Raw genomic sequence first — 46,493 nt, 5'->3', positions numbered from 1 at the left:
TCTACTTTAGGCTCAGGCTTTTTTTCCTCCACTGCATACTTTTTAGCTTTGTTATCAGAAATTGCTTCTTCTGTTTGTTTTTTGATATCTTCCACTTTAATGTTGTCAGACTCAACTGTAATCTTTTTACCATCTTTGGGGGTAGTTGTCTGTGAGGATTCGATTACTTTTTTTTCAGAAAGTTGCTCTTTTAGAGAAAAATATTGATTAGTTAATTTTACGATCCCATAAACGACCAGTCCAAAAGCAACTAAAAAAATTGCTCCAACAATGAATATTATCTTCACATCACCTTTAGAATCTTTCTCTTTAATTTTATTTGAATCCTTCATCTTTACCTCCTACATCCTCTCAGGTGCAGATACACCTAATATATTAAGTCCAAGACTAATCGTTTTTGCCACTGCCTCCGAAAGAGATAGTCTGGCGTTTGTAGTTTTAAGATCATTTTCATCAACAATTGTGGTGTTGTAGTAATATGTGTGAAATAAACCAGCAAGATCCTGAAGATAATAGCATATTCTGTGAGGTTCAAGATTTATGGTGGCTGTTTTCACTACATTTTTAAAATCGTAAAGTTTTTTTATTATTTCAATCTCTGAGGGGAGTGTGAGAAGTTCTAAATCACAGTTAATTTTAAACTCTATCCCTTTTTCCGTTGCGTTTCTTTTTAAACTGCAAACTCTTGCATGGGCATATTGTATGTAGTAAACTGGGTTATCATTACTTTTGCTTTTAGCAAGATCTATGTCAAAGTCAAACTGAGAATTTATATCTCTCATAAGATAAAAGTATCTTGCGGCATCAGTCCCCACTTCATCAAGGAGCCAACGGAGGGTGATAAATTCCCCTGCTCTTGTGGACATCGATATCCTCTCTCCACCTTTAATAAGGCTCACCATCTGTATAAGCTGAATTTTCAAGTTTTCCACGTCTATACCAAGGGCTTTTACTCCATTTTTTAATCGGTTTACATATCCGTGGTGGTCAGCCCCCCAGACATCCACAAGGAATTCAAAACCCCTCTCAAACTTATTTTTATGATATGCTATGTCTGATGCAAAATATGTGTATTCACCAGTGCTGCGTTTAATTACTCTATCTTTATCATCTCCAAGCTGCTCTGATTTAAACCATAATGCATTATCTTTTTCGTAGATATAGCCATTTTTTTTCAATAGCTCTATGGTTTTCTCCACTTCTTGAGATTCATACAGCGATTTTTCACTAAACCAGTTGTCAAAGGTTACTCTAAAATCCCTTAAATCAGCTTCTATGCCATCAAGAATTGTTTTAACACCAACCTCAAAACAGACATTTATACCATTTGTTTCATCGTTCAAAAGATGATCCTGATATTGTTTGGCGATATCTTTTGCTATGTCGATTATATATTCACCTTTGTAGCCATCGGCCGGAAATGGATAACTCTTCTCAAACAATTCGCAGTACCTTGAGTATATGCTTAAAGCAAGATTATTCATCTGATTACCAGCATCGTTGATATAGTATTCCTTATACACATCAAAACCAGATATCTTAAGTAATCTTGCAATTGTATCCCCGTATGCGGAACCTCTACCATGACCGATATGTAGCGGACCTGTGGGGTTGGCACTGACAAATTCCACCATTGCCTTTTTATTGTTACCTATATTTTCTATATGAAAGTCTGGCTTTTCAATAATAGCTCTTAAAAAATTATAGTAAGGTTCTTTAGATAAAAAGAAATTTATGAAACCTGGGGGAGCCACTTCCACTTTTGAAAAATTTTTTTTATCGATATCTGAAACTATTTCATTTGCTATGTCGAGGGGTCTTTTCTTTAGTGCTTTACTTAATACAAATGCAACATTTGAGGAAAAATCCCCATTTTCAGATTTCTTAGGTATCTCGATTGTATAATTGACACTTTCCAGATCATATTTTCTTAATGCTTTGTCAATAGCCTCTTTAATTAGGTCTTCCATTATTCCTCCATAGTTTTCTTCAAAAAGAATTTTATAATAAAATGATAATATTTTCAATAGGTAAAAGTGTATTATTTCCATTTGACATCAGGCAATTCATTGGATATTATTAAAGTATGAATATATTACCTGCAGAATGGCATAAACAGGATTGTGTACAGCTTACGTGGCCCCATGAGGATACCGACTGGAGAGGTTACCTTGATGAGGTGGATAATTGTTTTTATAATATTGCTAAAGAGATTGTAAAAAGGGAAAAACTGATTATCGTTTGTAAAAATATTGAAAGGGTAAGAAAAATAACCTCCGGATTAGACCAGAGTCGTATCATTTATTGCCAGATAGAAAATAACGACACCTGGGCCCGGGATCATGGGGGGATAACTGTATTTAGAGACGGCAAACCCACCATTTTAAATTACAGATTTAATGGTTGGGGGCTTAAGTTTCCCTCTAACTATGACAACCAGATAACCAGAAAGCTTTTTGAAAGAGGTATCTTCAACAAAAATACAAAGATTGAGTATCATAAGGATTTTGTTTTAGAAGGTGGCAGCATAGAGTCTGATGGTGAAGGTACTATTCTTACAACAAGCAGATGTTTGATGTCTTACAATCGTAATGAACATTTAGATAGTAAAGAGATAGAAAAAAGGCTTAAAAAAGATCTTGGGGCTGAAAGGATTATTTTTTTGGAGCATGGTTATCTTGAAGGGGATGACACTGATAGCCATATAGATACGCTGGCAAGATTTTGCAGTGTTGATACGATATGTTACGTAAAGTGTGATGATTCAAACGATCCTCATTATTACGAGCTGTCGATGATGGAAGAGGAACTGAAAAGTTTAAAGGATAAAAATGGTAATTACTACAACCTGATTCCTTTACCTATGGTTGATCCCGTATACTATGAGAATGAAAGATTGCCAGCTACTTACGCAAATTTTTTGATTATCAATGATGCTGTTTTAGTGCCTATATATAATTGTAGCAAGGATGGTGTTGCTCTAGAGATTTTTAAAGATATCTTTAAAGAAAGAGAGGTTGTGGCTGTGGACTGTTCTGTTTTAATAAGACAGCATGGATCCTTACATTGTGTGACAATGCAGTATCCTGAAGGGGTGTTAGAATGGGAAGAGTAGTTAGAGTGGGATTTGTTCAGCAGTCAAATGGTGAGGATGTGAAAGCCAATATTGGGAAATTGACTGATAATATAAATTTTCTGGTAAAAAAAGGTGCAGAATTGATTGTGTTGCCGGAGCTACATAATACCCTCTATTTTTGCCAGAAGGAATCTGTGGAATATTTTGATCTGGCGGAGCCGATACCTGGCCCTTCTACTGAACATTTTTCTAAATTGGCAAAAGATAATAAGGTGGTCCTTGTGACTTCAATTTTTGAAAAAAGGATGGCTGGGGTTTATCACAATACAGCTGTTGTTTTTGAAAAAGATGGTTCAATAGCTGGTATATATAGAAAAATGCACATACCTGATGATCCGGGGTTTTATGAGAAGTTTTATTTTACACCAGGAGATATCGGCTTTAAGCCTATTGATACATCGATCGGAAGAATAGGCGTATTGGTTTGCTGGGATCAGTGGTATCCGGAAGCTGCCAGATTAATGGCTCTGGCTGGTGCAGAGATAATAGTTTATCCTACCGCAATTGGATGGGATCCTGATGATACTGATGATGAAAAAGAGAGACAATTAAATGCATGGATAATATCCCAGAGGGGGCATGCGGTGGCCAATGGGGTTTTTGTGGTTTCTGTAAATAGGGTAGGGTACGAAAAAGACCCATCAGATAAAAGTGCTGGAATAACATTCTGGGGGAATAGCTTTATAGCAGGCCCTCAGGGGGAGATAATCTGCTCTTCTGGTAACTTTGATGAGGAGAATTGCTATGCGGATATTGCCTTGACAAGAATTGAAAAGGTAAGAAGAATCTGGCCATTTTTTAGAGATAGAAGAATAGATGCATATGGGGATATTTTAAAAAGGGTTATAGATTAGTGATTGTTTGTAAGTTTTATTGAAAATCCTCTATTTTGATTTATAATATTACATAACCTCTTGGGAGTAGATCATGAAAAAGCTTGGCGAGATCCTTTTGGAGAAAAAGATTCTAACTAAAGAAGAATTGGCACAACTTCTTGCAAAACAGCAGATCACAAGGGAGAGGTTGGGGGATCTTGTTGTAAAAGCTGGGTTTTTGACTACAGAGAGTTTGCTGAACATTGTGGCGGAGCAGTATGGTTTGCAGTATTTCAATCTAAAAGAGCTTGTAATTCCTGTGGCTCTGCAGAAGGAGGTCAATTTTGAGATTCTCAAGAAGTATAGAGTGGTACCTGTAAAGCTTGAAGATAAAAAGCTTTTTCTGGGGATAAATGATGTCTCTTTATTGAAAGATATAGATGAGATCGCTTTTAATCTTGGCAAAACAATTGTACCGGTGTTATTATCGGAAATATCTATAGATAGAATTCTGGTGGATCTCGAAAAATTACCGTATGGTACGAAGGATTATCAATTTAAATCATTAGAATTGATAATGCAAGGGGGAAAAAATTTTGATACCCTAATTATTACTATATTAGACTATGACGATAAAATCGAAAGGATTTTTATCAAAGAGAATGCCCCACCATTTATAAAAAAATCTAATATGATTGAAAAGATTCCTTATGATTCTTTTACCAAGAGTCAGATTTTAAATATCATTAAAGAGGTATGTGATGAAAATGAAAGGAGGTCACTTGTTTCAAACGGTTTTGTTAGTGTGAAAAGATCAATAATGTCAAAAAGATTTACATTAAACTTTTATAAAGAAAAAAACTCTTTTTTTATACTTGTTATAAATAATTCTTCATCATTTTTAAATATATCAAACTTCAAACTTGGAAAGGATATTAATAAGTATCTGCTGGAGCCAGCAAAGGGTATATTTTTTTTAATTGCCCCTTTTGGGCATGGTAAATCTTCATTTATCACTTCCATAATAGATTATTTAAATTCGGTTGGGAGATATAATATACTTTACGTTGCGGAGAGGTTAAATGAAACGTTAAGGAACAACAGATCAAATATTGTACAGATAGAGAGGAGTATGATTAAAGATAGGGCAGTTTTTTCCGAAATACTAAACGATTTTGATCCAAATATTCTTTTCATTGATAATATTGATTCATCTGAGATGTTTAGCAATGTGTATAAGTTTGTGGAGGCTGGTAGACCTGCTTATATTGCATTTGAATCAAACAGTATCCATTCCTCTGTGGAGAGCTTGCTTTACAAAGAATCGGAATCTTCTTATAAATATCATCTTAATCGCCTTGCGGATAATGTTAAGCTATTTATGAATTTCAGATTAGTCCCAAGTAAGAATGGTCAGGATAAATTTTTTGTTTATGAGTATTGTGTCAATAGTTATAAGCTGAAAAAGATTATAAGGGATAACGCACTGAACCTTATTCATACCCAGGTAAGGGGAACAGGTGATTATATACCTTTTGAACTACAACTGGCAGATCTATTTTTAAATAATCTTATAACTTATGAAGTTGCTGAAAATTTTTCCCTTGATGTGGATCTATTTAAAAGGCATGCGAAAATAAACGGATAGTGGATGAGTATTGAAAGATATTTTTTGGAAGATCGCTACCTTCCTCGGTTAATAAAAAATTATAATTTTAGAAGGCATCAACTGGAATTTTCAAAAAACATATGTAAACTGCTGGGTGACTATAAATCTATTATGGCTGAGGCTCCCACAGGTTATGGTAAAACGATATCATACTTGATACCTTTATTTGAATTGGGTAGAAGGACGATCATAAGCACCAAAACAAAACAATTGATGAATCAGATATTAAACAAAGATATACCTATTGCTGTCCAGCTTTTTGACAAAGATATAAAGATTACAAAGTTGCTTGGCAGAAGAAACTATTTTTGCCATTACAGGTATTCTAAATTTATACTACCATATGCGGATATTTACCCTGATGTGGTGAGTTGGGCGGATGGTATCATTGAAAATAAAATTACAGAAATCAACGGACTACCGTTTGATATTGATATTATAAATAAAATAACGGCAGATAGCTACCAATGCCTATCGGGAAGATGTCCATATTTTTTTCAATGTTCCTTCTATAATGCCAGAGATGTTGCCAATAGCTCTGATATTGTGGTGACAAACCACCATATGCTACTGGCGGATATTGCCATGAGGGTGAAATTCGACGGCAATTACAATTTCGATTTTGCGGAGCATATCGTTTTTGACGAAGCACACTCAATTGTTGATATATTCCCATCATATCTTGGGGAAGAACTCAATTTTTATGCTATTTTGAATTTTATAAAAGAGAATAGACCCTTTTTGGGGGATCATTTTTTTAAATATTTTACAACAAGATTCCGTAGTATAAATGATAGGTTTAGAAAAACAATGATCATCAACAATCAGATAGAAGATGAGTGCCTGAATCTTTTATCAGAAATGGATAAGGCTTTACGGGATAAAGTACCGGAAGAGGAATATTCAGTGTTTGATAAGTATAAAGAGACTCTCTCAAAGGTGTTTAAAAATGATGGGATAAAGTTAGTGGAAAACTATGGGGATTATTTTTCATTGAAAAATATCCCCGTCAGCTCGGCGGAATATTTCTCTGATGCACTTTTTAAAAGTTGTATCAGCTCTCTTATAATCAGTGCCACAATTACGTTTAATGGGTCATTTGACTATGTTATAAAAGAACTGGGGCTTGAAAATAAAGTGGAGACTATTAAGCTTGAGCCTGCTGAAAATTTGATATCACAGGGGAAGGTGTATATACATAATGAGTATTCCGAAGATCTTGAGTGGAAAAAACTGTTTTATTTAGATTTTTTCTCCCGGATCAGAGGAGCTACGATAGTTATTTTCAACAGTTTAAATCATATGAGGGAAATAGGTGAGTTTATTAAAAATAATTTCCCCGAAAAAAGGTTATTTTTCCAGACGGAAGATTTGCAGGGTATTGAGATTGATGAAGAAACTGTTATTATAGGTTGCTCAATCCTCAGGGAGGGGATCGATTTTGGTGGTAAGGGGGTAAAATATCTTATTATTGATAAGTTACCATTTGAAAATATCTCTGATCTTTATATAAAGGCAAAAATGGATTACTATGAGGATAAGTATGGCAATGCTTTTTTAAATTATTACCTGCCGCGGGCGGTGATTTTCTTTAAGCAGGCGGTGGGGAGACTGATTAGAAACGAAACTGATTCTGGTTACTGGATAATTTTAGATGGAAGAGTCAAAACTAAAAATTATGGTAGATTTTTTCTTGAGGTATTAAAAGAAGCAGAAAAAGTAGAAAGATTCTGGTAAAATAACATTAGATACCATCTAATTTGAAAAGATATTTAAAAAAGGGGGTTTTAGATGAGAAAAGTGTCTTTAGATTATAATTTTGTTATGAAAAGTAACCTTGATGATGGTTTGAATAACGAGGAACTTGAATCTGAATTAAAGCTTGTGGAGGAGGGGCTAAACAGATTAAATGTTATGGTGGAGTCTAATGAGACGGGATTTCCAAAGCTTGTGGATCTGGATGATGGTGAAATTATAGATTTTGCAAGATCTATTCAAGGGGAATTCGAGGATATGATAATTATAGGGATTGGGGGATCATCCCTTGGATTTGAGGCAGTGGCAAATGCCCTTTTGCCTTACAATTATAATGCACTATCCCCTGATAAAAGAGGCTATTTCCCCAGATTTTGGGTCATGGATAATGTGGATCCATACAAAGCTTACTGGATATTAGAACATTGCAATCCTCATAAGACCATTGTTCTTGTAATTAGCAAGTCCGGAAGTACTGTTGAAACAGCTGCAAATTTTTTAGTGGTCTATGAATGGCTTTTAAAAAATAATGTGGATTTAAAGAGATCTCTCATTGCCATCACTGATCCTAAGAAGGGTGATTTGAGAAATATTGTGAGCAGGTTTGGTTTGAAGTCGTTTGAAGTGCCAGAGAATGTTGGGGGGAGATTCTCTGTATTGTCATCTGTTGGGATTGTGCCATTTGCAATTCTGGGGATTGATATCAGAGAATTGAAAAATGGGGGGCGATTTTTTATCCACAATGGTAAAAATCTCTATCTTAAGATGACTGCCATATATAACGCTTATATCAAAAGGGGTAAAAAGATAAATGTTCTTATGCCATATACTTCCAGACTAAAAAGCTTTGCCGATTGGTTTTGCCAATTATGGGGGGAGAGTCTTGGTAAGAGGTACACAAGAGATGGCAGGGAAATATTTTTTGGCTCTACACCTGTTACTGCTATTGGAACGATAGATCAACATTCTCAGCTCCAGCTTTACAAAGAAGGCCCATTTGATAAGCTAATTACGTTTATTCAGCTGGATAAACATGATTTCAATCAGGAATTAGATGGTGAATGGTACGAAAACTATAAATATCTAACAGGTGTGGATCTTAGTAGGCTTTTGAATGTGGAGCTGCAGGCCACAGAAGTGGCTCTAAAAAAAGCCAATAGAGTATCCATGAAGATAGCGATTGATTTTTTAGATGAATTTAGCATAGGATACCTTTTTATGCTTTACGAGTATGTTGTGGCTACTCTTGGGATTATAAATAATATAAATCCTTTTGATCAGCCAGGTGTTGAAGAAGGGAAAGATTACGCTTATGGAATTTTGAATAGGGCAGGCTATGAAGATAAACGGAAAGATTATGAGGCGTCTGGTAGGAGAGAATCAGACTATATCGTTTGATGGTAAAATAATAGATATCGATAGATTAAAAAACAGTAAGATAGTTGTGGCTTTTTCCGGAGGCAGGGACTCTGTAGCCCTGCTTCATTATTTGTATCTTATGAGAGAAAGTTATAATATTAAACTGTATGCATGTCATGTAAATCATGGTATTAGAGGGGAAATGGGAGATAGGGATGAGGATTTTTGTAAAAGGTTTTGTATGGAATTTAAAATCCCATTATTCATAAAAAAGATAGATGTACCATCCCATGTAAGTAGATTTAATCTATCTGTGGAGGATGCCGCCAGAAAGCTAAGATATCTTGCTTTGTTTGAAGTATTACAAGAGTTAGGTGCAGACTATATAGCCACGGCACATCATCTGGATGATATCGTTGAAACATTTTTTGTGAAGGTGTTTACAGGTGGGGCGATCTATAATTTGAAAGGATTTGATAGGAACGACAGAGTGCTAAGACCATTTGCAAACTTAGAACGGATGCAAATTGAGGAGTATATTAAACATAACAAACTTGAGTATGTTGATGATGAAACGAATTTCAGTTCAGATTACGTGAGAAATTGGGTTAGGTTGAAGATTATTCCGGAGATCAGAAACTACAACAGGGGGTATCTAAACAATATATATTCCATACAGGAGCAATCAAGTGAACTTAAAAATTTTCTGCATAATCATCTTGCTGATTCACCTATGAAATTTGATCGGTTTTTAGCTCATTTAGATAAGAAATATCTTTTGTCAAAATCTCTTTTTGAAAGAAGATTTCTACTTGCAAAAATGTTTGAAAAATTTTTTAGGGTGGAAAAAAAGCATATTGACAATGCTATGAATCTTCTGGTGGGAAAGTCAAAAAGAATAAATATGCCAGATGGATTTATATTTGAAGTGTCTATGAATAAAGTAATTATCTTTCACAGGGATCTAATAGAAAAATTTATTTTTTTAAAAAAAGAGTCAGATGATATTGTTTTTTTGCCAAAATTGTGTAAATATATAAAATTTGATGGTTCTTTAAGGGATGCCGTCCTTATAATCAGGAATAGAAAGGATGGGGATAGGGTTGACGGATCTAAATTAAAGGATATTTTGATAGAGAAAAAGATAGATAAGTTTGATAGGGACAGATTGGTGGTGGTGGAAAAAGATGGTAAGATAATTTGGGTTGAAAATGTTTGGGAAGTGAATGAAAATATAAAGGCTGTAGATATGGAGGTTTGATGGAAAAACATACTTTGGAAGTTTTAATCAGTTATGATCAGATTATAGAACGAGTTAAGCTATTAGCGGAGACTATCACTAAAGATTTTGAGGGTGAAGATCTTCTTGTGGTGGGTGTTTTGAAAGGGGCATGGATATTCATGGCGGATCTGGTTAAATACATAGATCTACCTATGGAGATAAGTTTTGTGTCGGTATCGAGCTATGCTGGAGAAAGAACCACTTCCAGCGGTGTTGTACGTCTTCTATGCGATGTTGATAGACCTGTGGAGAAGAGAAATGTGATACTTGTGGAGGACATAATAGATACCGGACTTACCATAAATTATTTGAAAAGGCTTTTCAGCGTAAGGAATCCTAATAGTCTCAAAGTATGCTCTTTACTTGATAAGCCTTCCAGAAGACTAGCTGATATCAATCCAGATTATTGCGGTTTTTCTATTCCGGATAAATTTGTGGTGGGGTATGGGCTGGATTATAATGGTTACTATAGAAATTTAAAAGATATATCTATTCTAAAGATAAATGCTTAGGGGGTATGATGAAGGATAATTTCTACAAAAATATTACATTGTGGTTTGTGATTGCTCTAATTATGGTGGTGATGTTTAATTCTTTTAATACCGGTCACGGAGCAAAAAAGAAGATTTCTTACACTGAATTTATAGAACAGGTAAAACAGGATAACGTTAAGACTGTTATAATAAAGGAGAAATCTATTACAGGTGAGTTAAAGAAAAATGATGAACAGTTTGAGACATATGCTCCTGATGATCCATCGCTCGTTCCCCTTTTGACAGAACATAATGTAAAGATATACGCTAAGCCACCAGATCAAAATCCCTGGTATCTGCAGGTGCTTATCTCCTGGTTGCCAATGATTCTTCTGATTGCCGTCTGGATATTTTTCATGAGGCAGATGCAGGGTGGAGGTAAGGCTTTTACTTTCGGCAAGAGTAGAGCAAGACTTCTTACACCTGATCAGAAAAAAGTCACTTTTAAAGACGTGGCTGGGTGCGATGAGGCAAAAGAGGAGCTTGAGGAGATTATAGAATTTTTAAAAGATCCACATAAATTTCAACGTTTAGGTGGTAAGATTCCGAAAGGAGTCTTGCTCGTGGGCCCTCCCGGAACGGGTAAAACTCTTTTAGCAAAAGCAGTGGCTGGTGAAGCAGGGGTACCTTTTTTTAGTATAAGTGGTTCTGATTTTGTTGAAATGTTTGTGGGAGTTGGTGCATCAAGGGTGAGAGATCTTTTCGATCAGGGGAAAAAGAATGCCCCATGTATCATTTTTATAGATGAAATAGATGCTGTTGGTAGGCATAGAGGTGCAGGTTTAGGTGGTGGACATGACGAAAGGGAGCAGACTTTAAATCAGCTTTTAGTGGAGATGGATGGATTTGAGTCCACCGAAGGGGTAATTTTAATTGCTGCTACAAATAGGCCTGATGTTCTTGATCCTGCCTTACTTAGACCTGGTAGATTTGACAGACAGGTGGTGGTGCCAAGACCAGACGTTAAGGGTAGATATGAGATTTTGAAAGTACATGCTTCCAAAGTACCTCTTGGGGATGATGTGGATCTGGAAGTCATTGCAAAATCTACACCGGGGTTTGCGGGTGCCGAGCTTGCCAATCTTGTGAATGAGGCGGCATTACTTGCTGCAAGAAAAAATAAAGAAAAAGTAAATATGGATGATTTTGAAGAGGCCAAAGATAAAGTGATGATGGGTAAAGAGAGGCGATCTGTTGCAATATCTGATGAGGAGAAGAAGGTCACAGCTTATCATGAGGCTGGTCATGCAATTGTGGCCAGATTTACACCTCATTCGGATCCTGTCCACAAAGTAAGTATCATTCCAAGGGGTATGGCTCTTGGGGTTACTCAGCAGCTACCTAAGGATGACAAATATATCTATACAAAAGAGTACCTGACTTCAAGGCTAGCGGTACTTATGGGTGGAAGGGCTGCAGAAGAAGTGGTATTCAATAAGATTTCCACCGGTGCAGGAAACGACATCGAAAGGGCAACTGAGATTGCAAGGAATATGGTATGTTCATGGGGGATGAGTGAACTGCTTGGGCCAGTGGCTCTGGGGAAAAAGGATGAGGCGATATTCCTCGGTAAAGAGCTTGCCACTCATAAAAATTACAGTGAAAAGACTGCGGAGATAATAGATGAGGAGATAGGTAAGATAGTATTAAATGCTTATGATAATGCCAAGGGGATTTTGAGAAGTAATCTCAAATTGTTGCATGCAATGGCGGAGTTGCTTCTTGAAAAAGAGACTATAGAAAGTAAAGATATTGAAGAGCTTATAGAAAAGGTAAATGGAGAATTACAACCGGCTTAATATATGTTTAAAGAGCTTGTGGTATCGGACAAAAACAGATTGGAATATGAGATTATAAAATTGGGGGCTCACCCTTACGCTAAAAAAATAGCATTGCGAGGTGTCCCCCTTAATATAAAGTTTAAAGGGATACCATCTGCTGCTGCAAACGTATTAAAACAGGAGGCTATTGCTTCTGGTATAGATGCCGCTGTACATATGGGTACTGCGGGATGTGAGGTGGAAAAAACTGATGTTTTAATCTGTGGAGATTTAAAAGGATTTTCAAGACTTGCGGATCGATTGAAGATACAGCCTTTTGGACTTAAAGATATTGCTGATGAGATTGATAAAATTTTAAAGAGCCCTATTCATAAAATACTTCACATCAGAGATAAAACTCTAACTTTTGATGAAAAAAAGATCATGGCAATTATAAATGTTACCCCTGATTCTTTTAGTGATGGTGGTAAATTTACCGAACTAAACGCTGTTATAAGCTATCTCAGTAAACTGAAAGAGATAGGGATTAGTTTAGTGGATATTGGTGGAGAATCCTCAAGACCTGGGGCTGAATCTATAAGTGTTGAAGAGGAACTCAAACGTGTGCTACCGGTGGTGCAATTAGCCGTGAGTGAAGGTTTTATTGTTTCTGTTGATACTTATAAATCGAAGGTGGCCGAAGAGTGTTTGAAGATAGGTGCCCATATAATAAATGATATAAGCGGCTTTCACTTTGATGAAGATATGCCTAAGGTATGCGCAGATTATAATGCCGGTGTATGTCTGATGCATATAAAAGGGGTACCCAAAACTATGCAAGATAATCCTAAGTACAATAATCTTTTGGAGGAGATAAAGTATTATATATATGAGAGTATAGAAATGGGATTGAAAAAAGGATTATCCGAAGATAATATGATGATAGATCCAGGCTTCGGTTTTGGTAAGAGTCTGGATGATAATTATCTTATATTGAAATATCTTAAAGAGTTTGAATCTTTCGGTAAACCTATTCTGGTAGGATTATCAAGAAAGTCGATGGTGGGTGGGGTTATAGAGAAACCTGTCAGTGAGAGAGTTGTAGGATCAAAGATAGTGGAAACCATTGCACTTTTGAATGGTGCTGATATCATAAGAACGCATGATGTGGAAGAATCACTTGATATGATGAAGATTTTTAATTTTTACAATAGAGTAGGTTTCAAATGTTAGAAATATTTAAATCTATCACTTTTGTGGATATCCTGGATATAGTAATTATTGCATTTATGGTATACCGTGTTTTGTTGCTTATAAAGGGTACTATTGCTTTGAGAATGACACTGGGGGTAATTTTTATACTTATTTTTGCGTCGTTCTCCAATTTTTTTGGTTTTAAAGCCACCAGCTGGGTTTTGAATAATCTTACAGGTTACCTATTTTTATCAATTATCATTATTTTTCAGCCGGAGATGCGGAGGGCCCTTGCAGTAATTGGTGATACTAAGGTTTTTAGCAAACAGGATAAAATAAATAAAGGGATCATAGATGAGATAGTTAAGGCATCAACTATATTGGCAAATAAACAGATAGGTGCTCTAATCGTTATCCAGAGGGAGATAGATCTTTTGCCATACATCCAGGTGGGGACTACTCTGAATTCTGAATTAAATAAAGATATACTCGTAAGTATATTTATACCTTATTCCCCTTTACATGATGGTGCCGTCATCGTTATAGATGGTAAGATTGTTTATGCAGGATCTATACTACCCCTCACAAAAAGAGTTGATATTGATAAAAAGTTTGGCACAAGACATAGAGCTGCATTAGGTATTACCGAAGAAACAGATGCCGTTTGTGTTGTGGTTAGTGAGGAGAGGGGTACCATTTCGGTTTCCTACAGAGGTAATTTCACATCAGAGCTTGATGCAGATTCTCTAAAAGAGACATTAAGTCATATTTTCAATGTGGATGAGACAAAAGAGGCTTTTGATGATAAATAACAATATCCTAAAGATTATAAGTGTAATAATTGCCGTCATTGTTTGGTTTATCGTTGCTACATCCGAGCAGCAGGAGGTAAGCTTTTACGTACCGATTAAGTTTAAAAATGAAGGTGAAGGATTAAAGGCATTCACGGATACAAATCTGATTTCTGTCCTGGTCAAAGGTCCAAAGATATCGATGAAGAACTTTACTTTTAATGATATAAAAATAGAGGTAGATCTTTCAAATTTTCAGAGTGGGGAATATCTTTACCGCATTAAACCTACAGATGTAATGCTTCCATCTGGCATTCACCTTATAAGGGCGGAACCACAGGATATAAAGATTATAATAGATAAATTAGGGAAGAAGACAGTAAAGGTATTACCTACATTTATAGGTGAACTGAAGGATGGTTATAAAATCTCCTCGGTGACAATTACGCCAAGCCATGTTACAGTTTATGGCACAAGTAAGAAGATTAAAGCATTAGAGAGTGTGGAAACATTGCCCATCAATATTTCAGGTGTTGATGCAAGTCTTAAGCAGAAGGTGGGTATAAAGGTGGGGGAAATTATTACTGATGCAAAGCCCAATGAAGTTCAGATCGAACTAAAAGTTGTGGAGAATATTATCGTTAAAAATCTTAATAATTTATCTTTTGTATTGGAAAATTTAAACCCTCACTTCAAGGTGATACGAATAAATCCAGACAGGGTTGATCTGTCTGTGAGGGGTAGAAGTGATAAATTAAATAGTTTAGATAATTTAAAACTTTTTGTAGATCTTTCAAAGATAAACAGAGATGGTATTTATGAACTTCCGGTTAAAGTAGCTGGTATTGAAGGTGTAGATGTGGTGGATATTACACCTTCGAGAATCAAGATAGAGGTAAGAAGATGAGAAAATATTTTGGGACGGATGGTATAAGGGGAAAAGCTAATCTTTTCCCAATGACACCAGATCTTGCTATGAAATTAGGCCAGGCTGCGGCCACAATCTTTAGAAGAGGTGAGAAAAAACATAAAATAGTTATCGGCAAAGATACAAGGATATCTTCCTATATGTTTGAATATGCTATTGCATCAGGGATATGCTCTATGGGAGTGGATGTAGTACTCGTGGGGGTTTTGCCTACTCCTGCAATATCTTTTATCACAAGGAGCTTGAGGGCAGATGCAGGTATCGTCATTTCTGCATCGCATAATCCCTATTATGATAATGGGATCAAGTTTTTTTCAAGTGATGGGTACAAATTGCCTGACGAGCTTGAGCTTGAAATGGAGAGGTTTATTGATGAGGATAAAGCTGTTCTTGAAGCTGTTGTTGGAAGGGTTACAAGGATAGAAACTGCCATCGGTAGATATGTGGAGTTTGCTAAAAGTTCCTTCGATAAAAATTATGATTTAAGTGGTCTTAAAATCGTGGTGGATTGTGCTAATGGTGCTATGTATAAGGTTGCCCCAATGGCTTTTGCTGAGTTAGGCGCAGATGTAGTTGTAATCAATGACAAACCTAATGGGTATAACATAAATGATGGTTGTGGAGCCATTCATCCGGAAACTGTTGCCAAAAAAGTTATTGAGGTGGGTGCAGATCTGGGGATTGCTTTTGATGGTGATGGAGATAGGGCTATTTTTGTGGATGAATACGGTGTAATTGTTGATGGTGATTACATACTTGGTATATGTGGAAAATTTATGAAAGAGAAGGGGCTGCTTAATCAAAATACACTTGTGGCCACAGTTATGAGTAATCTTGGCTTTGAACGTTCACTTAATAAGATAGGGATAAATATAATCAGATGCGATGTGGGTGATAGGTATGTCATAGAACAGATGAAGGCTTTCGGTTTGAATTTGGGGGGAGAGCAGTCTGGGCATATTATTTTTAGTGATTACAACACTACAGGTGATGGTTTGATAACAGCCTTACAGCTTCTCAAAGTAATAGTTACTACAGGTAAAAAATTGAGTGAGCTCCAATCATTTATCTCTGTATATCCGCAGGTGCTGAAAAATGCCTCTGTAAGTAAAAAGGTGCCTATTGATGATTTGAAGAATACTTCAAAACTTATAAAAGAATTCTCAGATCAGCTTGGAAAGGATGGTAGGGTATTTGTGAGATATTCCGGCACTGAAAACAAGATAAGAGTGATGGTGGAAGGCACCGATTACGATAAGATCGATTATATTGCAAACTCAATTATTACAACTGCTGTAAAGGAGATAAAAAATAGGGGTGACGTATGATAAAATTGGGAGTTAACATAGATCATGTCGCAACAGTTAGGCAGGCAAGAAGAGGGAAAGAACCAGATCCTGTTCATGCAGCAGTTTTAGCTGAATTGGGTGGAGCAGATGGAATTACTGTACATCTAAGGGAGGATAGAAGGCATATCCAGGATAGGGATCTATTTATCCTGAGGGATACCGTCAAAGTAAAGCTAAATCTTGAAATGGCAACAAATGATGAAATTATAAATATTGCTTTGTCTGTGAAACCGAACATCTGTACGTTGGTACCTGAAAAGAGGGAAGAGCTAACCACTGAAGGTGGACTCGATGTAATACATAATTTTGATAAGGTTGCAAGGACAGTAGAAATTCTTAAGTCAAATGGGATAGACGTTAGTATATTTATAGACCCAGATAAGAAGCAGATTGAAAAGGCTATCGAAACCGGAGCCAGATATATAGAGATACATACAGGTAGATATGCAGAGGCTACTACGGAAGATGAAAGTTTTAAAGAGCTTAAAAAGATCGAGGCAGCTTCAAAGTATGCTGCTGATTTAGGATTTATAGTAAATGCGGGGCATGGTTTGAATTATAAAAATGTTATTCCACTTTGCCGAATTTTTCCATTTCATGAGTTTAATATAGGTCATTCTATTATATCTAAATCGATTTTGGTTGGATTAAAGGATGCAGTGAGGGAGATGAAAGATATTTTAGAAAAGTATTCAATTGATAAGTAGGATGATGATCGGCTGTGATATTGTGGAAATTGATAGAATAAAAAATGCCATAGAAAGGCATGGTGAAAGATTTGTAAATAGAATTTTAACCCAGAAAGAGATGGAGATCTTCGAAAAGAAAAATAGATCATTACAATTTTTTTCTGGTAGATTTGCTGCAAAGGAGTCTATCTCCAAGAGCTTTAAAACTGGTATCGGTAAGGAGTTATCCTTCAAGGATATAGAGATTTTAAACGGTGAAAAAGGTGACCCAATAGTTTTTATAAAAGGGGCAAGAAGAAAGGATATTGAGGTTTCCATCTCCCATGGCAGGGATTACTCGATAGCCGTTAGTATCATAAAAGAGAAAGAAGAGGTATAGGTATGAGCGTAGCAGTAGTTATTCCCGCAAGGTATGCTTCCACAAGACTAGAAGGTAAGCCTTTAAAAGAGATAGCAGGGGTTCCCATGATAGCATGGGTAGCCCAGAATTGCAAGAAGAGCAAAGCTAATAGGGTAATCGTAGTGACGGATGATGCAAGAATTTTAGACGAATGTAAAAAAATAGATGGTATTGAAGCTACGATGAGCGACCCTAGTCTCCCATCAGGTACTGACAGGGTGGCAAAGGTGGCCAGGTACTTAGATGATGATATTATTATAAATGTACAGGGGGATGAGCCTTTTATCGATTACAAAGTGATTGATATGCTTATAGACGATCTAAATAATTCTGATGCTGTTATGAACACTGCCTGTGTTAAAATAGATGAAACAACGGCACAGAATCCGAATGTCGTAAAGGTCGTGTTTGACAAAACAGGTTATGCATTATATTTTTCCAGATCACCAATCCCTTATTATAGGGATAAGGAAGCACAAAAATTTTTTTACAAACATATTGGTATATATGGTTATAGAAAAAATTTCCTGAAAATCTTTACCTCCCTTGAGCCATCTGTAAATGAGAATATCGAAAAGCTTGAGCAGCTAAGAGCACTTGACAATGGTTATAAAATAAAGGTAATAGAAACTGAATACAACGGTATTTCGGTGGATACGGAAGAGGATTTAATAAAGGCAAATAAATATGCAATGGAGATATTAAATGGCTAAGTTTATTTTTGTCACCGGAGGCGTTCTATCGTCTCTGGGTAAAGGGATTACTGCAGCTTCATTGGGAACGCTCCTTGAATTGAGGGGTTATAAAGTTATTATTAAAAAGTTTGACCCTTATCTGAATGTAGATCCTGGTACTATGAGCCCTTTTCAGCATGGAGAGGTTTATGTGACGGAAGATGGTGCTGAAACAGACCTGGATCTTGGACATTACGAACGTTTTTTGAATTCTTACACAAATAAAGATTGCAATATAACAACAGGTAAAATTTATCACCATGTTATAGAAAAAGAGCGGAAAGGGGATTACCTTGGTGCCACTGTGCAGGTTATACCTCATATAACTGATGAGATAAAGAATAATATAAGAAAACTTTCAGGGGAATATGACATAGTTATAGTGGAAATTGGTGGGACAGTGGGCGATATAGAAAGTTTACCTTTTTTAGAGGCTATCAGGCAGATCAGGTTTGATCTTGATGACAATGATGTATTGTATATACACGTCACACTGGTTCCCTACATTAAAAGTGCCGGGGAATTGAAAACAAAACCAACACAACATTCTGTTAAGGAGCTCAGAGAGATAGGTATACAACCGGATATCCTTGTGTGCCGTTCGGAGTATCCTTTAAGTGATGGCATAAAAAAGAAGATTGCACTATTTTGTAATATTTCAAAAGAAGGTGTAATAAACGCCATAGATGCCTCCTCTATTTATCAAGTTCCCCTTTTGCTTCATAATGAAGGGATAGACAAGATTGTTTTGAAGAAATTAAATTTACCGGAAAAAAGTTTGGATCTCTCAAAATGGGAGGATATCGTCTTCCGTCTTAACAATCCGGAAGGTGAGGTCACCATTGGGGTGGTGGGTAAGTATGTGGACTTGAAGGATGCCTATATAAGCTTAAATGAGGCTCTAGTTCACGGAGGTATTCATAATAGATTAAAGGTTAACATAAAATGGATAGATGCTGAAGATCTCGAAAAGATGCCCCTTGATAAATTTTTTGAGAATGTGGATGGTATCCTTGTGCCGGGGGGATTTGGGGATAGGGGTGTGGAAGGTAAGATCAATGCAGTAAATTATGCCCGTATCAAAAATATACCTTTCTTCGGGATATGTCTTGGGATGCAATGTGCTGTAATAGAATTTGCCAGAAATGTTCTTAAGCTTGATGGAGCAAACAGTGTGGAGTTTCTTCCAAAGACCCCTTACCCTGTAATAGACTATATGAATGATCAAAAAAATATCAAAAAGTTAGGTGGAACTATGAGATTAGGAGGGTATAAATGTACTATAAAAGAAGATACCCTTGCTTTTAAATCTTACGGAAAAACAGAGGTATTTGAGAGGCATAGACACCGTCTGGAGTTTAACAACAGGTTTAAAGATGATTTTGTGAAGGCTGGGGTCACTATTTCTGGTGTAAATCAGGAAAGGGATCTGGTGGAGATAATAGAGCTAAAATCCCACAGATGGTTTTTGGGATGTCAGTTCCATCCTGAGTTTAAATCTAAACCCACAAATCCGCATCCACTTTTTAGCTCATTTGTGAATGCCGCATATAAGTATAAAAAGGATAAAAGTGATGAAAAGGTGGTGATCTGATGATCCTGTTTGCCGGTCCATGTGTTATAGAAAGTAAGGAGATTTTGGATGAGGTTTGCCGATTTTTAAAAAAGACTATATCAAAATATGATGGAATAGAGTTTTATTTTAAATCATCGTATGATAAGGCAAATCGATCATCGATAGATGCTTTTAGGGGACCCGGGCTTGAGGAAGGGGTTGAAATACTTGCAAAAATAAAAGATGAACACAAAGTGGGTTTAATTACAGATGTTCATCAGGTGAGTGAGGTGGAAAAGGTAAAAGAGGTGGTGGATGTTTTGCAGGTGCCAGCTTTTCTTTCAAGGCAGACAGATCTTCTGGAGGCGGTGGCTAAAAGTGGAAGGATCGTTAATGTTAAAAAAGGACAGTTTTTGGCGCCCTGGGATATGGGAAATGTAAGGGAAAAGCTTAAGAGATCCGGTGCCAAAAGGATTATATTTACAGAAAGAGGGGCTTCTTTTGGGTATAATAACCTGGTGGTGGATTATAGGTCATTTCCAATTATGAAAAGTCTAGGAGTGGAGGTTGTTTTTGACGCCACCCATTCACTTCAGCTACCGGGGGGTAAGGGGAGCAGTTCGGACGGTCAGAGGGGGTTTATACCATACCTTGCGAGGGCGGCTGCCGCCTGTGGGGTTGATGGATTCTTCTTTGAGGTTCATCCGGAGCCTGATAAAGCTCTGTGTGATGGGCCGAATATGGTGGATTTCAAGATGTTTGAGGATATTTTAGATTCTATCATGAGAATTAGGGCAGTGTTATGAACCTTATAGAAATAGCTAAGGAAACTATGAAAATTGAGGCGGAGGCTATTTTACGAACCGCTGAAAGGATAAATGAAAATTTTGAAAAAGCTGTGGAGATTATTTTAAATTGTGAGGGGAGAGTTATCGTAACTGGTATGGGTAAATCTGGCTTAATCGGGAAAAAGATAGCCGCCACAATGTCTTCCACAGGTACCCCTTCTATTTTTTTACATCCGGCGGAGGGTGTGCATGGGGATCTGGGGGTTATTACAAAGAAAGACTGCATTATAGCCATATCGAATAGCGGTGAGACGGATGAGCTTATATCCATTTTACCTGTGATAAAAATGCTTGGGGTAAAAATAATTGCTATGGTGGGTAGGATAGACTCCACTCTTGCAAAAAAATCGGATTGTGTTTTAGATGCTTCTGTAATCAAGGAAGCCTGTCCGTTGAACTTAGCTCCCACAGCATCAACAACAGTGGCGTTAGCTCTGGGGGATGCACTGGCGGTGGCACTCTTAAATAAAAGAGGATTTAAAAAAGAGGATTTTGCAATGTTTCATCCATCGGGGACCCTTGGGAAAAGGTTGTTAATTAAAGTGGAGGATCTATACCATACGGGTAGTGAACTTCCGGTGGTAAGATATGATAGAACTGTGGCGGATTCTATATTTGAAATGACCAGTAAAGGTTTTGGTTGTACCACGGTTGTGGATGATAATGGTAAGCTTGTGGGTATTCTTACTGATGGTGATTTAAGAAGAGGAATGCAAAAATATAGAGATCTTTTTGAGAGAAAAGTTTATGATGTTTGCACTAAAAATCCCAAGACTATTGAAAAAGATGCCCTTGCCGCCAGAGCTTTACAGGTTATGGAGGATAAATCTATCACATCTTTAGTTGTTGTTGATGATGAGGGTAGACCCGAAGGGATAATTCATATACATGACATTTTAAAAAAGGGGATAGTATGAATATAAGATTGCTTATAATGGATGTGGATGGAGTCTTGACCGATGGTAGAATTACTTACACCTCTTCCGGTGAAGAGATAAAGTCTTTTCACGTAAGAGATGGTCTTGGGATAAAGCTTGCTAAAAAGTTTGGTATTGAGCTTGCCATAATATCCGCCCGTTTTTCTAAGATTACAGAGCTCAGGGCTAAAGAGCTGGGTATAGATATAGTTTATCAGGGACATTTTGAAAAACTTGATATTTACGAAGAAATCAAGAAAAAGTTAGATGTCACTGATGAAAAAATATCTTTCATCGGTGATGATCTAAACGATATACCGATTTTAAAACGAGTTGGCCTTCCGGCAACCGTATCGGATGCACCGGATGTGGTAAAACGATTTGCTCAGATTGTGACCCCTCAGATGGGAGGGCAGGGGGCGGTAAGGCATCTAATAGAAATAATTTTAAAGAGAAATAATAAGTGGGAAGAAATAGTAAATACTTATTCTATATAGCAGTGTTATTACTGGTGGCTATTTTTGCGGGGTTTGTGGTTTATGATATCAATCGTCCGGAGGTTACCAAAAAAAGCAGTGAAACGTCTTATATAGAAGGGTTTTACCTCAAGAGCAACGTAGATAATGGAAGTTTTTATAAAATAGAAGCATCAAAGGCATATCTTTTTTTTGAGAATGAGACGGTGACCTTTGACAACTGTTCCTTTTATTACAAGGATCAGATAAAGATGATAAAAGGTAATGGGGAGAGGTGTCTGTTTAAAAAAGATAAATATGTCACTATTGAAAGGGGGGTAGAAGGTTTTTACAATAGTATCGAATTTAAGGGTGGTAAAGATAGCCATTTTTTCTACGATCTTGGGAGGTATGAAGGTTTGGTGGATGGGGGAATTTTTGCCAGGGATGGTGATAACTCTATTAGATCTGAAAAAATGAGGTTTAATAAAAACGATATTTTTGTGGAGTTTTCAGGAAAAGTGGAGGTGGTTTATGCGAAATAAAAGTGTTCTGGTACTGTTTTTTTTGCTATTTTCTGTACTTATTTTTGCTGATGAAAAATTCCCTGTTAATATAGAGGCTGATAGTGTGAAATATTTTGGTAAGGAGCAATATTCTCTATTTACAGGTAATGTAAAAGCTACTTATAAAGATACCAAGGTATATTCTGATAGTATGAAAGTGGTTTTTGATAGTAAGAAAGAGGTTGAGTTTATCTACTGTACAGGTAATGTAAAAATGGTTAAAGAGGGGATGTATTCCCTTTCAAAAGAAGCAGAGCTGAAGATGAAAGATAATATACTTGTGTTAAAAGGTGATGCAAAGGTCTGGCAGGGTGAAAATTATCTTGAAGGTGAAGAAGTAATAGTATATAATAATGATAACAGGGTAGTAGTAAACAGAGCTGAAAACAAAAGGGTAAAAGTAATTTTCTATCCTGACAACAAAACAGAAGGTAGCTTAAGTGGGAATAAGGACAAAGAACCTAAAAAAGATATACAAAAAAAGAACGGTAGTAAATAACGTATCTATAGAAGTAAAAGAGGGTGAAGTAGTAGGCCTTTTGGGACCAAACGGAGCTGGGAAAACCACTACTTTTTATATGGTGGTGGGGATTGTGAATCCAGATGAAGGTAATATATATTTTGATGATGAAGATATAACCGAATTGCCAATATACATAAGAGCCAAGAAGGGGATCAGTTATCTTCCTCAGGAATCTTCCATATTTAGAAAAATGACCGTTTATGACAATATCTACGCATCCCTTGAGATCAATTTTAGAGATAAAACCTATATTAGAGATAGAGTTGAAGAGCTGATTTCGGATTTCAACCTTACCAAGGTTAAAGATAGCATGGGTTTTTCTTTGAGTGGTGGTGAAAGAAGAAGGGTGGAGATTGCCCGTTGTCTTGCCACCAATCCCAAAATAATTCTGCTTGATGAGCCATTTGCAGGTATTGATCCTATATCTGTGGTTGATATCCAAAAAATGATACACAAGCTTAAAAATATGGGTATAGGTGTACTTATTACCGATCACAACGTGAGAGAAACACTGAAAATAACCGAAAGGGCTTATATCCTTACAGATGGTGAAGTATTGGCGGAAGGGGAACCGGAGTTGATAGTAAAAAATCCTGAAGTAGTTAGACGTTATCTTGGAGAAGATTTTAGTTTATGAAAGGTGCAAAGCTCAATCTTGGCATTCAAACTAAATTAGGGCAAAGACTGTTAATCACCCCACAGATGAAGCAGTCGTTAAATATTTTACAGATGACTGTGACAGAGCTAAGTACTGAGCTTACCAATATCCTTCAAGAAAATCCCGTCCTTGAAATTGTGGAAAACAGGGAAGATGCGGACCTTTCTTCAGGGGAAATGGATCAGTATATTGAAAATCTTAAAAAGATAGAATGGGAAGATTTTTTTTCAGATAAGGATGACTTCAGGTATCTTTCTTCGGATGATGATGAATTGGACTATGAAAAGTTTGTGTCAAGGGATGTTTCTCTTGAAGAGCATCTGATATTTCAGCTTAAGATTCTGGGACTTCCCGAAGGGGAAGAGGAGATTGGAGTATATATCATTGGTAATATTGATGAAAATGGTTATCTAACCACTTCAGTAGAAGAGATTTCAAAAGATCTGAATGTTGGGGTTGAAGAGGTAGAAAAAGTATTAAAACTTATTCAGGATTTTGAGCCATCCGGAGTTGGTGCCAGGAATTTGGTGGAGTGTATATCAAAGCAACTGGAGGATATGAACGTCGTACCTGATGATATTGAACTTATCAAGCTTATCATAAATAATCATTACCAACTTCTGGAGAGAAAAGATATAAAAGGATTAAGTAAGGCGCTTGACATCTCAGAAGAGTATGTGGAGGATCTTCTTGAGATGATAAAAAGGACTGATCCCAAGCCTGGGCTTAAATATTATAACCAGATAAGATATATTGTGCCGGATGTTTACGTAGTTAGAAAAGGTGATGAGATTGAGATTATACCAAACGATGATTCGATCCCATCGATTAAGATAAATGGCTATTATATAAAGATGCTGAGGGATAAAAATCTTGATAAGGATACCTATGAATACATTTCTGAAAAGGTCAAAAGTGCCCTCTGGGTGTTAAAAAGCCTTAATCAAAGGAAATCTACAATTGTGGCTGTGATGGAGAGTATAGTAAAATTTCAGAGGGATTTTTTCTTTAAAGGTTTTGACGCGTTGAAGCCTTTAAAACTTAAAGATGTAGCAGAGGATATAGGTATACATGAATCCACAATAAGTAGAGTGACTTCAGGTAAATATGCCATGACAGAGATGGGTATAATTGAGATAAAAACATTTTTTGTGAAAGGTTTTCAAACGGATAATGGAAATGTTACGACAGATTCTGTAAAATCTATGATAAAATCGCTTATCGATGATGAAGATAAGGCAAAGCCGTTGAGTGATCAGAAGATTTCAGAAATACTTGCCAAAAAAGGTATTAATATAGCAAGGAGAACAGTTGCGAAATACAGAGAGGAATTAGGTATACCTGCTGCGGCAGAGAGAAAAAATAGATAATTATAAACCCAATAAACAGGAGGAATTATGAATATTCAAATTACTGGAAAAAACATCGAGCTTACCGATGCTATCAGGAGTTATGTAGAAAAGAAGGTGTCAAGACTTAAGAAGTATTTTGAACAGGTTCTGGATGTGCAGGTAATTCTTGATGTTCAGAAGAATGTACATCTTGCAGAGATTCTTGTGAATGCAAAAGGTGTATTTTTAAAAGGTCTTGAGAAATCAGAGGATCTTTATGCATCAATTGATATGTCTGTGGATAAAATCGAGAGACAGCTTGTGAAATACAAAGAGAAACTTAAAACTAAAAAACTTATGGAAAAAGATTTTGAAAAGCCACTCACATTAAATATTTATGAACACTCAAGTGTTGTGGAGAAAGATGTCCCACAAATAATTGTTAGCAAACAGATACCTGTCAAGCCTATGGATGTGGAAGAAGCGGTTATGCAGATGGATCTTTTGAATAAGAATTTTTTTGTTTTTAGAAATGCATCATCCGGTGAAGTTAGCGTAGTTTATAGAAGGGATGATGGGAATATCGGTTTGATAGAACCTTAGAGGTTTAGATGCAGAAAATATTTGATGATCCAAAAACAATTTTGGTAATAGAAGAGGATTTTGAGAAAAGTCAATTAATAAGAAAAGTTGTGGAGTATGCACACGCTATAAATATCATTGAGGATATTGAAGATACTTATAATGCAGTAATAAAAAGAGAATCTATGTGTAGTACGGCTATTGGTGATGGGGTGGCAATACCCCACGCCAAATTGCCTTTTGTTGTGGGAGTAAATATAATATTTTGCTATCTCCCTAATGGTGTTGATTTCGATGCTGTGGATCATAATAAAGTTAGATACCTTTTTCTGATATTAAGTCAGGAAAAAGAGACAACCCTCCATCTGAAGGCTCTGGCAGCAATTTCGAAGCTGATAAAAAATACCGGTTTTATAAATCAGTTAAATGGTGAAATGGAACCAATGAGGATACATTCGATTTTAAAAGAATGTTGGGGTCAGGTGCTGTGAAAAAGATACCGGTACAGGAAATTCTCTCTGAAGAGATTAATGATCTTAAGCTAAGGCTTATTTATGGCAAGGAATTTCTCAAAGAGAGATATATATCGAATTTCAGGATACAGAAACCGGGACTTGCCCTTGCCGGTTTTACGGAGCATATCCATCCGGAAAGGGTACAGATACTTGGTAATACTGAGATATCTTACGTAAATTCGCTGAATCCTGATCAGAGGTTAAATGCTTTTGAGAATTTTTGTAAAAAGAGGGTCAGTTGTATTATTGTCACAAAGAATCTGAAAATTCCCAAAGAGCTTGTTTATTGTGTAAAGAAGTATGAAATACCTCTATTTAGAACAGAGATCGTCAGCTCCCGTGTAATTCAAGAAATAATGTTTTTTTTGGAAGATAAGCTGGCGCCTGAAACGGTTATTCACGGTGTGCTGGTGGATGTCTATGGAGTGGGGGTTGTAATCCTTGGTAGAAGCGGTATAGGTAAGAGTGAGTGTGCCCTTGAACTTGTAAAACGGGGGCATCGTCTTGTGGCGGATGATGCCATTCATATAAAGAAAAAGCAGGATATACTAATTGGAACGAGTAACGATCTTTTGACATACAATATAGAGTTAAGGGGGCTTGGGATTTTAAACATCAAAGATATGTTTGGTGTAAGTGCCATAAGGATGCGAAAACGTATTGAGATCGTAATAAGCTTTGTGGATTGGAATAGTGAAGAGTCCTACGACAGAACAGGGCTTGATAAAAAATTTTACAATATAATGGATATCGAACTTCCCCATCTTATACTTCCGGTTTCTCCTGGTAGAAATATGGCCGTTATTATTGAGGCTGCAGCAAGAAACCATCTTTTAAAGCTGATGGGGTATGATGCTGCACAAGAATTTCAAGATAGGCTTATGAGAAAGATGGAGGAGAATAGAAAGCTGGAGATAAACCGTATAATGATGAATCAGGGTGTGGAGTAGGATGAATAATAGCCATCTCATAGTTCTTACAGGTTATTCCGGTGCTGGAAAATCAACTGCTTCGAAGGCCCTTGAAGATCTTGGATATTACACAGTTGACAATATGCCACTTTCACTTGTGGAGAAATTTGTACAGGTGGTATTTGATTACAACTCTGAGATTCAGAAAATTGCACTTGTCATCGATGCAAGAAGCAAAGATATCCCAAAGATTGCAGAGGTGGTAAAATTTTTAAAATCTAAGTACTACGTAGAGGTTATATTTCTGGATGCTACAGAAGACATACTTGTTCGAAGGTATAAAGAGACGAGGCGAAAGCATCCATTGGGTGACAATCTCCTGGATTCTATAAGACTTGAAAAGAAACTCATGGAAGAGATAAAGGAGTTGTCTGATATCATAATAGATACTTCGTCCATGACGGTACATGATCTTACAAAACTTTTTGACGAAAAATTTAGAGAGATGGATAGCTCTAAAATGTCAATTACCATACAATCATTCGGTTTTAAATATGGAATTCCCCAGGATTCAGATATGGTTATTGATGTTAGATTTTTGAAAAATCCCCATTTCGTTGATGAATTGAGGGGGAAAACGGGATTGGAAAAGGATGTGTATGATTATGTTTTTTCTGATGAAAGATGTAAGGTATTCTTAAAAAAGCTTAAAGCTTTTCTGGAATTTTTGATACCAAATTATGTGAAAGAAGGTAAGAAGTTTTTTACACTTTCCATAGGTTGCACTGGAGGGAAACATAGATCTGTTGCACTTGCGCAATTCATTGGTGAGTATTTGAAAAATAGGTACGACAACAAGGTTTACATCAAACATAGAGATATAGAAAGGGGATAGAGTATGATTGCAGTAATTTTGCTCACTCACAGCAGTCTTGGACTTGAGCTTTTAAAAACTACAGAGATGATCATAGGTAAGCAGGATAAGGTGGAGGTTTTATCGATACACAGTGGCACAACGCTTAGTATCCTTGTGGAAAAGCTCGATCAGCTGGTGGAAAAGTATAAAGATGGTGGTGTTGTGATAGCTACAGATATGTTTGGTGGTAGCCCTTCAAATATAGCTATGGCATATTTAGTTAACGAAGGGGTTGAAGTAATTACAGGTGTAAATCTTCCAATGCTGATAAAGATATTTTCAGATAGAAAGAGTGTTGAAACACCACAGGAGCTTTGTGCTTTAGCAGCTGAAGCGGCTAAAAAGAGTATAATTATAGCAGGGGAAATAATGAAAAGATGAAAAAACACAGAATATTTCGAGTTGATGATAGGCTGATCCACGGACAGGTTATAGAAGGATGGATCAAGTATTTTAAGCTGAATAATACATCCATTGTTAATGATAAAGTGTATGCGGATCCAATTCAACAGATGATCTATAGAAGTGTGGTGCCTAAAGGGGTCAATATTCTTATATCTACCATTAAATCTTTTGAAAATGAGTTTTTAAAGATAAAAAATGATGATTTTCTTGTTTTGTTCGAATCGATTCAGGATTTGTATACCTGCAGAAAATTGATCGATGATTCAATAGAGGTTAATATCGGTTGTATTGCAAACCGTCCTCATAAACATCAGATTTCTGATACAGTTTTCCTGGATATCAGTGAGATAAAATTGTTGTGTGAATTGAGAGAGGAGCATAATATCTCCATTAAAAAATTGCCATGGGAGACTTCCATTGAGATTTTAAATTTTAATAAACTTCTGGATGGAAATTTATGACACTTCCTCTTGCACTTCTTGCATTTTTTGTCTCACTTGATAGGTTTACAGCACTACACATAATGATATCAAGGCCTATTGTAATTGCCACTATAGTGGGGCTATTAACCTCCAATATCCAATTGACATTTTACGTAGGTATTTTGATTGAGATATTTGGCCTTATAGATGTGCAGGTGGGTACGAGGATCCCAAGGGAGGATTCTTTTGTGGCATTTGTTATGTCTGTGCTGGTGGGGAATGGATATTTTACTTCGGTGTCAAAATTTCTAGTTATCTTACTTTTACTTTTAATTTTAATGTATGTGGCAAATATGACGGAAGAGATAGTGAGAAAGATCAATAAAAAAGTCTTTACGAAATACCCATATTCAAACTGGCCAATATTGTTTGGAGTTGTTATTTCTGGTTTGAGAGGTGTTTTAGTTTATTCGGCGGGTGTCTATTTTTGTATTTTAGTACTTGAATATCTTGGTGGTATCTTTAAACATGGTAATAATATAAAAACCTATTCGATATTTATTTCAATATTGCTGAGTGGTTATCTATTAAGATTTCTGTCTTTTAAATCTTTGTACAAATATATAATATTTCTGTTGGGGTTATTTCTGGGATGGCTAATCGCTTAAATAGATTTTTTCTACTTTTGAGAAGCCTTTTTTATACAGGTAATTTTAATATTGAAAATATGCAGGGTACTGGCTTTAGATGGCTTGTGGATTATGTGGGTAAGAAAGGTCATTACGAGATTTCCGATGAGCTTTTAAAAAAAGAGGGGGAATATTTTAATACCCACCCCTTCTTTATTACCTTTATTTTAGGTGTGTGGTTTAAGGAGTTAAATACAGAAGAGGGGCCAGATTACTGGAAAAAAGTATACTCTTCCGCTTTTGCCGCTGTGGGGGACAGCTTTTTCTGGCATAGTTTCAAGGTGTTTTGTTTTCTTATAATGGCAATTATAGGGATCTATTCTCCTGTTGTGGGATTGATTATGTATTTACTTATATATAATGGATTTCATTTTTATCTACTTTTTGCAGGGTTTAAGATAGGTTATAAATACGGTAAAAACCTTATAACCTGGTTTAATATTTTCAGAGTTAATCAATGGGGGCAGATATTTGATGCCGTTTCAGTTTTTTTATTGGGTTTGTTATTGTCTTTCTTAATAAAGTCTTCGGGTATCGTAACATACTGGCACTATTTCTTAGGGGCATCGTTACTACTTTTGGGTTTATTTTTTGCTAAAACACTCAACGTAGTATTAGCTTTTATGTTTGCTATATTTGGTTTTGGAGTGTTACTTCTCTTAAGGGGGCTATAATGGATGATTTAAAGATCGAATTGGAGATAATAAACGAATTGGGTCTTCATGCCAGAGCCGCTGCTCAATTTGTTAAAGTTGCTTCAAAATATAAATCTGAAATAAATGTATATAAAGATGGTTTGACGGCAAATGGGAAAAGTATTATGGGTGTTATGATGCTGGCCGCTCCTAAGGGAAGTAGAGTTGTTTTACATGCCAGAGGAATTGATGCAAAGGATGCTATAAACGATCTTAAGACACTCATAGAAAACAGATTTGGAGAAGAAAGATGAATAAATTCAAAGGTATAGCAGCTTCCGAAGGTATTGCTATTGGTAAGGCATTTGTCTTTGAAAATAGTAAGCCAAAGGTGGAAAAAAGGATAATCCCTCCTTCAAAAGTTGATGCGGAGATAGAAAAGTTTAGAAATGCTATAGCTAAAACAGAAGATTACATTAATTACACCAAGGAGCTATCTTCAAATAATCTTGATGTCGATTATTCTTTTATATTTGACGTTTATTCGCTCTTTTTAAAAGACACAATGCTGGTGGATGAAACCATTAATCTTATCAAAAGTAAATTTTATTCTTCCGAATATGCCCTAAGCAAGGTATCTAAAAATATCATAGCCTCTTTTGAGGCCTCAGACGACGAGTACCTAAGAGAGCGAAAACATGATATCGAACACATTACAAATAAATTGCTTACTTTCATGGGTGGTGATGACTTTACCGGGTTTGATGTAGATTCTAATTCCATAGTAATAGCAAGGGATCTTTCACCATCTCAGCTTGTTTATTTAATACATAAGGGGATTTCAGGTTTTGCCACCGATATGGGTAGCAAGGTTACTCATACATCGATTATCGCAAGGGCAGTAAATATCCCCGCCGTAGTAGGTCTAAGTAATGTTTCTGAGAAGTTGGAAACCGGAGATACTGTTATTCTTGATGCCTTTGATGGAATTGTGATTGTTAATCCCACAGACGAAGAATTAATGGCCTTTCAAAAGAAAAAAGAGAGGTATTCCACCTATATTGAAGGATTAAAGTGCGACCTTTATCTGCCAGAAGTAAAAACGCTGGATGGTCATAAGGTAAATCTACTTTTAAACATAGAGATAAATGAAGAGCTAAAAACAAACATTTTAGATATATCAAACGGGATAGGACTTTACAGGACAGAATTTATTTATCTTACCAGAGGTGATGTGAAGGAAGATGAACAATTTGAAATTTTAAAAGAAGCAGTATTGGCTTCTAAAGGTAAGCCTGTAGTAATCAGAACCTTCGATCTGGGTGGTGAAAAGCTAAGTTCTTTGTTACCACATCCGGAAGAGGTAAACCCCGCACTGGGGCTTAGAGCTATTAGATATTCTTTAAAATTTAAAGATTTTTTTACCAAGCAACTCAGAGCAATTCTGAGGGCTGCAGATTTTGGAAATGTATCAATTATGTTTCCGATGGTCAGTTCGATTAATGAAATAATACAAGTTAAAGAGATTTTAAATGACGTAAGATCTGATTTGAAATCGAAAGGTGTTCCGTTTGGGGATGTTAAAACTGGTATAATGGTGGAGATACCTGCTGCAGCTATTATGGCGGATCAATTTGCTAAACACGTGGATTTTTTTAGTGTCGGTACAAACGATCTCACGCAGTACACTTTAGGTGTGGATAGAAATAATGAATATGTGGCGGAGATTTTTGATCCAATTCATCCTGCCGTCTTATCTTTATTGAAGATGATCAAACTGGCGGCGGACAACAACAACATTGAAGCCACGATATGCGGTGAGATGGCTGGGGATCCTCTTCTTATCCCTGTTCTTCTGGGATTGGGTTATAGGAATCTCAGTATGAGCCCCACTAATATTCTCAAAGCAAGATATGTGGTGACCCATCTTACAATTGAGAAATGCAGAGATTTGCTGGATAGACTTGAGGAAAATTACTACAAAAATATGCATTATAATCTTTTAAAAACGTTTATGAATGAACACTACAAAGAGGTTAATTTTTATGAGTAGATTTTTGAAAAGGTCATTTTTAGCTGTTTTTATAGTACTTATTTTCATCAGCCTTTCATTTGCAGAAATCATCAAAGGGAAGGTTGTGGGGGTTTCGGATGGTGATACGATAACACTTTTGGCGGAGGATAATAAGCCTTTAAAAATTCGTCTTGCACAGATAGATGCACCTGAGAAAAAACAGGATTTTGGCCAGAAATCGAAACAATCTCTATCCGATTTAATTTATCTAAAAGATGTCACCGTGAAGGTGTGGGATGTTGATAGATACGGTAGAATAGTTGGCCAGATATTTTACAATAATTTAGATGTAAATCTTGAGCAGGTGAAAAGGGGGATGGCATGGGTTTACTTTAGATATGCCAAAGACCCCGAGTATTTTAAAGCCATGGAGATTGCAAAAAGTAAAAAGATAGGTTTATGGTCTATGCCAAACCCCATTCCGCCATGGGAGTTTAGAAAGCTAAATAGAAATGGTAATAATTAAATTTTTTTAATAAATTAGAAAAATCTTTTCAAAAACGTGTATTTTTCTATCAATGGTTGTAATAGTTGTTTTAAGATCTCTGGTATTGATGAGTATCCGTATAGGCCACCTGCTATTGCTCCTGTGACGGCGGCTATGGTGTCGGTATCCCCTCCGAGAGATATAGCTTTGGTGATGGCCTCTTCAAATGAAGACGACTCAAGGTTTAGCCATATTGCTGTTTGAAGTGTGGAAACAGCATAGCCCGTAACCTGATAGTATATCGGTTCAAAAAAGATATCGTTTATATCTTCGATGACGTTGTAGTAGTATTTATATGCGTAATTTAATGCTTCTTCCAGGCTATTTCCTAATATGAGATCCCTTAATATAATGTTGTATATGATGTTCGTAAATATGGCTACGGGATGGGAATGTGTCACAGATGCAGATTCGGCGGAGGATTTTTCTATAAATTCTCTGGATCTATTGTAAAAAAAGCATGAAATTACAGAGGATCTCATTAAAGCTCCATTTCCATTGTCAGTTCTTTGGTTTCCAGGAATATTTTCCTCTATTGCTCTCTTCGTAGTTCTGCCATAGCCAAAAGCCTTACCAAATGGGGTATATTCCCCTTTGAAAAACCAATTCCAGTATTTTTTGTATTCGTTGTCTTTATCCGCTGCACCTTTTTCAGATAAAGAATCTGTAAGGGCAAGCAGCATCGATGTATCATCTGTGTATATAGTACAATTGTAATTACTTAAATGGTTTTTTAATAGTACATCAGGTGACTCCGATAGTTTTATGGGTCTTTTCCTATTTTCAACTAATCTTCCTTCAAGTGGAGCCCCAAGCATGTCACCGATGATATTGCCAGCGATAATACCGGCGATTCTGTCTTTTATGTAATTATTTATTTCATTCAGCGCTTCTAAAGTGTGCGAGGAATGTAAACAATCTGAAACAGCATCTTTATTGGTCAATTAACACCTCGCCATTTTTTAAGATTAGTTTTTTATCTTTTAGTAATATGTCTGGCATTTTGATTCCGGTAAATACAGTTTTTTCATGCAATGTGCAGAATTCCATAAGAAGTGAGAAGATAGGGATATTTTGGGTTATTATGGCATCTTTGTTTATAAAATCATCCAGATAAAATAAAGATGGCTTTTTTAAAATGGCAATATCTGATAGGTGATCTTTATAGAAAAATGTAAGTGTTCTAAAATGGTTTGAATTTTTGGCTTTTTCATATAAATTTTTTGATATCTCCTCCACGCGATCTATATCTTTTTCATAAATTTCTGTTGGAGTTTGCTGGATCTGAAATCTACTAAACTGGGCTTTCCTGAAATATAAATTGAATGCTATATTGCCGTAAAAGTTGTTATCTTTTATCTGTTTTATTTCATCGAGTTCCAGAAAATAGATATCCTCTTTCTGTTTTATCTGCATATTTTTGATGAGTTCATCAGACAGAATATCAATAGACGACTTCATTTGTTGTAGCAATTTCTGGCTATTTATAAATAGTTCATCTCTGATATTGAGTAGATGATGTATCTGTTGTAATATATTTATGATCTTTTTTTCATACATCAATTTTTTTAGTTTTGGTAAATGTTTGTTATGTTCTGTTATTTCTTTTACTTCAGCCTTTGGAAGATGAATAGCTTTAGATTCTGCATTTATATCAAAGAAGTTATAAATGTTAAGAATGTTATCGTTTACAATGGAATTTCTTCTGGTCTGGTATATCATTTTCAATGTTGAATCTAAATTATCCGTTATAATGAGAAGGTCTAAAAAATATTGCATCAAATACAGATTGAGCATTTCAACTGCCATAATGTAAAGTGATAAAAAGTTGTTTAATTCATTTCCCAATAAGAAATCTTCATCAAATTTATCAGTTGTTTCCTTAATCTCTTTAACGATGTCGAGAAATTCATTGAAATCAAGATTTAAAAGTTTCATATCAGGTTTTTTAATCTTCCGGTAATTCTCTTTTAGATATAGATGCTGGGCAAAATTTAAATTGTAATAAAAACTGCCTATGCCGAGTGTGGTTGACCAGATTTCGATATTGTTTAAATTAAAATAGGGTCGGTTGAATATTGTTTTCACTGATGGGGAATAGGTTTTAAAATTTGAATAGATGAATAATGGATTGAATATATCAGGTAGGTTTTTTATGATACTGTTTGTAAGATAAGTTAAATTATCAGGGAAAAAGGTATCGAAAATCGTTCTGGAGTAGAGATTTTTTTCGGAATCTCCTTTGAATAGGTTATACTCTACTTTTGTAAGAGGGTATGGGATTTCGAAGGGAGCTATTGTTTTTTCTGAGTCGTAATTATCGCTTTTAATATCTGTAATGTAAAACTCGTCATCTTTAACATAGAATGTTATCTTTATAGGTTCATCAGAGTTTTTTTCTATGTTTGATAAAAAGTCGGAAATCTTCGATAATAATCGGTTATCCAGGTCTTGCTGACCAGATATGATACGGACAAAATCTTTATGAATATTTTTAAGAAGAAGCAAAGAGAAATTATATCCTTTAAGATGAAAAAATCCCCTATTGGATTTGTAATGGAAGCTTGCTTGGATAGTATCTCCATCAAAAGAGCTATCGATATTAAGGTTTAGTGACTCTATCAGGCTTAAATATTTATCCATAATTATACTTATAAGGTGATTGTTTATAAAAATCAAGTGGTTAAAAATTCAAAAAAATTATTGCAAATAATTTGATTTTCTGGTATAAAATTTGCCCATTTCGCACGCTGGTTGAATCTGCTTATAGCTTGTGCTCTTTTAAAGGGTGCTATGGCAGTCAGCGGAGGAAAAACAAATAGGAGGATTTATGTCACATATTTCAATGAAAAGCCTTTTAGAGGCTGGAGTGCATTTCGGGCACCAGACTAAGAGATGGAATCCAAAGATGAGTAAGTATGTCTTTGGAAAAAGAAACGGGATCTACATAATCGATCTTCAGAAAACAGTTCAGTGTTTTAACCAGGCCTATGAGTTTGCAAGGGATATGAGCAAACAGGGGGCAAAATTTCTCTTTGTTGGTACAAAAAAGCAGGCTCAGGAAGCCACAAAGGGTGCTGCTGAAAGATGCAACAGCTTTTACATCCACAACAGATGGTTGGGTGGAACACTTACAAATTTTGAAACCATCAAATCAAGGATCAAAAGACTCAAAGAGCTTGAGGAGATGTTTGCGTCTGGGTATATCAATAGGTTCCATAAAAAAGAGATTTCTATGATCAAAAAGGAGTATGATAAGCTTTATAAAAACCTTGCTGGTATAAAAGATATGACTGATATTCCTGATGTTATGTTTGTTATAGATATAAAAAGGGAACAGAATGCCATTGCCGAAGCAAAAAAACTTGGTATCCCAATAATAGCAATAGTAGACACAAATTGTGATCCAGAGCAGGTGGATTTCCCAATCCCTGGAAACGATGATGCCATTAAGGCATGCCAGCTCATTGCTGATAGAATCGCGGATGGAATCAATGAAGGTAGACAGATGAGAGAAGAGGATCTCGTTACAGAGATTAGATCTGCATCTGTTGAGGAAGAGGACATTCCTGTTGATCAAATAATAAATTTCGACAATATCGACGCAAAACTTGAAGAATTTGAGGAGGAATAATAATGGCTGAAATCACTGCTGCATTGGTTAAAGAATTAAGAGAGAGAACCGGAGCCGGTATGATGGATTGTAAAAAGGCTCTGGCTGAAACAAATGGCGATATAGAGCAGGCTATTGAATATTTGAGGAAAAAAGGGTTATCATCTGCCGCCAAAAAGGCTGGTAGAATAGCCGCAGAAGGTCTCATTGTAGATTATGTTGAGGGTAATACTGGTGTAATTGTTGAAGTAAACAGTGAAACAGATTTTGTTGCCAGAAATGAAGAGTTTGTAAACTTTGCTAAAGATGTGGCAAAAACTGTGGTTAAAAACAACGTAAATACAGTGGAGGAGCTACTTGCTTCACCATTTGTTACTGGTGAAACTGTTCAGGATGCTCTCAACACGAAAATTGCAAAAATTGGTGAAAAGATAGATATAAGAAGGTTTAAAAAGTTAGAAGGTGGGCTTATCGTTACCTATATCCACCTTGGTGGGAAGATAGGTGTTATCGTGAAGTTAGAAGGTGGAGACGCTGCATTGGCAAAAGATATCTGCCTTCATATTGCAGCATCAAATCCACTTTATCTTGACAATTCAAGTGTTGACCCAGAATTTATCAAAAAAGAAGAAGAGATTCTCACCGCAAAACAGAAAGAAGCGGGTAAACCTGACAACATCATTCCAAACATTGTAAAAGGTCAGATTGCAAAGTATCTTAAAGAGATCTGTCTGATGAGCCAGCCATTTGTAAAAAATCCAGATATCACCATTCAGCAGCTTTTAGCTGAAAAGAATGCAAAGATAGCGGCTTATGCAAGGTACCAGGTGGGTGAGGGTATCGAAAAAAAGCAGGAAAACTTTGTGGAAGAGGTGATGAAACAGATCAAGGGTTAATCTGCCCTCTGGAGTTGTCTCTGAATATACTTGCAAAACTAAATAAAATGTAAAAAAATGGGGCTTACCGCCCCATTTTTTTATCTAGGTTGATTTGTGGGTCTTATGAGTATCTCGTTCAGGCTGACATGTTCTGGCTGTTCGAGGGCAAACAAGATCGTTTTTGCTATATCTGTGGAAGAAAGCATATTTACAGAGCTTTTGTACTGTTTAAAAGCATCCGGAAGATCTTCACCCCAATCGGTATCCACCAACCCCGGTTCCACCGTAATTACCCTGACATTTTTGCTACAGAGTTCATCTCTTATGCTTTCGGAAAATCCCACCACACCCCATTTGGTGGCGCAGTAAGTGGACAATCCCATAAAACCTTTTCTGCCGGCCACTGAAGCTATATTGACGATGGTGCCCTTGTTTTTGATTAGATAGGGGGAGAAAAGGGCTGTTGTGTATATAAGCCCGGTCAGGTTTAAGTCTACGATTTCCTTGATTGTTTCAGCTTTTTCTTCTGTTATAGGTTTATAGATACCTCTACCGGCATTATTTATGAGGCAATCGATAGAATCTGTTTTACTCATGAAGAAATCGTACATGGCTTTGATGTCTGTAAGTTTTGAAAGGTCAGCATCAAAGTGGTAAACCGCTGAACCTTTTTCCTCTATATAACTTAAAAGGTTTTTATTTTTGCTTATCGTTCTTGATGTTAAAAATAGAGTGTTTTTCCCTTCAGCTAGGAGTCTTGCCGTGGCTTCACCGATACCTCTACTTGCTCCTGTAATTACAATTTTCTTGCCGGTAAATTTCATTTTTTCACCTCATCTTTTATTTTTTTTATGTAATGGATCAGTTTTTCTGCAATTGTTAAAGGAAGATTGCAATTTTTTGACAATTCTTCTTTGGTAATTTCTCTATCTAAAATATCAGGATACGTTGACAGAATCTTTTTTAACCTCTTTTCACCAATCCCTTCAACATCTAATATGCCTGACTTCAGTAGTATCTTTTCATAGCTTTTGCGCATATAATTAATTACAAAGCGATGAGCTTCATCCCTTATCTTTTCAATTAAAAGTAACATTGGGTCATTTCGTTTTGGTTTAACAGGGTTTTTCCTATTTGGCAGGTGGATGGAGGCGATCGTTTCTTCACTGTCAAATCGTTGTTCTTTCAAACTTCTACCTTTAGATATGGAAATTATGAAGGCGTTTAAATTTTTTTCTTTGAATGCTTTTAGGGCTGCGTTAAGCTGCCCAATACCTCCGTCTATAATGTATAAATCCGATCTCTGCTCACTACCATCCAATATATTATTAGCTTTTCTGGACATCAATTCGTATATAGCTGTAAAGTCATCATTTGTTTCATTTGTGATTTTATATCTTCTGTATCTACTCTTGATAAATTCCCCATTTGACCAGCAAACCGATGCCCCTACCACATTTTTACCGTAAAGATGGGAGATATCCACACATTCTATTGTATTAACATCGCAATTTGTCAAACTACTCAGCTTTTCTAAAGATTTTTTTAAATTATCCTGTTTTTTTAAAAAAAACTCCCTCTCCACCTCGATATTTTCGATACCAATCTCTAAGATCTTTTTATCTATTGAACGCATTAAACTGACTTTATGGCCGGTTGTCTTATAGACAGCTTCAATGAGGGGATCGCTGTTTTTTATCAGTGTGTCATTTACAATGATTCCTATGGATTCCGGTGGTTGTTGGGTGATGGAATAGAGTTGTAAGATATAAAGTGATATATCAAAATCGTCATCATCTATAAATTCTGTCTTAACGCTTAGTAGTTTGCCATTTCTTATGAAGAGGGAGCAGATTATTTTAAATTTTTGGTCTTCCTTCAGGATGAAGATGTCAGAAGACTTTTCGTCGTTTATGACCACCCCCTGTCTTGTAAAAAGAGAGTCCAGAGCATTAATTCTATCTCTGATTTTGGCCGCTTCTTCAAAAAGTAAATTTTTTGAATAATCAAACATCTTTTCCTTTAGATTTTCCTTTATTTCGCTCACCTTCCCTGTAAATAGCTTTTTAACTTCATCCACCAGCTTTTTGTAATCTTCTTTGCTGATCATTTCCTCGCAGGGCCCGGAGCATTGTTTTATCTGATAGTTTAGGCATACCTTTTTCTTTTTAAATATACCATCAGAACAGGTTCTTATGGGGAATATCTTTAAAATCTCATTTAAAATGCCCCTTAAGCTATTTACATTCACAAAAGGTCCAAAGTATAGAGCATTTTTATCTGATGTATCCCTTGTGATGATTATTCTTTGGAATTCCTCTTCGGTGAGTTTTATGTAAGGGTAGCTTTTGGCATCTTTTAATCTTATATTGTATTTAGGTTTTTCATTCTTTATTATATTATTTTCCAGCAAAAGGGCTTCAACCTCATTTGTGGTAATAATATATCTTACCTCATGGGCAAGAGAAAGCATCTGGACAGTCTTTGGGGACTTTGGGGATGAATTAAAATATGATGATAATCTTTTTTTAAGACTTATAGCTTTACCTACGTATAATATCTTGCCATTTTTATCTATGAATGTATAAACCCCCGGGTTATCGGGGATCTCATCAAGATTTATCGCCATCATCTTATCAATCTTTTATCAAAACCTCTCTTGGCTTTGATGTTCCATCGCTGGGACCCACGACACCTTGCTTTTCCATTATCTCCATTATCCTGGCTGCTCTGTTGTAACCAATTTTTAAATAACGCTGTATCATCGAAATAGAAGCAACCCCTTTTGATTTAACAAGTTCAAGTGCCTCATAATATTTTTCGTCCAGTTCCTCTTCATCAAAACTCTCTTCTGACTCCTGAGTCTCAAAAACCACAAGCTCTTCATTAAATTCTGGTTCACCATATTGCTTAAGATATTCCACCACCCTTAGTACTTCCGACTCATCCACATAGCAACCATGTATCCTTACCGGGTCGCTACTGCCAGGGGGTATAAATAAAGCATCACCTTTCCCCAGAAGCATTTCAGCGCCATTCTGGTCAAGAACAGTCCTTGAATCTGTTTTTGATGAAACCCTGAAAGACAGTCTGGCGGGCATATTTGCTTTGATTATACCGGTGATGACGTTTACAGATGGTCGCTGTGTGGCAAGAATCAGATGTATCCCCACAGCTCTTGCCATCTGGGCTATCCTGATTATCGATTGCTCCACCTCTTTACCTGACACTATCATTAAATCTGCAAATTCATCTACTATTACAACTAAATAAGGCATTAAACTAAGTTCCGGTTTTTTTTCAGCAATCTTATTATAAGATTCTATATTTCTTACTTTGTGCTCGGCAAGGGTTGCATATCTACTTTCCATTTCAGTTACTACATTTTTGAGAAGTTTTGATGCCTTCTGTGGATCCACCACAACAGGTGCCGCAAGGTGTGGTATCCCATCATAAACGTTCAACTCCACCATTTTGGGATCTATGAGGGCAAATTTTACATAATCTGGTGGGCATTTATATAAAAGGGAGCAGATTATAGTGTTAACCGCCACAGACTTACCACTGCCGGTGGTACCTGCTATAAGTAGATGGGGCATTTTTGTTAGATCGGTGATGTAAGGTTTACCAGATATATCCTTACCCAAAATGATTGCAAGATTTGAACTGGATTCTTTAAATTCTTTTGAAGTTATGAGCTCTTTTATGTATACTGTATTTCTCTTTTTGTTTGGCAGCTCAATCCCAATTACCGACTTACCGGGAATGGGAGCTATAATTCTTACGCTTAATGCACTCATCGCAAGGGCGAGGTCATTTTCAAGACCTGCAATTTTACTTATCTTTACCCCAGGGGCTGGTTCAAATTCATAAAGGGTTACAATTGGTCCAGGCTGAATCTCCTTTACTTTCCCCTGTACACCAAAGTCAAGTAGTTTTTCTTCTAATATCTTGCCTTTTAATTTTAACTCTTGTATCGATTCTGCGGTATCTGATTTCTCCGGTTCATTTAAAAGTGTGTCCGGTACAGTATAGCTTTTGGGAGATTTTTTGTTTTCTTTTGTAATATGCAGAATCTGTTCTGCAGGTGATGGTTTATCTTCTTTTTTCTTAGAGATATCAATTTCTTCTAATTCCGGTTTTCTAATTATAAAATCATCATTATTTTCGACAATATCTTTATCTTCAGGTTTTAATGTTTCAGTGTGTTCATTTTGAGATAAAGCTGTATCATCGCCGTCTTCTTTTGCCTCATTCCTGATGACATTTTTAGCCATAGATGCAATATTGATAAAAAGATCGATGAATGAAAATTTAAGTAAAAATGAGAGACTTATTATTAATGATGATAAAAGTATAATCAATGTGCCTATTTTCCCAAAAATAGGTAATACGATCGTCTTTATAAAAAGTCCAATTATTCCACCGGATGGTTTGGTACTGTATAGGATATCCTGTTCAAAGTATAGGCTTGACAACCCAGAGATGGAAATTACCGTGATGATCATGAAGAAGAGATTCAGTATAAATTTATAACCCCTTAACCCTTTAGTGTTTCTAAATTGGTAGAATTGGAAACAGATCATAAAAACCATGATCGGTAGCAATACAGCAGAAAGTCCAGTATAACTTATGATCCAATCGGATAGGTAGCTTCCAAATTTACCCAAAAGGTTGTGTATTTCAGGATCAATTTTTCTTATTACTATGGTACTGAAGGATGGATCTTCGGGGTTGTACGAGAATATAGCCATCCCAAACATTACCGACAGGGTGATTGCTATGATTATTAACGTATCAAACTTAAATTTTTCAGCGGTGTAGACTGTTTTTTTCTTCACAGCCATATTACAGTAATTATTCCAAGTATGAGACAATAAAGTCCAAAATATGACAATTTAGCCCTTTTTACAAATTGAATCATAAAATGGATGGCAAAGAAAGCTGAAATGAATGCTACCAGTGCAGCAACGATATAATTTAATATCTGATCACTTTCAATGGATGTGATATGCCTTGCCTGCAAAAGTGTTGCACCAAAGACTGCAGGTAACGCCATCAAAAAAGAAAACTCAACTGCTTCTTCCCTTTTTATTCCTAAAAACAGTGAAGCGGCAACTGTTGAACCAGACCTTGAAATCCCAGGTATGACTGCAATTCCCTGAACAATACCTACGAGAAAACCTTTTTTGGGATCTATCTGATAATTACCTTTATACCTATCAGACAAAACTAATAAAATAGAAGTAATTATCAGTCCATATCCTGCATATACCGGGACGTTAAATAATGTTTCGGAATATTGTTTTAATGACAACCCTATAATTGCCGTGGGGATGGATGCGGTAAATATCGCCCACAGAAAACGTTTGTTATCGTAATAGGTTACTCTATGTTTGTAGGAAAAAAATCCCAAGAAGGCAGTAAAAAGTTTTAATATTTTTGATCTGAAATAGATCAAAACCGAACAGAATGTGGCAAAATGCAGTATTGTGTCGAAAAGTAGTGATGGTTCTTTAAAGTTTTTCAAAAGTGATTGGGCTATTACAAGATGCCCGGAACTACTTATCGGTAAAAATTCGGTAAGCCCCTGCAATAATCCCAATAAAATAGCATCAAATAAATTCATCATAGTCCTCCAAGGTGATGGTTTTAACTATCGGTCTTTTTTCAAAATTTTTTTTGAAGTATCGTCTTACGAGGGAAGAGATTGTACTTTTTAAGTCAAAATCTTCATCGGTTATATCTTTTAATTTTTCCATGCTATCATTTATATATCTTTTGATTTTTATGTCAAGCTCATCGGTGAGTCTGAAGCCAAATGTCTCCAGTATTACTCTATTTTTGTTGTAGAATACGATGATCATGCCATCTCTTGATAGATGCTTTTTTTCCTTAAAAAGTTCATCATCATACTCAAATCCACCCCTTTGATCTATATAAATTGTCCCTGTTGGTGTGGGTGAGATGCAATATTCATCATTGGAAAACGTAATTTTATCTCCATTTCTCACAAAAATAGGGTTTGAAAGTTTTTTCTCGTAAATTATTTTCTCCAGCAATCTTTGATGGGCAATCTCACCATGTATTGGTATTGTCCATTTCGGTGAAACAGTGTGTATTACGTTTAAAATATGGTTTTGTGTAGCATGACCAGATATATGCATTCCTCTAATTACATTTCCATTGTGTAGATAGATTTCGTTTATCACTCTGTTTATATTTTTTTCATTACCCGGAATGGTTGTGGATGAAAATACAAACGTATCTGATGGATTTATTTTTAGTTTTTTTCTCTCCATCATTGCCACTTTAAAGAGTGAACTGTTGGGTTCTCCCTGGCATCCCGTTATGATTATACATAGCTGTTCTGGTTCATAATAGTCTATCTTTTCAATTGGGATAATGAGGTTTTCCGGTATTTGTAGATATGATAATTCTCTTGAGATATTTATATTTTTGGAAAAAGCATTACCTTCTACAAGTAGCTTTCGACCTGTTATTTTGCATGCTTCCAACACAAGCTTGATTCTGGAAATATTGGTTGAAAATGTGGTGAAAAATACCCTACCTTTACTATTTTTAAAAATATCTACAAATTTTTCCAAGAGATTACTTTCTTCTTCTTCTTCTTCTTCGGTGGATGTATTAAAGACATTTGTGCAGTCTATAAAAAGAGCTTCCACATCACCTTTATATTCTTCTAATCTTTCAAATGGGAATGGTTTTCCTATGAGAGGATTTTTTTCTACCCTGAAATCTCCACAGTGGATATACTTTTTACTATCAACATCCATTATAAGAAAAAATGAATTCGGGATAGAATGGTTGACTTCTAAAAAATTTATCTGAAAATCTCCTAATATTATCGTTTCCCCATCAGCGACAGTATTAAAAGATTTTGGTCTATATTTTGATTGGGCGATCTTGTGTTTTATAAGCCTTATGGCATAGCTACCGGCGTATATAGGTAAAGGGAAAAATTTAAGAAAATATGGTAGGGCTCCTATATGATCCTCATGGCCATGAGTGATTACTACGCCTTTTAATTTCTCCCTCACCCTTTCCAAATACCTGAAATCTGGTATGGTAAAGTCTATGCCGATGAATTCCGACTGGAAAAATTTTAATCCGCAATCTACTATAATCGCTGAATTTTCAGTTTCATAGAGGTAGCAATTCCCCCCTATCTCCCCAACGCCACCTAAAAAAGTAACCGAAAACTTCAAAAATCTCCTCCAACTTTATCTTCTACCAGAGTTTACCTGATCTTATTATACCTATTAAAAGTCCTATAGCAAAAAATACAGATATTACAAACCCTATGAGCCCTAAAAAGGGGATTCCGAAAAGCTTGGGGCCTATATTTGAGTGCACTATTATGGATGAACCTAACAATATCCCCGCAATTACAATACTAAAGGAAAGCCTGTTTGTGGATTTGTCTATCTGGGATGAAAACTTTTCCAAGCCTCTATGCACAAAATTAAAAGTTATCTTATCCTGTATGATTTTATTTACAATTCTTCTGTAATCACCTGGAAAAGATTCTATGATACTATTATATTCGCCGAGATTTTTTATTTTTTTCTTTAATATCGCTCTATAGGAATATTTATTTTTTATAATCTTTTTTGCATAAGGTTTGGCAAAATTTAATACATTGAATTCTGGGTCAAGAGATTTTCCAATCGACTCGAGAAATGCGAACGTCTTTATAATGTATAGATAATCAACCGGGAAATTGAATCTGTATTTCCTACCGATTTTTATAATGTCATGAAACATCTTTACAGAATCTATATCGCCAATATTCTTGCCATACACCGGCATTATTATATCCATCAGATCCAGCTTAATTTTTCGTATATCAGATTCTTCATTTATGATTTTAAATTCTATCAATTCGGACACAAGCCCATCTATATCTAATTTTATTAAACATACGAATATGCTACTTAGATGCTCAAGCAGCATTGAGTCCACCTTTCCGATAATTCCAAAATCCAACACTGCGATTTTACCATCATCGGTAATCAAAAGATTCCCAGGGTGAGGATCTGCGTGGAAAAAGCCAAATTCGAATACCTGTTTCATGTAAAAATTTACACCATTTTTGGCAATCTCTTTTAAATTTAAATTTTTTTGCCTTAAAACCTCAATGTTGTCTATTCTTGTTCCGGTGATCATATTCATGACGATTATTTCATTGTTTGAATACTCTTCAATCACATCAGGAAATAACAAATGATAATTATCTTTGAAAAAATCTTTAAATTTTTTTATATAAAATATCTCAAGTTCAAAATTTAGCTCTTTTGTTATCTGCTCCGAAAGTTCATCCACTATCTTTTTAAGCTGAATCTGTCTGGCTTCCTGGATATATTTCTCTGCTATATTAGAGAAAAAATGCATTATTGTTATGTCTTGATTTATGATCTCTTTGATATTTGGTCTTTTTATTTTGATGGCCACATCCCGTCCATCTATCAGGACAGCCCTGTGAACCTGGGCAATAGAAGCTGATGCAATTGGAGTTGGGTCTATTTCTAAGAAAATAGTTTCAATAGGTTTTTTTATCGAATCTTCTATTATTGGTTTTATCTGATCAAATGGTAGATATGGAACGCTGTCCTGCAATTTTTTCAATTCGGTAATAAATTCCTCATTTAGAATATCCGGGCGTGATGCCAAAAATTGTCCCACCTTTATAAAAGTAGTACCTAAATCTTCTAACAGTTTTCTGAATCTAACGGCAGGGGGAAGAGTACTTATCTCTTTATTTTGTTTTGGAGTGATAAAGCGCATGATTGCACTAAGCAATGGTGCCAGGTTTAGTTCGTAAATAAGCGGTCCAAAACCATACTTCAGAAAAGTTTTGGTAATGTACCTAATTCTTTTTACATTTCCTAAAGCTTTTTGAAAAGAAATCATATATTAATTCTACTTCAATTTTTAAGTGATGTCAAAGGCAGAATTTCAATGGCATCACCTCATTTTTATGATTTGATCGTCTATTTTCAATAAGTTATGTTTGTAAGAGCTTCTAGAATAATGAAGAAAAGTAGAGGTAGGCCTGTGTGTTTGTCCTGATGATTCATCTATGAGCAAACACGTAG

At 35.9% G+C, this 46,493-nt stretch carries 46 protein-coding genes; 36 read left to right on the top strand and 10 right to left on the bottom strand.

Annotated elements, in window-relative coordinates:
- The coding region (locus ACP5Q2_RS08825; protein WP_428099297.1) for a hypothetical protein at positions 1–332 on the bottom strand (332 nt) is incomplete at its 3' end.
- A gap of 9 nt (positions 333–341) precedes the next feature.
- Positions 342–1,970 (bottom strand): arginine--tRNA ligase, encoded by a 1,629-nt coding sequence (gene argS / locus ACP5Q2_RS08820; RefSeq protein WP_428099294.1) that lies wholly within the window; start codon positions 1,968–1,970, stop codon positions 342–344.
- A gap of 116 nt (positions 1,971–2,086) precedes the next feature.
- On the opposite strand from argS, the gene ACP5Q2_RS08815 reads away from it, so the two are divergent.
- The 34 genes from ACP5Q2_RS08815 (at position 2,087) to ACP5Q2_RS08650 (ending at position 32,862) form a co-directional block, all read left to right on the top strand.
- On the top strand, positions 2,087–3,115 hold the full coding sequence (locus ACP5Q2_RS08815; protein ID WP_424606239.1) for an agmatine deiminase family protein: 1,029 nt from the start codon (positions 2,087–2,089) through the stop codon (positions 3,113–3,115).
- Positions 3,103–3,990, top strand: coding sequence for a carbon-nitrogen hydrolase (locus ACP5Q2_RS08810; RefSeq protein WP_428099291.1), 888 nt, complete (start codon positions 3,103–3,105; stop codon positions 3,988–3,990). The genes ACP5Q2_RS08815 and ACP5Q2_RS08810 overlap by 13 nt, the downstream gene beginning before the upstream one ends.
- A 73-nt stretch (positions 3,991–4,063) precedes the next feature.
- Positions 4,064–5,599, top strand: a complete 1,536-nt coding sequence (locus tag ACP5Q2_RS08805) for a hypothetical protein (protein ID WP_428099289.1) — start codon at positions 4,064–4,066, stop codon at positions 5,597–5,599.
- Positions 5,600–5,602: 3 nt separating this feature from the next.
- Complete coding sequence (locus ACP5Q2_RS08800; protein ID WP_424606236.1) at positions 5,603–7,357, top strand: ATP-dependent DNA helicase; 1,755 nt, start codon at positions 5,603–5,605, stop codon at positions 7,355–7,357.
- A gap of 54 nt (positions 7,358–7,411) precedes the next feature.
- Positions 7,412–8,773, top strand: a complete 1,362-nt coding sequence (locus ACP5Q2_RS08795) for a glucose-6-phosphate isomerase (protein ID WP_424606235.1) — start codon at positions 7,412–7,414, stop codon at positions 8,771–8,773.
- Positions 8,712–9,995: a tRNA lysidine(34) synthetase TilS gene (gene tilS, locus ACP5Q2_RS08790; protein WP_428099286.1), complete on the top strand. Its 1,284-nt coding sequence runs from the start codon at positions 8,712–8,714 to the stop codon at positions 9,993–9,995. The genes ACP5Q2_RS08795 and tilS overlap by 62 nt, the downstream gene beginning before the upstream one ends.
- Complete coding sequence (hpt, locus tag ACP5Q2_RS08785) at positions 9,995–10,528, top strand: hypoxanthine phosphoribosyltransferase (RefSeq protein ID WP_428099284.1); 534 nt, start codon at positions 9,995–9,997, stop codon at positions 10,526–10,528. The genes tilS and hpt overlap by 1 nt, the downstream gene beginning before the upstream one ends.
- 8 nt (positions 10,529–10,536) lie before the next feature.
- Positions 10,537–12,348 carry an ATP-dependent zinc metalloprotease FtsH gene (ftsH, locus tag ACP5Q2_RS08780; RefSeq protein WP_428099281.1) on the top strand — a complete coding sequence of 604 codons (1,812 nt, stop codon included), beginning with the start codon at positions 10,537–10,539 and terminating at the stop codon, positions 12,346–12,348.
- Between the two features lie 3 nt (positions 12,349–12,351).
- The gene (folP, locus tag ACP5Q2_RS08775) at positions 12,352–13,542 is read left to right on the top strand and encodes a dihydropteroate synthase (RefSeq protein WP_428099278.1); all 1,191 of its coding nucleotides are present in this window, start codon (positions 12,352–12,354) and stop codon (positions 13,540–13,542) included.
- On the top strand, positions 13,536–14,315 hold the full coding sequence (gene cdaA / locus ACP5Q2_RS08770; protein WP_428099276.1) for a diadenylate cyclase CdaA: 780 nt from the start codon (positions 13,536–13,538) through the stop codon (positions 14,313–14,315). The genes folP and cdaA overlap by 7 nt, the downstream gene beginning before the upstream one ends.
- The gene (locus ACP5Q2_RS08765; protein ID WP_428099273.1) at positions 14,305–15,201 is read left to right on the top strand and encodes a CdaR family protein; all 897 of its coding nucleotides are present in this window, start codon (positions 14,305–14,307) and stop codon (positions 15,199–15,201) included. The genes cdaA and ACP5Q2_RS08765 overlap by 11 nt, the downstream gene beginning before the upstream one ends.
- Positions 15,198–16,550 carry a phosphoglucosamine mutase gene (gene glmM / locus ACP5Q2_RS08760; protein ID WP_424606228.1) on the top strand — a complete coding sequence of 451 codons (1,353 nt, stop codon included), beginning with the start codon at positions 15,198–15,200 and terminating at the stop codon, positions 16,548–16,550. Before ACP5Q2_RS08765 ends, glmM begins: the two co-directional genes overlap by 4 nt.
- Positions 16,547–17,278, top strand: a complete 732-nt coding sequence (locus tag ACP5Q2_RS08755) for a pyridoxine 5'-phosphate synthase (RefSeq protein ID WP_424606227.1) — start codon at positions 16,547–16,549, stop codon at positions 17,276–17,278. The genes glmM and ACP5Q2_RS08755 overlap by 4 nt, the downstream gene beginning before the upstream one ends.
- 1 nt (position 17,279) lies before the next feature.
- Positions 17,280–17,639 carry a holo-ACP synthase gene (gene acpS / locus ACP5Q2_RS08750; protein WP_424606226.1) on the top strand — a complete coding sequence of 120 codons (360 nt, stop codon included), beginning with the start codon at positions 17,280–17,282 and terminating at the stop codon, positions 17,637–17,639.
- A 2-nt stretch (positions 17,640–17,641) separates the two neighbouring features.
- Positions 17,642–18,373 carry a 3-deoxy-manno-octulosonate cytidylyltransferase gene (kdsB, locus tag ACP5Q2_RS08745; protein ID WP_424606225.1) on the top strand — a complete coding sequence of 244 codons (732 nt, stop codon included), beginning with the start codon at positions 17,642–17,644 and terminating at the stop codon, positions 18,371–18,373.
- Entirely contained in the window at positions 18,366–19,988 is a 1,623-nt protein-coding gene (locus tag ACP5Q2_RS08740) for a CTP synthase (protein ID WP_428099269.1), read from the top strand. Before kdsB ends, ACP5Q2_RS08740 begins: the two co-directional genes overlap by 8 nt.
- Positions 19,988–20,755: a 3-deoxy-8-phosphooctulonate synthase gene (kdsA, locus tag ACP5Q2_RS08735; RefSeq protein ID WP_428099266.1), complete on the top strand. Its 768-nt coding sequence runs from the start codon at positions 19,988–19,990 to the stop codon at positions 20,753–20,755. The genes ACP5Q2_RS08740 and kdsA overlap by 1 nt, the downstream gene beginning before the upstream one ends.
- Positions 20,752–21,714 (top strand): KpsF/GutQ family sugar-phosphate isomerase, encoded by a 963-nt coding sequence (locus ACP5Q2_RS08730; protein ID WP_428099263.1) that lies wholly within the window; start codon positions 20,752–20,754, stop codon positions 21,712–21,714. Before kdsA ends, ACP5Q2_RS08730 begins: the two co-directional genes overlap by 4 nt.
- Complete coding sequence (locus ACP5Q2_RS08725) at positions 21,711–22,211, top strand: KdsC family phosphatase (RefSeq protein WP_424606221.1); 501 nt, start codon at positions 21,711–21,713, stop codon at positions 22,209–22,211. The genes ACP5Q2_RS08730 and ACP5Q2_RS08725 overlap by 4 nt, the downstream gene beginning before the upstream one ends.
- Positions 22,178–22,714 (top strand): hypothetical protein, encoded by a 537-nt coding sequence (locus ACP5Q2_RS08720; RefSeq protein WP_428099259.1) that lies wholly within the window; start codon positions 22,178–22,180, stop codon positions 22,712–22,714. The genes ACP5Q2_RS08725 and ACP5Q2_RS08720 overlap by 34 nt, the downstream gene beginning before the upstream one ends.
- Complete coding sequence (gene lptA, locus ACP5Q2_RS08715) at positions 22,704–23,234, top strand: lipopolysaccharide transport periplasmic protein LptA (protein WP_428099256.1); 531 nt, start codon at positions 22,704–22,706, stop codon at positions 23,232–23,234. Before ACP5Q2_RS08720 ends, lptA begins: the two co-directional genes overlap by 11 nt.
- The gene (gene lptB / locus ACP5Q2_RS08710; protein WP_428099253.1) at positions 23,176–23,895 is read left to right on the top strand and encodes an LPS export ABC transporter ATP-binding protein; all 720 of its coding nucleotides are present in this window, start codon (positions 23,176–23,178) and stop codon (positions 23,893–23,895) included. The genes lptA and lptB overlap by 59 nt, the downstream gene beginning before the upstream one ends.
- Positions 23,892–25,286 (top strand): RNA polymerase factor sigma-54, encoded by a 1,395-nt coding sequence (rpoN, locus tag ACP5Q2_RS08705; protein WP_428099251.1) that lies wholly within the window; start codon positions 23,892–23,894, stop codon positions 25,284–25,286. The genes lptB and rpoN overlap by 4 nt, the downstream gene beginning before the upstream one ends.
- Positions 25,287–25,313: 27 nt before the next feature.
- Entirely contained in the window at positions 25,314–25,850 is a 537-nt protein-coding gene (gene hpf, locus ACP5Q2_RS08700; RefSeq protein ID WP_428099248.1) for a ribosome hibernation-promoting factor, HPF/YfiA family, read from the top strand.
- 8 nt (positions 25,851–25,858) lie between these two features.
- Positions 25,859–26,320 (top strand): PTS sugar transporter subunit IIA, encoded by a 462-nt coding sequence (locus ACP5Q2_RS08695; protein ID WP_428099245.1) that lies wholly within the window; start codon positions 25,859–25,861, stop codon positions 26,318–26,320.
- Entirely contained in the window at positions 26,317–27,294 is a 978-nt protein-coding gene (hprK, locus tag ACP5Q2_RS08690) for an HPr(Ser) kinase/phosphatase (protein WP_424606214.1), read from the top strand. Before ACP5Q2_RS08695 ends, hprK begins: the two co-directional genes overlap by 4 nt.
- Position 27,295: 1 nt before the next feature.
- Positions 27,296–28,150: an RNase adapter RapZ gene (gene rapZ / locus ACP5Q2_RS08685; RefSeq protein ID WP_428099242.1), complete on the top strand. Its 855-nt coding sequence runs from the start codon at positions 27,296–27,298 to the stop codon at positions 28,148–28,150.
- A gap of 3 nt (positions 28,151–28,153) precedes the next feature.
- Entirely contained in the window at positions 28,154–28,552 is a 399-nt protein-coding gene (locus tag ACP5Q2_RS08680) for a PTS sugar transporter subunit IIA (RefSeq protein WP_424606212.1), read from the top strand.
- On the top strand, positions 28,549–29,037 hold the full coding sequence (locus ACP5Q2_RS08675) for a PTS system mannose/fructose/N-acetylgalactosamine-transporter subunit IIB (protein ID WP_428099239.1): 489 nt from the start codon (positions 28,549–28,551) through the stop codon (positions 29,035–29,037). Before ACP5Q2_RS08680 ends, ACP5Q2_RS08675 begins: the two co-directional genes overlap by 4 nt.
- Positions 29,034–29,666, top strand: coding sequence for a hypothetical protein (locus ACP5Q2_RS08670; protein ID WP_428099237.1), 633 nt, complete (start codon positions 29,034–29,036; stop codon positions 29,664–29,666). Before ACP5Q2_RS08675 ends, ACP5Q2_RS08670 begins: the two co-directional genes overlap by 4 nt.
- Positions 29,651–30,361 (top strand): PTS system mannose/fructose/sorbose family transporter subunit IID, encoded by a 711-nt coding sequence (locus tag ACP5Q2_RS08665; RefSeq protein ID WP_428099234.1) that lies wholly within the window; start codon positions 29,651–29,653, stop codon positions 30,359–30,361. Before ACP5Q2_RS08670 ends, ACP5Q2_RS08665 begins: the two co-directional genes overlap by 16 nt.
- Positions 30,361–30,636: an HPr family phosphocarrier protein gene (locus ACP5Q2_RS08660; RefSeq protein WP_424606208.1), complete on the top strand. Its 276-nt coding sequence runs from the start codon at positions 30,361–30,363 to the stop codon at positions 30,634–30,636. The genes ACP5Q2_RS08665 and ACP5Q2_RS08660 overlap by 1 nt, the downstream gene beginning before the upstream one ends.
- Entirely contained in the window at positions 30,633–32,375 is a 1,743-nt protein-coding gene (gene ptsP, locus ACP5Q2_RS08655; protein ID WP_428099232.1) for a phosphoenolpyruvate--protein phosphotransferase, read from the top strand. The genes ACP5Q2_RS08660 and ptsP overlap by 4 nt, the downstream gene beginning before the upstream one ends.
- On the top strand, positions 32,368–32,862 hold the full coding sequence (locus ACP5Q2_RS08650) for a thermonuclease family protein (protein WP_428099229.1): 495 nt from the start codon (positions 32,368–32,370) through the stop codon (positions 32,860–32,862). Before ptsP ends, ACP5Q2_RS08650 begins: the two co-directional genes overlap by 8 nt.
- Before the next feature lie 14 nt (positions 32,863–32,876).
- On the opposite strand, the gene ACP5Q2_RS08645 is transcribed toward ACP5Q2_RS08650, so the two are convergent.
- Together ACP5Q2_RS08645 and ACP5Q2_RS08640 are read right to left on the bottom strand one after the other, a co-directional pair.
- On the bottom strand, positions 32,877–33,827 hold the full coding sequence (locus ACP5Q2_RS08645; RefSeq protein WP_428099227.1) for an ADP-ribosylglycohydrolase family protein: 951 nt from the start codon (positions 33,825–33,827) through the stop codon (positions 32,877–32,879).
- The gene (locus ACP5Q2_RS08640) at positions 33,817–35,526 is read right to left on the bottom strand and encodes a hypothetical protein (protein ID WP_428099224.1); all 1,710 of its coding nucleotides are present in this window, start codon (positions 35,524–35,526) and stop codon (positions 33,817–33,819) included. The genes ACP5Q2_RS08645 and ACP5Q2_RS08640 overlap by 11 nt, the downstream gene beginning before the upstream one ends.
- Positions 35,527–35,713: 187 nt before the next feature.
- On the opposite strand from ACP5Q2_RS08640, the gene rpsB reads away from it, so the two are divergent.
- Both rpsB and tsf read left to right on the top strand, forming a co-directional pair.
- Positions 35,714–36,517, top strand: a complete 804-nt coding sequence (gene rpsB / locus ACP5Q2_RS08635; protein WP_428099221.1) for a 30S ribosomal protein S2 — start codon at positions 35,714–35,716, stop codon at positions 36,515–36,517.
- Positions 36,518–36,519: 2 nt separating this feature from the next.
- The gene (gene tsf / locus ACP5Q2_RS08630; protein ID WP_424606202.1) at positions 36,520–37,392 is read left to right on the top strand and encodes a translation elongation factor Ts; all 873 of its coding nucleotides are present in this window, start codon (positions 36,520–36,522) and stop codon (positions 37,390–37,392) included.
- Between the two features lie 80 nt (positions 37,393–37,472).
- On the opposite strand, the gene ACP5Q2_RS08625 is transcribed toward tsf, so the two are convergent.
- Genes ACP5Q2_RS08625 through ACP5Q2_RS08600 form a run of 6 tightly spaced genes read right to left on the bottom strand, consistent with a single transcriptional unit; the run spans position 37,473 to position 46,308 of the window.
- Positions 37,473–38,198 carry an SDR family oxidoreductase gene (locus ACP5Q2_RS08625; RefSeq protein WP_424606201.1) on the bottom strand — a complete coding sequence of 242 codons (726 nt, stop codon included), beginning with the start codon at positions 38,196–38,198 and terminating at the stop codon, positions 37,473–37,475.
- Positions 38,195–40,006, bottom strand: a complete 1,812-nt coding sequence (gene uvrC / locus ACP5Q2_RS08620; RefSeq protein ID WP_428099217.1) for an excinuclease ABC subunit UvrC — start codon at positions 40,004–40,006, stop codon at positions 38,195–38,197. Before uvrC ends, ACP5Q2_RS08625 begins: the two co-directional genes overlap by 4 nt.
- Before the next feature lie 4 nt (positions 40,007–40,010).
- On the bottom strand, positions 40,011–42,221 hold the full coding sequence (locus ACP5Q2_RS08615; protein WP_428099215.1) for a DNA translocase FtsK: 2,211 nt from the start codon (positions 42,219–42,221) through the stop codon (positions 40,011–40,013).
- Positions 42,212–43,003, bottom strand: a complete 792-nt coding sequence (locus tag ACP5Q2_RS08610; RefSeq protein WP_428099212.1) for an undecaprenyl-diphosphate phosphatase — start codon at positions 43,001–43,003, stop codon at positions 42,212–42,214. Before ACP5Q2_RS08610 ends, ACP5Q2_RS08615 begins: the two co-directional genes overlap by 10 nt.
- Positions 42,990–44,603 (bottom strand): ribonuclease J, encoded by a 1,614-nt coding sequence (locus ACP5Q2_RS08605; RefSeq protein ID WP_428099209.1) that lies wholly within the window; start codon positions 44,601–44,603, stop codon positions 42,990–42,992. The genes ACP5Q2_RS08610 and ACP5Q2_RS08605 overlap by 14 nt, the downstream gene beginning before the upstream one ends.
- A gap of 22 nt (positions 44,604–44,625) precedes the next feature.
- Positions 44,626–46,308 carry an ABC1 kinase family protein gene (locus tag ACP5Q2_RS08600; protein WP_428099206.1) on the bottom strand — a complete coding sequence of 561 codons (1,683 nt, stop codon included), beginning with the start codon at positions 46,306–46,308 and terminating at the stop codon, positions 44,626–44,628.
- Positions 46,309–46,493 lie beyond the last annotated feature (185 nt).

This window comes from Calditerrivibrio sp., assembly GCF_049968475.1.
Lineage (GTDB): Bacteria > Chrysiogenota > Deferribacteres > Deferribacterales > Calditerrivibrionaceae > Calditerrivibrio > Calditerrivibrio nitroreducens_A.
The sequence above is the reverse complement of the archived record's forward strand: the minus strand, read 5'-3'. Positions and strand labels throughout refer to the sequence as shown.

Bases quoted from the DNA above. Each gene is read 5' to 3' on its own strand.
- argS (WP_428099294.1), bottom strand. From the start codon at position 1,970: ATGGAAGACCTAATTAAAGAGGCTATTGACAAAGCATTAAGAAAATAT.
- ACP5Q2_RS08815 (WP_424606239.1), top strand. From the start codon at position 2,087: ATGAATATATTACCTGCAGAATGGCATAAACAGGATTGTGTACAGCTT.
- ACP5Q2_RS08810 (WP_428099291.1), top strand. From the start codon at position 3,103: ATGGGAAGAGTAGTTAGAGTGGGATTTGTTCAGCAGTCAAATGGTGAG.
- ACP5Q2_RS08805 (WP_428099289.1), top strand. From the start codon at position 4,064: ATGAAAAAGCTTGGCGAGATCCTTTTGGAGAAAAAGATTCTAACTAAA.
- ACP5Q2_RS08800 (WP_424606236.1), top strand. From the start codon at position 5,603: ATGAGTATTGAAAGATATTTTTTGGAAGATCGCTACCTTCCTCGGTTA.
- ACP5Q2_RS08795 (WP_424606235.1), top strand. From the start codon at position 7,412: ATGAGAAAAGTGTCTTTAGATTATAATTTTGTTATGAAAAGTAACCTT.
- tilS (WP_428099286.1), top strand. From the start codon at position 8,712: ATGAAGATAAACGGAAAGATTATGAGGCGTCTGGTAGGAGAGAATCAG.
- hpt (WP_428099284.1), top strand. From the start codon at position 9,995: ATGGAAAAACATACTTTGGAAGTTTTAATCAGTTATGATCAGATTATA.
- ftsH (WP_428099281.1), top strand. From the start codon at position 10,537: ATGAAGGATAATTTCTACAAAAATATTACATTGTGGTTTGTGATTGCT.
- folP (WP_428099278.1), top strand. From the start codon at position 12,352: ATGTTTAAAGAGCTTGTGGTATCGGACAAAAACAGATTGGAATATGAG.
- cdaA (WP_428099276.1), top strand. From the start codon at position 13,536: ATGTTAGAAATATTTAAATCTATCACTTTTGTGGATATCCTGGATATA.
- ACP5Q2_RS08765 (WP_428099273.1), top strand. From the start codon at position 14,305: ATGATAAATAACAATATCCTAAAGATTATAAGTGTAATAATTGCCGTC.
- glmM (WP_424606228.1), top strand. From the start codon at position 15,198: ATGAGAAAATATTTTGGGACGGATGGTATAAGGGGAAAAGCTAATCTT.
- ACP5Q2_RS08755 (WP_424606227.1), top strand. From the start codon at position 16,547: ATGATAAAATTGGGAGTTAACATAGATCATGTCGCAACAGTTAGGCAG.
- acpS (WP_424606226.1), top strand. From the start codon at position 17,280: ATGATGATCGGCTGTGATATTGTGGAAATTGATAGAATAAAAAATGCC.
- kdsB (WP_424606225.1), top strand. From the start codon at position 17,642: ATGAGCGTAGCAGTAGTTATTCCCGCAAGGTATGCTTCCACAAGACTA.
- ACP5Q2_RS08740 (WP_428099269.1), top strand. From the start codon at position 18,366: ATGGCTAAGTTTATTTTTGTCACCGGAGGCGTTCTATCGTCTCTGGGT.
- kdsA (WP_428099266.1), top strand. From the start codon at position 19,988: ATGATCCTGTTTGCCGGTCCATGTGTTATAGAAAGTAAGGAGATTTTG.
- ACP5Q2_RS08730 (WP_428099263.1), top strand. From the start codon at position 20,752: ATGAACCTTATAGAAATAGCTAAGGAAACTATGAAAATTGAGGCGGAG.
- ACP5Q2_RS08725 (WP_424606221.1), top strand. From the start codon at position 21,711: ATGAATATAAGATTGCTTATAATGGATGTGGATGGAGTCTTGACCGAT.
- lptA (WP_428099256.1), top strand. From the start codon at position 22,704: ATGCGAAATAAAAGTGTTCTGGTACTGTTTTTTTTGCTATTTTCTGTA.
- rpoN (WP_428099251.1), top strand. From the start codon at position 23,892: ATGAAAGGTGCAAAGCTCAATCTTGGCATTCAAACTAAATTAGGGCAA.
- hpf (WP_428099248.1), top strand. From the start codon at position 25,314: ATGAATATTCAAATTACTGGAAAAAACATCGAGCTTACCGATGCTATC.
- ACP5Q2_RS08695 (WP_428099245.1), top strand. From the start codon at position 25,859: ATGCAGAAAATATTTGATGATCCAAAAACAATTTTGGTAATAGAAGAG.
- rapZ (WP_428099242.1), top strand. From the start codon at position 27,296: ATGAATAATAGCCATCTCATAGTTCTTACAGGTTATTCCGGTGCTGGA.
- ACP5Q2_RS08680 (WP_424606212.1), top strand. From the start codon at position 28,154: ATGATTGCAGTAATTTTGCTCACTCACAGCAGTCTTGGACTTGAGCTT.
- ACP5Q2_RS08675 (WP_428099239.1), top strand. From the start codon at position 28,549: ATGAAAAAACACAGAATATTTCGAGTTGATGATAGGCTGATCCACGGA.
- ACP5Q2_RS08670 (WP_428099237.1), top strand. From the start codon at position 29,034: ATGACACTTCCTCTTGCACTTCTTGCATTTTTTGTCTCACTTGATAGG.
- ACP5Q2_RS08665 (WP_428099234.1), top strand. From the start codon at position 29,651: ATGGCTAATCGCTTAAATAGATTTTTTCTACTTTTGAGAAGCCTTTTT.
- ACP5Q2_RS08660 (WP_424606208.1), top strand. From the start codon at position 30,361: ATGGATGATTTAAAGATCGAATTGGAGATAATAAACGAATTGGGTCTT.
- ptsP (WP_428099232.1), top strand. From the start codon at position 30,633: ATGAATAAATTCAAAGGTATAGCAGCTTCCGAAGGTATTGCTATTGGT.
- ACP5Q2_RS08650 (WP_428099229.1), top strand. From the start codon at position 32,368: ATGAGTAGATTTTTGAAAAGGTCATTTTTAGCTGTTTTTATAGTACTT.
- ACP5Q2_RS08640 (WP_428099224.1), bottom strand. From the start codon at position 35,526: ATGGATAAATATTTAAGCCTGATAGAGTCACTAAACCTTAATATCGAT.
- rpsB (WP_428099221.1), top strand. From the start codon at position 35,714: ATGTCACATATTTCAATGAAAAGCCTTTTAGAGGCTGGAGTGCATTTC.
- tsf (WP_424606202.1), top strand. From the start codon at position 36,520: ATGGCTGAAATCACTGCTGCATTGGTTAAAGAATTAAGAGAGAGAACC.
- ACP5Q2_RS08625 (WP_424606201.1), bottom strand. From the start codon at position 38,198: ATGAAATTTACCGGCAAGAAAATTGTAATTACAGGAGCAAGTAGAGGT.
- uvrC (WP_428099217.1), bottom strand. From the start codon at position 40,006: ATGATGGCGATAAATCTTGATGAGATCCCCGATAACCCGGGGGTTTAT.
- ACP5Q2_RS08615 (WP_428099215.1), bottom strand. From the start codon at position 42,221: ATGGCTGTGAAGAAAAAAACAGTCTACACCGCTGAAAAATTTAAGTTT.
- ACP5Q2_RS08610 (WP_428099212.1), bottom strand. From the start codon at position 43,003: ATGAATTTATTTGATGCTATTTTATTGGGATTATTGCAGGGGCTTACC.
- ACP5Q2_RS08600 (WP_428099206.1), bottom strand. From the start codon at position 46,308: ATGATTTCTTTTCAAAAAGCTTTAGGAAATGTAAAAAGAATTAGGTAC.